This window comes from Pseudomonas sp. NBRC 111143 (assembly GCF_001320965.1).
GTDB classification, from domain to species: domain Bacteria; phylum Pseudomonadota; class Gammaproteobacteria; order Pseudomonadales; family Pseudomonadaceae; genus Aquipseudomonas; species Aquipseudomonas machongensis.
Genome location: NZ_BCBT01000008.1, coordinates 1 through 57,671, shown reverse-complemented (window position 1 = coordinate 57,671; position 57,671 = coordinate 1). Strand labels below are relative to the sequence as shown.

The 57,671-nt window shown below is 62.6% G+C and carries 48 protein-coding genes and 1 pseudogene (1 of these 49 running past the window's edge); 44 read left to right on the top strand and 5 right to left on the bottom strand.

What is annotated here, in order from left to right:
• A protein-coding gene (gene flgM / locus APH44_RS06620; protein WP_054891910.1) for a flagellar biosynthesis anti-sigma factor FlgM crosses the window boundary here: on the bottom strand, positions 1–311 show its 5' portion. 4 nt of this gene lie to the left of the window's left edge; the window shows 311 of its 315 coding nt (coding positions 1–311); the start codon lies at positions 309–311; its stop codon lies off the left edge, out of view.
• A gap of 199 nt (positions 312–510) precedes the next feature.
• Positions 511–1,263 (bottom strand): flagellar basal body P-ring formation chaperone FlgA, encoded by a 753-nt coding sequence (gene flgA, locus APH44_RS06615; RefSeq protein ID WP_054891909.1) that lies wholly within the window; start codon positions 1,261–1,263, stop codon positions 511–513.
• A 67-nt stretch (positions 1,264–1,330) separates the two neighbouring features.
• On the opposite strand from flgA, the gene APH44_RS06610 reads away from it, so the two are divergent.
• Positions 1,331–2,260 (top strand): chemotaxis protein CheV, encoded by a 930-nt coding sequence (locus APH44_RS06610; RefSeq protein ID WP_054891908.1) that lies wholly within the window; start codon positions 1,331–1,333, stop codon positions 2,258–2,260.
• A gap of 49 nt (positions 2,261–2,309) precedes the next feature.
• A complete protein-coding gene (gene cheR / locus APH44_RS06605) occupies positions 2,310–3,137 on the top strand; it encodes a protein-glutamate O-methyltransferase CheR (RefSeq protein WP_054891907.1) in 828 nt (275 codons plus the stop codon).
• Between the two features lie 115 nt (positions 3,138–3,252).
• Here cheR and APH44_RS06600 read toward each other — a convergent pair whose 3' ends face one another.
• Entirely contained in the window at positions 3,253–5,862 is a 2,610-nt protein-coding gene (locus APH44_RS06600) for an autotransporter outer membrane beta-barrel domain-containing protein (protein ID WP_082420826.1), read from the bottom strand.
• 342 nt (positions 5,863–6,204) lie between these two features.
• On the opposite strand from APH44_RS06600, the gene flgB reads away from it, so the two are divergent.
• From flgB to flhB, 42 genes and pseudogenes are all read left to right on the top strand, one after another.
• Positions 6,205–6,612: a flagellar basal body rod protein FlgB gene (flgB, locus tag APH44_RS06595; protein WP_054891906.1), complete on the top strand. Its 408-nt coding sequence runs from the start codon at positions 6,205–6,207 to the stop codon at positions 6,610–6,612.
• 2 nt (positions 6,613–6,614) lie between these two features.
• Positions 6,615–7,058 carry a flagellar basal body rod protein FlgC gene (flgC, locus tag APH44_RS06590; protein WP_054891905.1) on the top strand — a complete coding sequence of 148 codons (444 nt, stop codon included), beginning with the start codon at positions 6,615–6,617 and terminating at the stop codon, positions 7,056–7,058.
• A 16-nt stretch (positions 7,059–7,074) separates the two neighbouring features.
• Complete coding sequence (flgD, locus tag APH44_RS06585) at positions 7,075–7,761, top strand: flagellar hook assembly protein FlgD (RefSeq protein WP_054891904.1); 687 nt, start codon at positions 7,075–7,077, stop codon at positions 7,759–7,761.
• Between the two features lie 30 nt (positions 7,762–7,791).
• Positions 7,792–9,150 (top strand): flagellar hook protein FlgE, encoded by a 1,359-nt coding sequence (gene flgE, locus APH44_RS06580; RefSeq protein ID WP_054891903.1) that lies wholly within the window; start codon positions 7,792–7,794, stop codon positions 9,148–9,150.
• A 72-nt stretch (positions 9,151–9,222) separates the two neighbouring features.
• A complete protein-coding gene (locus tag APH44_RS06575; RefSeq protein WP_054891902.1) occupies positions 9,223–9,405 on the top strand; it encodes a hypothetical protein in 183 nt (60 codons plus the stop codon).
• 209 nt (positions 9,406–9,614) lie between these two features.
• Positions 9,615–10,355 carry a flagellar basal body rod protein FlgF gene (locus APH44_RS06570; RefSeq protein WP_054891901.1) on the top strand — a complete coding sequence of 247 codons (741 nt, stop codon included), beginning with the start codon at positions 9,615–9,617 and terminating at the stop codon, positions 10,353–10,355.
• Positions 10,356–10,403: 48 nt separating this feature from the next.
• Positions 10,404–11,189: a flagellar basal-body rod protein FlgG gene (flgG, locus tag APH44_RS06565; protein WP_054891900.1), complete on the top strand. Its 786-nt coding sequence runs from the start codon at positions 10,404–10,406 to the stop codon at positions 11,187–11,189.
• Between the two features lie 60 nt (positions 11,190–11,249).
• Positions 11,250–11,945 carry a flagellar basal body L-ring protein FlgH gene (flgH, locus tag APH44_RS06560; RefSeq protein ID WP_054891899.1) on the top strand — a complete coding sequence of 232 codons (696 nt, stop codon included), beginning with the start codon at positions 11,250–11,252 and terminating at the stop codon, positions 11,943–11,945.
• Positions 11,946–11,957: 12 nt separating this feature from the next.
• On the top strand, positions 11,958–13,067 hold the full coding sequence (locus APH44_RS06555; protein ID WP_054891996.1) for a flagellar basal body P-ring protein FlgI: 1,110 nt from the start codon (positions 11,958–11,960) through the stop codon (positions 13,065–13,067).
• 11 nt (positions 13,068–13,078) lie between these two features.
• Entirely contained in the window at positions 13,079–14,272 is a 1,194-nt protein-coding gene (gene flgJ / locus APH44_RS06550; RefSeq protein WP_054891898.1) for a flagellar assembly peptidoglycan hydrolase FlgJ, read from the top strand.
• Positions 14,273–14,284: 12 nt separating this feature from the next.
• Positions 14,285–16,330 carry a flagellar hook-associated protein FlgK gene (flgK, locus tag APH44_RS06545; protein WP_054891897.1) on the top strand — a complete coding sequence of 682 codons (2,046 nt, stop codon included), beginning with the start codon at positions 14,285–14,287 and terminating at the stop codon, positions 16,328–16,330.
• Between the two features lie 13 nt (positions 16,331–16,343).
• A complete protein-coding gene (locus tag APH44_RS06540; RefSeq protein ID WP_054891896.1) occupies positions 16,344–17,906 on the top strand; it encodes a flagellar hook-associated protein 3 in 1,563 nt (520 codons plus the stop codon).
• A gap of 116 nt (positions 17,907–18,022) precedes the next feature.
• Positions 18,023–21,598, top strand: coding sequence for a glycosyltransferase (locus APH44_RS06535; RefSeq protein ID WP_054891895.1), 3,576 nt, complete (start codon positions 18,023–18,025; stop codon positions 21,596–21,598).
• Positions 21,599–21,654: 56 nt separating this feature from the next.
• Positions 21,655–24,375 (top strand): hypothetical protein, encoded by a 2,721-nt coding sequence (locus APH44_RS06530; protein WP_054891894.1) that lies wholly within the window; start codon positions 21,655–21,657, stop codon positions 24,373–24,375.
• A gap of 122 nt (positions 24,376–24,497) precedes the next feature.
• Entirely contained in the window at positions 24,498–28,028 is a 3,531-nt protein-coding gene (locus APH44_RS06525) for a glycosyltransferase (protein WP_054891893.1), read from the top strand.
• Between the two features lie 219 nt (positions 28,029–28,247).
• Positions 28,248–29,183 carry a ketoacyl-ACP synthase III gene (locus APH44_RS06520; protein ID WP_054891892.1) on the top strand — a complete coding sequence of 312 codons (936 nt, stop codon included), beginning with the start codon at positions 28,248–28,250 and terminating at the stop codon, positions 29,181–29,183.
• A 280-nt stretch (positions 29,184–29,463) separates the two neighbouring features.
• Positions 29,464–30,324 (top strand): flagellin domain-containing protein, encoded by an 861-nt coding sequence (locus APH44_RS06515; protein WP_054891891.1) that lies wholly within the window; start codon positions 29,464–29,466, stop codon positions 30,322–30,324.
• 72 nt (positions 30,325–30,396) lie between these two features.
• Entirely contained in the window at positions 30,397–30,753 is a 357-nt protein-coding gene (locus APH44_RS06510; RefSeq protein ID WP_054891890.1) for a flagellar protein FlaG, read from the top strand.
• 79 nt (positions 30,754–30,832) lie between these two features.
• Positions 30,833–32,239: a flagellar filament capping protein FliD gene (fliD, locus tag APH44_RS06505; protein WP_054891889.1), complete on the top strand. Its 1,407-nt coding sequence runs from the start codon at positions 30,833–30,835 to the stop codon at positions 32,237–32,239.
• Positions 32,240–32,371: 132 nt separating this feature from the next.
• A complete protein-coding gene (gene fliS, locus APH44_RS06500) occupies positions 32,372–32,767 on the top strand; it encodes a flagellar export chaperone FliS (protein WP_054891888.1) in 396 nt (131 codons plus the stop codon).
• A gap of 15 nt (positions 32,768–32,782) precedes the next feature.
• Positions 32,783–33,079 (top strand): flagellar protein FliT, encoded by a 297-nt coding sequence (fliT, locus tag APH44_RS06495; protein WP_054891887.1) that lies wholly within the window; start codon positions 32,783–32,785, stop codon positions 33,077–33,079.
• A gap of 169 nt (positions 33,080–33,248) precedes the next feature.
• Entirely contained in the window at positions 33,249–34,724 is a 1,476-nt protein-coding gene (gene fleQ, locus APH44_RS06490; RefSeq protein WP_054891886.1) for a transcriptional regulator FleQ, read from the top strand.
• Between the two features lie 142 nt (positions 34,725–34,866).
• On the top strand, positions 34,867–36,084 hold the full coding sequence (locus APH44_RS06485; protein ID WP_054891885.1) for a PAS domain-containing sensor histidine kinase: 1,218 nt from the start codon (positions 34,867–34,869) through the stop codon (positions 36,082–36,084).
• Positions 36,081–37,452 (top strand): annotated as a pseudogene (locus APH44_RS06480) (sigma-54-dependent transcriptional regulator). Before APH44_RS06485 ends, APH44_RS06480 begins: the two are co-directional and overlap by 4 nt.
• A gap of 105 nt (positions 37,453–37,557) precedes the next feature.
• A complete protein-coding gene (fliE, locus tag APH44_RS06475; protein ID WP_054891884.1) occupies positions 37,558–37,890 on the top strand; it encodes a flagellar hook-basal body complex protein FliE in 333 nt (110 codons plus the stop codon).
• A gap of 14 nt (positions 37,891–37,904) precedes the next feature.
• A complete protein-coding gene (gene fliF, locus APH44_RS06470; protein WP_054891883.1) occupies positions 37,905–39,680 on the top strand; it encodes a flagellar basal-body MS-ring/collar protein FliF in 1,776 nt (591 codons plus the stop codon).
• Positions 39,673–40,692: a flagellar motor switch protein FliG gene (fliG, locus tag APH44_RS06465; RefSeq protein ID WP_054891882.1), complete on the top strand. Its 1,020-nt coding sequence runs from the start codon at positions 39,673–39,675 to the stop codon at positions 40,690–40,692. Before fliF ends, fliG begins: the two co-directional genes overlap by 8 nt.
• Positions 40,693–40,854: 162 nt before the next feature.
• The gene (fliH, locus tag APH44_RS06460) at positions 40,855–41,613 is read left to right on the top strand and encodes a flagellar assembly protein FliH (RefSeq protein ID WP_054891881.1); all 759 of its coding nucleotides are present in this window, start codon (positions 40,855–40,857) and stop codon (positions 41,611–41,613) included.
• Positions 41,603–42,961 (top strand): flagellar protein export ATPase FliI, encoded by a 1,359-nt coding sequence (fliI, locus tag APH44_RS06455; RefSeq protein WP_054891880.1) that lies wholly within the window; start codon positions 41,603–41,605, stop codon positions 42,959–42,961. The genes fliH and fliI overlap by 11 nt, the downstream gene beginning before the upstream one ends.
• 6 nt (positions 42,962–42,967) lie before the next feature.
• Complete coding sequence (gene fliJ, locus APH44_RS06450) at positions 42,968–43,426, top strand: flagellar export protein FliJ (RefSeq protein ID WP_054891879.1); 459 nt, start codon at positions 42,968–42,970, stop codon at positions 43,424–43,426.
• A gap of 87 nt (positions 43,427–43,513) precedes the next feature.
• Entirely contained in the window at positions 43,514–43,819 is a 306-nt protein-coding gene (locus APH44_RS06445) for an STAS domain-containing protein (RefSeq protein ID WP_054891878.1), read from the top strand.
• An 8-nt stretch (positions 43,820–43,827) separates the two neighbouring features.
• Positions 43,828–45,519: a fused response regulator/phosphatase gene (locus APH44_RS06440; RefSeq protein ID WP_054891877.1), complete on the top strand. Its 1,692-nt coding sequence runs from the start codon at positions 43,828–43,830 to the stop codon at positions 45,517–45,519.
• Between the two features lie 49 nt (positions 45,520–45,568).
• Positions 45,569–45,916: an Hpt domain-containing protein gene (locus APH44_RS06435; RefSeq protein ID WP_054891876.1), complete on the top strand. Its 348-nt coding sequence runs from the start codon at positions 45,569–45,571 to the stop codon at positions 45,914–45,916.
• A 72-nt stretch (positions 45,917–45,988) separates the two neighbouring features.
• Positions 45,989–47,383 carry a flagellar hook-length control protein FliK gene (locus APH44_RS06430; protein ID WP_054891875.1) on the top strand — a complete coding sequence of 465 codons (1,395 nt, stop codon included), beginning with the start codon at positions 45,989–45,991 and terminating at the stop codon, positions 47,381–47,383.
• A gap of 264 nt (positions 47,384–47,647) precedes the next feature.
• Positions 47,648–48,145 (top strand): flagellar basal body-associated protein FliL, encoded by a 498-nt coding sequence (gene fliL, locus APH44_RS06425; RefSeq protein ID WP_054891874.1) that lies wholly within the window; start codon positions 47,648–47,650, stop codon positions 48,143–48,145.
• Positions 48,146–48,156: 11 nt separating this feature from the next.
• Positions 48,157–49,125 (top strand): flagellar motor switch protein FliM, encoded by a 969-nt coding sequence (gene fliM / locus APH44_RS06420; RefSeq protein WP_054891873.1) that lies wholly within the window; start codon positions 48,157–48,159, stop codon positions 49,123–49,125.
• A gap of 45 nt (positions 49,126–49,170) precedes the next feature.
• Complete coding sequence (gene fliN, locus APH44_RS06415) at positions 49,171–49,638, top strand: flagellar motor switch protein FliN (protein WP_054891872.1); 468 nt, start codon at positions 49,171–49,173, stop codon at positions 49,636–49,638.
• Positions 49,639–50,091, top strand: a complete 453-nt coding sequence (gene fliO, locus APH44_RS06410; protein WP_054891871.1) for a flagellar biosynthetic protein FliO — start codon at positions 49,639–49,641, stop codon at positions 50,089–50,091.
• Positions 50,091–50,846 carry a flagellar type III secretion system pore protein FliP gene (gene fliP / locus APH44_RS06405; protein ID WP_054891870.1) on the top strand — a complete coding sequence of 252 codons (756 nt, stop codon included), beginning with the start codon at positions 50,091–50,093 and terminating at the stop codon, positions 50,844–50,846. The genes fliO and fliP overlap by 1 nt, the downstream gene beginning before the upstream one ends.
• Positions 50,847–50,868: 22 nt before the next feature.
• On the top strand, positions 50,869–51,138 hold the full coding sequence (gene fliQ / locus APH44_RS06400; protein WP_054891869.1) for a flagellar biosynthesis protein FliQ: 270 nt from the start codon (positions 50,869–50,871) through the stop codon (positions 51,136–51,138).
• A 7-nt stretch (positions 51,139–51,145) separates the two neighbouring features.
• Positions 51,146–51,922, top strand: a complete 777-nt coding sequence (gene fliR / locus APH44_RS06395; protein WP_054891868.1) for a flagellar biosynthetic protein FliR — start codon at positions 51,146–51,148, stop codon at positions 51,920–51,922.
• 2 nt (positions 51,923–51,924) lie between these two features.
• Entirely contained in the window at positions 51,925–53,064 is a 1,140-nt protein-coding gene (gene flhB, locus APH44_RS06390) for a flagellar biosynthesis protein FlhB (RefSeq protein WP_054891867.1), read from the top strand.
• A 309-nt stretch (positions 53,065–53,373) separates the two neighbouring features.
• Here the strand turns inward: flhB and APH44_RS06385 are convergent, their stop codons facing one another.
• Positions 53,374–55,623 carry a hypothetical protein gene (locus APH44_RS06385; RefSeq protein WP_156343731.1) on the bottom strand — a complete coding sequence of 750 codons (2,250 nt, stop codon included), beginning with the start codon at positions 55,621–55,623 and terminating at the stop codon, positions 53,374–53,376.
• 207 nt (positions 55,624–55,830) lie between these two features.
• On the bottom strand, positions 55,831–57,671 hold a 1,841-nt coding region (locus tag APH44_RS06380), incomplete at its 5' end, for a Hint domain-containing protein (RefSeq protein ID WP_054891865.1).

The window sequence follows — 57,671 nt, the reverse complement described above, 5'->3', positions numbered from 1 at the left end:
CGCTGCGCTTCGAAATCAAGCAGTTTGCTGGCGACCCGGCCGGCATCGACCTGGTAGCTGCCGTCTGCGATCGCCTGCTTCAACTGGGCCACACGGGCGCTGTCGACTGCTGGTTGATCGCGCAGCTTGTCGCTGATCTTCTGCAACTGCTGGGCCTCTTGACTGAGGTGTACCGCTTCTCCGCTGACGCTGGCAGGCTTGCCTGCATCGCTGGCAGCACCGGTTTTTTCGGTGTTGCCCGATGCGGCATTGCCGCGAACGCCGCCCGTTATGGACGGAGAGTTATTCAAACGACTGAAGTCGATGACCATGATCAGAAACCTCTGGGTAAATAGGACGCTTGCCTTTGTTTCGGCTAACTCGAAACAAACTTTAGGCACAAATGTTTTGCCGTCCGTCAGCAAACCCGCGTATCCCGATTTCTGACACAGTTTAGGAAAAGCGGTTCATCGCCGCCAGTCCCGGGGCCCTGCATTATTTCGTCGGCGAGGATCCGCCGGCGGCTTCTTTCTACATCGCCACTTCGACCTGGCCCGGCCCGACCACCGTGGCCTTGACCACGCGCTGGGAGTTGAGATTACGCACGCGGATCTGTTCGGTCAGGCCGCCTTTGCTCAGGGCTTCGCCTGGCATGCGTACGCTCAGGCCGCCACTGCGGGCGGTGATCACCACGTGGTCGCCCTTGCGAATCACATCCGCCTGTTCCAGTTGCTGCAGCGTCAGGACCTGGTCGAGGACGGTCGGGCGCAGCAGCTTCATGCCCACGGCCTGGTCGAGTTCGCTCAGAAAGCCCTGGCCCAGGGTGCTGACGTCACGCTCGCGCAGGGCCACGTCACCTTCACCGATCACGCTTTCGCGCTTGAGCGGGCGGGTCATGACCACCACGTCGCGAAACAGCTTGACCTGTGCTGGCACGAACACGGTCCAGGGCGAAGTACCGTCGCAACGCACCCGCACCGTCACTCGCCCAAGCGGCTGTGCCGGGCTTTCCAGCGAGGCGTCCAGTTGCTGGCTGCACACCGGCATGCGCAGGCGTGGGTCGAGATTGTTGACCTGGATGTCATAACGCCCCACGGTCTGGGTGCGCGTCATGTAGTCTTCGACGGTGAATTCAAGAAACCCTTGGGTGACACCGATAAGCTGTTCAGGCAAGGTAAACGAATCCGCCCGCGTGCGGGCGCCGGATGCGAGCAGGCATGCAATGGCCAGGGGGATGGCCAGCAGGCGCGTCAGTCGTCGGAAAAATGTCGTTTTCGTATACATACGCTCAAAAAAGCAAAGCCCGTGCCGACTTGTTGGCAAGCGAGCAGAAAAATAGAAGGAGTCTGGCATGGCTGGCGTTATGGATTCGGTCAACCAGCGCACGCAACTGGTTGGACAGAATCGCCTCGAGCTGCTGTTGTTCCGTCTCAATGGCGATCAACTCTACGGCATCAACGTGTTCAAGGTCCGGGAAGTGCTGCAGTGCCCGGAGCTGACACTGTTGCCCAAGTCCCATCCGGTGGTGCGCGGTGTGGCGAACATTCGTGGGGCGACCATCCCCATCCTCGACCTGTCGATGGCGACGGGGCTGCCGGGCCTGAAAGAAGAGACCCGCAACAGTTTCGTGATCATTACCGAGTACAACACCAAGACCCAGGGTTTCCTGGTGCACTCGGTCGAGCGCATCGTCAACATGAACTGGGAAGAGATCCACCCACCACCCAAGGGTACCGGGCGTGATCACTACCTGACGGCGGTCACCCGGGTAGACAACCGCATGGTCGAGATCGTCGATGTCGAGAAGGTGCTTGCGGAAGTGGCGCCGTCCTCGGAGTCGGTCTCCGCCGGCGTGGTCGATGCCGAGGTGCAGGACAAGGCCGTGTTGCTGCGGGTGCTGACCGTCGACGATTCGTCGGTGGCGCGCAAGCAGGTCAGCCGTTGCCTGCAGACCGTGGGCGTGGAGGTGGTGGCGCTCAACGACGGCCGCCAGGCGCTGGACTACCTGCGCAAGCTGGTGGATGAAGGCAAGCGGCCGGAAGACGAGTTCCTGATGATGATCTCCGACATTGAAATGCCGGAAATGGACGGCTATACCCTCACCGCCGAGATTCGTAACGATCCGCGCATGCAAAAATTGCACATCGTCCTGCATACTTCGCTATCGGGCGTGTTCAACCAGGCGATGGTCAAGAAGGTTGGCGCTGACGACTTCCTGGCAAAGTTCAAGCCGGACGACCTGGCCCAGCGCGTAGTCGATCGTATCAAGGCAACGCATTGAAACGGCCGGGGCGAGCCCCGGCGCAAGTGATTGAAAAGAGGCGGCAGCATTGTCTACGGGTAATTTGGATTTCGAACAGTTCCGGGTATTCCTGGAGAAAGCCTGTGGCATCCTGCTGGGCGAAAATAAGCAGTATCTGGTGTCCAGCCGTCTCAACAAGCTGATGGAGCAACAGGGCATCAAGAGCTTGGGTGAGCTGGTGCAGCGCATCCAGACCCAGCCCCGCAGCGGCCTGCGCGAGCAGGTGGTCGACGCCATGACCACCAACGAGACCCTGTGGTTTCGCGACACCTATCCGTTCGAAGTACTGAAGAACAAGGTGATTCCCGAGTTCATCCGCAGCAACCCCGGTCAGCGCCTGCGCATGTGGTCGGCGGCCTGCTCGTCGGGGCAGGAGCCGTATTCGATCTCGATGGCCATCGATGAGTTCGAGCGCAGCAACCTGGGCCAGTTGAAGATGGGGGCGCAGATCGTCGCCACTGATCTTTCCGGTGCCATGCTCAATAACTGCAAGACCGGTGAGTACGATAGCCTGGCGATTGCCCGTGGCTTGTCGCAGGAGCGCCTGCAGCGCTACTTCGACCCGAAAGGGCCGGGGCGCTGGGCGGTGAAACCGGCGATTCGCAGTCGGGTGGAGTTCCGCTCCTTCAACCTGCTCGACAGCTATGCGGCGCTGGGCAAGTTCGACATCGTGTTCTGCCGCAATGTGTTGATCTACTTCTCCGCGCAGGTGAAGAAAGACATCCTCATGCGTATCCATGCGACGCTCAAGCCAGGGGGGTATCTGTTCCTGGGGGCTTCGGAGGCGCTCAATGGCTTGCCGGATCATTACCAGATGGTTCAGTGCAGTCCGGGGATCATCTATCAGGCCAAGTGAATGAAAAGGCCGGTATCGAGAGATACCGGCCTTTTCGTTTTCGGGACTGCGAACACAAGACCTTGCCTCTGCTTTTGTCTTCAGGCGGCAAGGTCAGGATCGTTGGAGGTTGCGATCAGAAGTCGTACCGCACCTTCGCCGAGAACACGTCGGCATTGAAGCCCGACTTGCCCACGTAGTCGTAATTGACCCCAAGGGTCACCGCACCCAGCTTGTAGTCTGCTCCAATGCCCGCCTCGTAGCTGTTGCGCACGGCACTCGCGCCGCGGGTCACGAATGGCGTGTTGCCAAGCAGGAAGGTCGAGGTGCTGTTGGTCTGGTCGGCGGCGAAGTCGTGGTAGCCCATCAGCTTCAACTGCGGCTCCAGGGTCCCGACGCCAATGGCATAGCTGCCCGCTACCCGTACACCTGCGCCGAGTTCGAGCGCTTCGTAGCGTTCATCTTCGACCTTGAGCGCGGCGGACGAGCCTTTCTCGCGGTAGCCATCGATATCGACACGGCTGTAGCGCGCGGCCACGCGTGGCTCGACCAGCAGTTGCGGGTTGATGTGCCAGGTGTAACCACCGACCAAGTTCACGGCCAGCTGGTTGCTGTCGTAATCGGCCTTGGCTCGGGTATCAGCGATCTCGCGCTTGCCTTCGTTGTCGCCCAGGCCGTAGGTCAGGCTGGCGTCGACGAAGTAGTTGCCCAGGGTGTAGGCGCTGTACAGGGTGAAGGCATGGCTCTCTACCGAAGTCTTGTTGCCACTGCTGCCGTTGACGTCGGTGTCCAGGAAGCTGTAAGCCAGGCCCAGGGTGAGCTGGTCGTTGAACTTGCCATCGGCGCCGACGGCAATACCGCGACTGTAGGCGTTGTAACCGGCCACGCCGTCACGGTTGTTCTGGGTGGCGTCGCTGTACAGCGATTGAATCCACACGCCGGCCTGGCTGAAGCCTTCGCCCGAAGAGGCGCCACGCAGGCTGCTGGCACGGCTGCTGATGGCGTTGCCGATCATGCGCTGGCTTCCGGTGGCCGCCTGGCGGGCGCCGCCGTTGACTTCCTGGGTCAGCTGGCGGGCCAGTCTCGCGACCTGGGCCTGGTCGGCGGTGGCGGCGTAGGCCAGCAGCGGGTCGCCTTTGGGCAGTTGAGCCAGGAGGCCATTGTTGATGGCGTTACCGATAGCGCCCTGGGCATTGCCGTTGCCGCCGCCTTCCTTGACGATTTCGGTGATCTCGTCGACCGGCTTGGTCGTGACTTGCGCGTAGATCTTGTTGTCTTCCACCGCGCTGCTCTGCACGCGCAGCAGTGCCGAGGTGCTGGTGACCTGGATGCCGTTGGGGTCAAGGTCGTGGCCGGCGGTGTCCACCAGCTGTACCTGGCCGGCCTCGACCAGCAGGTAGCGCGATCCGGACGGCTGGAAGTCCTCTTCGTCGGCGTGCAGGGCGATGCGCGAGCCTTGTTCGAACTTGCTGGTGCCGCTGACCTTGAGTACCGCCACGCTCGGGTCGGTTTCGCTGGACAGTTCCAGGCCCAGCGCCGAGTTGCCGGCGACCGACAGGTTGCCGTCGATCACGGTGCGGGCCGCGGTCAGTGACAAGGTTGCACGGGTGTCGTCGCTCAGGTTGCCGACTTCGATCCAGCCATCGGGCTTGAGGCGGATGTCCGGGGTGCTGTGGGGCAGGTAGTGGGCCTGGAACTCGCTGTCACCTTCGACCTCGATGTTGCTCAGCCCGTCCAGCATGCCGGTGATCTGGCTGCCCTCGCGCAGGATGAGCTCGACTGGCCGATTGCTGTGGCTGGCGTCGATGGCCACCTGGGCCATGATGATGCCGCTGTTGAAGATGTTCAGGTCGCCGTGGTCGCGATACCAGGGTTGCTGGCCGGGGGCGTCGTATGCGACATCGCCGATGCGAATGCCGGTGCCGCTCAGGGCGTAGATCGAGCCACGGTTGTCGATGTGTCGCCCGAGGCTGGTGGTCAGGGTTGCACCGTCGAGCGCGATGGCCTGGCTGTTGGTATCGCTGGCGACGATATTGCCGTGGTTTTCGATGCTGTCCAGGCGGGTTGGCATGCCGGTGGCGCCGCCGCGCGAAGTGGCGTTGACGCTGATGGCATTGGGGCCGCTGCTTTCGATGGCGCCGCGGTTGATGATCTTGCCCTGCACGGTGGCACCGGCCAGGTTCAGGGAGATCGCGTTGTAGCCATAGGCGCGGACCTTGGCATTCTGGGCATTGACCACGTCGCCCTTGATCAGCGTCGATTGACCGGTGGCGCTGGCCAGGTTGATGCCGTAGGCCTCTCGTCGGTTGATGATGCCGATGCCGGTGCCGGCCTGGAGCGTGCCCTGGTTGATCAGGTTGCCATCGAGCGTGGTATTGCTGATTTTCAGCGCATTGCCATCGAGGCTGGTGCTCCTGACGAAGGCCTGGTTCACCAGGTCGCCGGTCACCTGGCTGTTGCGCAGGGTGAGGGCATCGCTGCGATTGACCATGTCCACGGTGGTGCGGTCGTTGTCGTTGACCGGGCTGTTGAAGGTCAAGCCGCCCTGTACGGTGGCGTCGTCGAGCACGATCGCACTGCGGGAAATATTGGTGAAGCTGCCGCCGAACTCGAGCCCGTTCGCGTAGCTCTGGTGGCTTGAGGTGAAGCCGGCATCGGTAAGCTGGACGGTCTGGCCGTGGGCAGGCAGGGCGCAGGCGGCAATTGCCAGGGCCAGCAGGGTCTTGCGATAGGTCAGCGGGGACACGGTTTCTTCCTTGGAAGGCAATGGGGACAGTGCGCATCCATGCTGTGCCTGAAACCGTAACTAGTGGCCTCATGCCACATTTCTGCGCGGTCGCGAATGCTACTCGCAGTGATGGCAAAATAACACTGGTCTGTTGACGTCAATTTTTTGGATTGCCGCTTTTGCCGCTCGGCAATTGCCGCTCACCCGCCACCAAGCGGAAGCACTTTGCCGCTTTTCTGGCATTGCCGCTGCTCACTGATACAGCCGATGCCCGGTATTACTGGGGGTTGCGCCTGTTGGCACAGGCCTTGCTATAGCTTGGCCAACGCAACGCTGGTCAACCTTCGAAGGTTCCCCGACATGAGCATCAGCTTCGACAAGGCCCTCGGCATCCATGAAAAGGCACTGGGCTTCCGCGCCCAGCGCGCCGAGGTGCTGGCCAACAACATCGCCAACGCCGACACGCCCAACTACAAGTCGCGTGACATGGACTTCTCCTCGGTGCTTGCCGCCGAGGCGGACAAACAAAGCAACGGGCGTATCTCGCTGACCCGCACCAACGGCCATCACATCGAGGCCGAAGGCCTGGCCATGGCCGACGACAGCCTCAAGTACCGCACGCCGATGCAGCCGTCGATCGATCAGAACACCGTCGATGCCCAGATCGAACAGTCGAACTATGCGCAGAACGCGATCGACTTCCAGGCCAGCTTCACCTTGCTCAACAGTAAATTCAAAGGGCTGGTATCGGCCCTGCGTGGAGAGTGACCATGTCCCTTGCCAGTGTCTTCAACATCGCCGGTAGCGGCATGAGCGCGCAGAACACGCGCCTTAACACCGTCGCCTCGAACATCGCCAACGCCGAGACCGTCTCCTCGAGCATCGATCAGACCTACCGCGCGCGCCACCCCGTGTTCGCCACCACCTTCGAGCAGGCCCAGAACGGTGCCGGCCAGTCGCTGTTCGACGACCAGGGCCAGGCCGGCCAGGGTGTGCAGGTCAAGGGGATCATCGAGGACCAGAGCAATCTGGAAGCCCGCTACGAGCCCAATCACCCGGCGGCGAACAAGGACGGCTACGTCTACTACCCGAACGTCAACGTGGTCGAGGAAATGGCTGACATGATCTCCGCCAGCCGTGCGTTCCAGACCAACGCCGAACTGATGAACACCGCCAAGACCATGATGCAGAAGGTGCTGACCCTGGGTCAGTGATTGAGGAGCGCAACGCATGGCAGTCAATATCAATGATGTGCTCGCCAATTCTGGTGTTAGCAACGGCACCAAGAAGCCAACCAGCGAGCCGACCGACAAGAACGCGCTCGGCAAGGATGCCTTTCTGCAGTTGCTGGTCACCCAGATGCAGCACCAGAACCCGCTCGACCCGCAGGACAACGGTGAGTTCGTTGCCCAGCTGGCGCAGTTCAGCAGCCTGGAGGGTATCCAGACCCTCAACCAGTCGGTCAATGCCATTACCGGTTCGCTGGGTTCGTCCCAGGCACTGCAGGCGTCGTCGCTGGTCGGTCGCTCGGTGATCGTGCAGAACGACAAGGCGTTGGTCGATCCGACCAAGAGCTTCAATGGTCAGGTCGTGGTGCCGCAGAACATCGAGAGCGGCAAGGTCACGATCAAGGACAAGGATGGCAACGTCGTCAAGACCATCCAGTTGGGCGAACAGAAGAAAGGCACTGCCGACTTCATCTGGGATGGCACCAACGACAAGGGCGAGAAGGTCGCGGCGGGCAACTACACCTTTACCGCGACGACCACCGTCGATGGCAAGGCTCAGGAGATGTACACGCTGCTGCCAGCCACCGTCACCAGTGTCACCGTGGGCGGCACTGGCGGCGAGATGATGCTCAACCTGGCAGGTATCGGCAAGGTCGGCATCTCCAAAGTACAAACCATCGGAATCTAAGGCCGGCCTGTTCGGCAGAAGGAGCAAAGCATGTCTTTCAATATCGGCCTTAGCGGTCTCTACGCAGCCAACAAGCAGCTCGACGTTACCGGCAACAACATCGCCAACGTCAACACCACAGGTTTCAAGTCGTCGCGTGCCGAGTTCGCCGACGTCTACGCCGGTGCCAACCGCCTGGGCGTGGGCCAGAACCAGGTCGGTAACGGTGTGCGCCTGGCGGCGGTGTCGCAGCAGTTCACCCAGGGTGACGTGAACAACACCGGCAACGTGCTGGACATGGGTATCCAGGGGCAGGGCTACTTCGTTCTCTCCGACAACGGCTCGCTGACCTACACCCGTGCCGGTGCCTTCCGCACCGACAAGGACAACAACGTGGTCACCTCCGATGGCCTGAACCTGCAAGGTTATGCTGCCGACAGCACCGGCAAGATCCAGAAGGGCATCCTGACCAACCTGAAGATCGATACTTCGGCGCTGGCCCCCAAGGCCACCACCCTGATCGACCAGGGCATCAACCTGAACTCCTCCGCCGCCACCATCCCGCTGGAAGTGTCCAACGGCGCGACCCCGCCGGTGATGGTGCCGAACAAGCCGTTCGACCCGGCCGACCAGTCGACCTACACCAAGTCCTTCCCGACCAAGGTGTACGACAGCCAGGGTAACGAGCACACCATGGAGCAGTTCTACCGCAAGACCGGCACCAACGAGTGGACCATGTACACCCTGGTCGATGGTCGCAACCCGCTCAACCCGGGCAGCACCACGCCGCTGACCGGCACCATGACCTTCAACTCCGACGGCAGCATCAAGGCCATGACCACCGACAACACCACGGTGCCGGCGGCCAACTGGAGCGTGACCAACAACACCTTCAGCCTCAAGGGCTGGATCCCGGCCGCGAAGGATGCCGCAGGCAACTGGGCGGCCAACGGTTCGGATGGCAATGCCGACGGCATGCGCCTGGCCATGAACAGCACCACCTCGTACAACACCGAGACCGCGCGCATGTCGCAGAACCAGGACGGCTATGCCACTGGCATCCTGTCGAGCCTGTCGATCGACTCCACCGGCGTGATGTTCGCAAGCTTCAGCAACCAGCAGTCCCGCGCCATCGGCCAGGTTGCGATTGCCAGCTTCGCCAACGACCAGGGCCTGCAGCAGATTGGCGGTACTCGTTGGAAGGAAACCTTCTCCTCGGGTATTCCGGGCATCGATGCGCCGAAGACCGGCACCCTCGGTTCGGTCGAGTCCAACTCCCTGGAGGCGTCCAACGTCAACCTGACCCAGGAGCTGGTCGAGCTGATCAAGGCGCAGAGCAACTACCAGGCCAACGCCAAGACCATCTCCACCGAAAGCACCATCATGCAGACCATCATCCAGATGACCTGATGGTCGCTGGCTGAGCGTGTCTGGACGAACCCCTTTCCCGTGAAGGGGTTCGTTGTTTTTGCAGGAGGGATCATGAAAAAGCTGGCTGTCGCGCTGCTTGCGGCGCTGTGTCTGCTCCAGGCTCAGGCCGGAACCGCGCCGTGGTGGCGTTGGGAAAGTCAGGTGGATGGGCGACTGGTGTGTTCGCAGTGGTCGCCGGGGGAGGGCTGGAAGCGGTTTGCCGGGCCATACAACAATGGCGGGTGTCGCGACTAGCAACACTGCTATTGCTGAACTTTGGCACCCCCTTGCCGCCAGCGGCAAAGCAGCGCCGGATAACCGACGTTGCACCCTCGACGAAAACCGCTAAAGGCCCGTAATCACGGGCTTTTTCTTGCCTTGGAGAAAGTTGGTTCGGAACTTGCTTTAAAGCCTGCACAGCAACGGTGAGCGGCAATCGATCGCCAGTGCAGCGGAGGATGACTGTGGACAAGATGCTTTACGTGGCCATGACCGGCGCCGCCCAGAATGCGGTGGCACAGAAGGCCCACGCCAACAACCTGGCGAACGTTTCCACTACCGGTTTTCAGCGTGACCTGGAGCAGGCGCGCTCGATGCCGGTGTTCGGCGACAGCTTTCCGGCGCGTGCCTTCGCCATGAGCGAGCGGCCTGCCACCGACTTTACCGCAGGCCCGATGATCGAGACTGGTCGCGAGCTGGACGTGGCGGTCAGTGGCAATGGCTTCATCGCCGTGCAGGCCCCGGATGGCAGCGAAGCCTACGTGCGCACCGGCAGCCTGAACATTGACGCCCTCGGCGTGTTGCGCGCCGGCAATGGCATGCCGGTGATCGGCAACGGTGGCCCGATCGCCATTCCGCCCGAGCAGAAGGTCGAGGTCGGTGACGATGGCACCATCAGCATCCGCGCCATGGGCGAAGACCCGCGTGTCATGGCCGAGGTCGATCGGATCAAGCTGGTCAACCCCGACATCAAGAGCATCAGCAAAGGCCTCGACGGCCTGATCCACACCAACAGCGGCCAGCCGGCCGATGCGGACGTCAATGTCCGCGTGGTGTCGGGCTTCCTCGAAGGCAGCAACGTCAATGCCGTCGAAGAGATGACTTCGGTGCTGGCCCTGTCTCGCCAGTTCGAACTGCACGTCAAGATGATGAAAACAGCCGAGCAGGGCGACGAAGCCATGGCTCGGGTTTTGCAAATCAGCTAACCACTTTTGAACGAGTGCCGTAAAACAGGCGCACGAGGAGAACACTAAATGCTTCCGGCTCTCTGGGTCGCTAAAACCGGCCTGTCCGCACAGGACACCAACCTGACGGTCATCTCCAACAACCTGGCCAACGTCTCGACCACTGGTTTCAAGCGTGACCGTGCCGAGTTCCAGGACCTGTTGTACCAGACCAAGCGCCAGCCTGGTGCCCAGTCGACCCAGGACAGCGAGCTGCCTTCGGGCCTGCAGGTCGGTACCGGTGTGCGCATCGTCGGCACCCAGAAGAACTTCCAGACCGGCAGCCTGCAGACCACCGAAAACCCGCTGGATCTCGCGGTCAATGGTCGTGGTTTCTTCCAGGTCCTGCAGCCCGACGGCACTGTCTCATACACCCGTGACGGCACCTTCCACCTGAACTCCGATGGCCAGGTCGTGACTGCCAACGGTTTCGCCCTGGAGCCTGCCATCGTCGTGCCGCCGGAGGCGCAGACCTTCACCGTCGGCCAGGACGGCACCGTCTCGATCACCACCACCGGCAACCCGGCCGCGCAGATCATCGGCAACATCCAGACCGCGGACTTCATCAACCCGGCCGGCCTGCAGGCGATTGGCAACAACCTGTTCTTCGAGACCGCTGCCAGCGGTGCGCCGCAGGTCGGTACCCCGGGCCTGAACGGTTTCGGCACCACCCTGCAGAAGACCCTGGAAAACTCCAACGTCAGCACCGTCGAAGAGCTGGTGAACATGATCACCACCCAGCGTGCCTACGAGATGAACTCCAAGGTCATCTCCACCGCCGACCAGATGTTGTCGTTCGTCACCCAGCAACTGTAAGTCCTGGCTCTAGCTACCCGGTCGCTGTTGTAGCGCCTGTTACACCGTGAGGTAAGCGTCATGAATCGTCTGTTGTCCGTCGTCGCCCTGGGAGGGGCTGTGTTGCTGGCCGGTTGCGTTGCGCCGACGGCAAAGCCCAACGACCCGTACTACGCGCCTGTACTGCCGCGTACACCTTTGCCGTCGGCGGCCAACAACGGTTCGATCTACCAGGCCGGGTTCGAGCAGAACATGTATGGCGATCGCAAGGCGTTTCGTGTCGGTGACATCATCACCATCACCCTCAACGAGCGTACCTCGGCGAGCAAGAACGCCGGCTCCCAGATCCAGAAAGACAGCAACGCCAATATCGGCCTGACCTCGCTGTTTGGCACCACCCCCAACACCAACAACCCGTTCGGCGGCGGCGACCTGTCGCTCAACGCGGGGTACAAGGGCGAGCGTGCCACCAAGGGTGCCAGTCAGGCCAGCCAGGGCAACACCCTGACCGGCTCGATCACCGTGACGGTGGCCGATGTTCTACCCAACGGCATCATCGCCGTGCGCGGCGAGAAGTGGATGACCCTCAACACCGGCGAAGAGCTTGTGCGTATCGCCGGTCTGATCCGCGCCGATGATATCGCCACCGACAACACCGTGCCGTCCACGCGTGTGGCCGACGCGCGCATCACCTATTCGGGCACCGGCTCCTTCGCCGATGCCAGCCAGCCCGGGTGGCTGGACCGCTTCTTCATGAGCCCGCTTTGGCCCTTCTGAGTACGGATGACCATGTTCAACGCCAGGCAGTTGATTGCCGCGACCTTGCTCCTGTCCTTCGCGTTCGGCGCCCACGCCGAGCGCCTGAAGGATATCGCCAGCATTTCCGGCGTGCGCGCCAACCAGTTGATCGGCTACGGCCTGGTGGTGGGGCTCAACGGCACCGGTGACCAGACCACCCAGACCCCGTTCACCCTGCAGACCTTCAACAACATGCTGTCGCAGTTCGGCATCAAGGTGCCGCCAGGTTCGGGCAACGTGCAGTTGAAGAACGTCGCTGCAGTGTCGGTGCACGCCGACCTGCCTGCCTTCGCCAAGCCTGGCCAGGTGATCGACATCACCGTGTCCTCGATCGGCAACTCCAAGAGCCTGCGTGGCGGCAGCCTGCTGATGACCCCGCTCAAGGGGATCGATGGCAACGTCTACGCCATTGCCCAGGGCAACCTGGTGGTCGGTGGTTTCGATGCCGAAGGTCGCGATGGCTCGAAGATCACCGTCAACGTGCCGTCTGCCGGTCGCATCCCTGGCGGCGCTTCGGTCGAGCGAGCGGTGCCGAGCGGCTTCAACCAGGGCAACAGCCTGACCCTGAACCTCAACCGTCCTGATTTCACCACCGCCAAGCGCATCGTCGACAAGGTCAACGAACTGCTCGGCCCGGGCGTTGCCCAGGCGCTGGACGGCGGTTCGGTGCGCGTCACCGCGCCCATGGACCCGAGCCAGCGGGTCGACTATCTGTCGATCCTCGAGAACCTGGAGATCGATCCGGGCCAGGCCGTGGCCAAGGTCATCATCAACTCGCGTACTGGCACCATCGTCATCGGCCAGAACGTCAAGGTATCGCCGGCCGCCGTCACCCACGGCAGCCTGACCGTGACCATCACCGAAGACCCGATCGTCAGCCAGCCGGGGCCGTTCTCCAACGGTCAGACCGCCGTGGTGCCACGGTCGCGGATCAATGCGCAACAGGAAGCCAAGCCGATGTTCAAGTTCGGCCCGGGGACCACGCTGGATGAAATCGTCCGTGCGGTGAACCAGGTCGGCGCGGCACCGGGCGACCTGATGGCGATCCTCGAAGCCCTGAAACAGGCCGGCGCCTTGCAGGCCGACCTGATCGTGATCTGAGGACGTTGGCGATGAATCCGAAGAGCCTGGTTTCAAGTTCCGCCGACAGCGGCGCCTACACCGACCTCAACCGTCTGAGCTCGCTCAAGCACGGCGACCGCGACAGCGATGCCAACATCCGCAAGGTGGCCCAGGAGTTCGAGTCGCTGTTCATCGGCGAAATGCTCAAGGCCTCGCGCAAGGCCGGCGATGTGCTGGCTGCCGACGATCCGATGAATACCGAGACGGTCAAGCAGTACCGCGACATGTACGACCAGCAGTTGGCCGTGAGCATGTCCCGTGAAGGCGGCGGCATCGGCCTGCAGGACGTGCTGGTGCGTCAGTTGTCGAAGAACAAGGGCGTGCGCCCGAACACCAGCCCGTTCCCGCGTATCGACGGCAACGCGCCGGCGTTGTGGGGCACGAAAGTGGTCGCACCTGCCCACGCCGCCGAATCGACGTCCACTCGCAACGACGTTGCGGCGCTCAATGCGCGGCGTCTGGCGCTGCCGGGCAAGCTCACCGACCGTCTGCTCGCCGGCATCGTGCCGTCGGCGGGCAATCCTGCGACGACCAACACCTCGGCGTTGCCGGGCCGTGGCGACATCCCGCCCGGTGGCGTGGCCACCGGTGACTGGGAGCCAGCCCAGGCCTTCGCCGCGCCAGGGCGTGGCATGCAGATTCTCGGGCGTGCAGTGGCACAGCCGCCGCTGGCGCCGAAGAAAGCCTTCGCCGACAGCGACGAATTCGTCGCCACCATGCTGCCGATGGCCGAGCAGGCCGCCAAGCGCATCGGTATCGACCCGCGTTACCTGGTGGCCCAGGCCGCCCTGGAAACCGGCTGGGGCAAATCGGTCATGCGCAACACCGATGGCAGCAGCAGCCACAACCTGTTCGGCATCAAGGCCACCGGCAATTGGCAGGGCGGCGAGGCGAGGGCGATCACCAGCGAGTTCCGCAACGGTCAGTTCGTCAAGGAAACGGCCGCGTTCCGTTCCTACGACTCTTATCAGGACAGTTTCCACGACCTGGTCAGCCTGCTGCAGAACAACGCGCGCTATCAAGATGCGGTGAAGGCGGCCGATAACCCAGAACAGTTTGTGCGAGAGCTGCAGAAGGCCGGGTATGCCACCGACCCGAACTACGCCAGCAAGATCTCGCAGATCGCAAGACAGATGAAGTCGGACACGAGCTACGCAATGCTCGGGACCACCACGCAACTTTAAGGGCAGCGAATCATGGCGAGCTTGATCAATATTGGCATGTCCGGGCTGGGTGCCGCGCAGTCGGGGATGTACACCCTGGGTAACAACATCTCCAACGCCGATGTGGAGAGTTACTCGCGCCAGCAGAACGTGCAGAAGACCAAGGGCTCGCAGCAGAACGGCAACGTCTTCATCGGCAGCGGCACCACGCTGGCCGACGTGCGCCGGGTGTACAACTCGTTCCTCGAGAACCAGCTGCGCACCACCACCTCGCTGTCCAGCGATGCCAACTCGTACCTGAACCAGATCAATCCGCTCGACACTGCCCTGTCGAGCGCTGACACCGGTATCACGGCTGCCCTGAAGGGCTTCTTCACCGCCATGCAGGACGCTGCGGCCAAGCCCAACGAAGATGCCTCTCGCCAGTTGCTGCTGACCAGCGCGCAATCGCTGGCCAAGCGTTTCAACACCCTGTCCACGCAACTCAATCAGCAGAACAGCAACATCAACGCCAACATGGCGTCGATCGCCGATCAGGTGAACAAGCTCACCTCGACCATCGCCCAGTACAACGACCAGATCTCCCGCGTGTCGGCGATCCAGGGCCAGCCGAACGATCTGCTCGACCAGCGTGACGGCGCCGTGCGCGAACTGAACAAGCTGATCGGCAGCCAGGTGGTGGAGCGCGAAGGCAACTACGACATTTACCTGCCCAACGGCCAGGCATTGGTGCTGGGCAAGACCACCCAGACCCTCGAGGTCGCGCCAAACCGCAACGATCCGACGCGCATGAGCCTGATGATCAACCGCGGCAGCACCAAGATGGACATCACCGATTCCACCACCGGTGGCGAGCTCGGTGGCCTGCTGCGCTACCGCAAGGACACCCTGGACCCTGCGCTCAACGAGCTGGGCCGGGTGGCGTTGGTGGTGTCCGATGCGATCAACAGCCAGCTCGGCCAGGGCGTCGACAAAAACGGTGAATTCGGCGCGCTGTTGTTCGGTGACATCAACAGCGCCAAGGCCATCAGCGAGCGCAGCATCGCCCGCCAGGGCAACAGTGCAGGCTCCGGCAACCTCGATGTGACCATCAAGGACACCGGTAAGCTCGGCACCAGCGACTACCAGGTGACCTTCACCAGTGCCACCGGCTACAACGTGCGCAAGCTGCCCGAAGGCACCGACATGGGCAACTTCGACCTTAACGACAACCCACCTAAAGTGATCGATGGCTTCAGCCTCTCGCTCAATGGTGGCGCCGTTGCCGCTGGCGACAGCTTCAAGATCACCCCGACCCGCAACGCCGCAGCCGGTATCGAGTCGGTGCTCACCGATCCCAAGCGCCTGGCGCTGTCCGCGCCGTTGGGTGCAGTGAGTGGCTCGGGCAACAAGGGCACCGGGCAGATCACCCAGCCGAACCTGACCTCCAAGCTGGACATCTACAACGCCACCGATCGCGCTCAGTTGCAGACCGGCCTGAAATATTCGACCCCGGTCAAGCTGGTGTTCGGTAACGACAGCGCGTCCCCGCAGGGCTACACCCTGTACGATGCCAAGGGCAACTCCATCGGCACCGGCACCATCGTGCCCGGCCAGAGCAACAAGCTGCAGCTCTCGGTGCCGATGGTCGATGGCGCCGGTAACCCGATCATGGACGGCGCCACCCAGCGCTCGTTCACCTTCGAGATGGAAGTCGCGGGCGCGCCGAAGAACGGTGACAGTTTCACCGTCTCGCTGACCGGCGCAGGCTCGTCCGATAACCGCAACGCCAAGTCGGTGATCGACCTGCAGACCAAGTCCACCGTGGAAGTCGGCGCCGACGGCAAGGGCATCAGCATGACCGATGCCTACGCCAAGCTCGTGTCCAACGTCGGCGGCAAGGCCGGCCAGGCAAGCATGGACTCCGACGCCACCAATGCCCTGCAGAAGTCGGCGCTCGATGGGCGCAACGCCGTCTCTGGGGTGTCGATCGACGAAGAGACCGGCAACCTCATCAAGTTCCAGCAGTACTACACCGCGTCGTCGCAAATCATCAAGGCGGCCCAGGAAACCTTCGCCACCTTGATCAACAGCCTTTAAGGAGCCGTAGACCGTGCGCATTTCCACTTCGCAGTTCTACAACACCAGCAGCGCCAACTATCAGCGCGGCTTTTCCAACGTGGTGAAAACCCAGCAGGAATCCAGCGACGGCATCCGCGTGCGTACTGCAGCCGACGATCCGGTGGGCGCCTCGCGCCTGCTGCAGCTCGAGCAGCAACAGAACATGCTCGACCAGTACAAGAGCAACATCACCAATGTGCGCAACTCGCTGAGCACCTCCGAAAGCACCCTCGATGCCATCGGCAAGGTGCTGCAGCGGGTCAATGAGCTGGCGATCAGCTCGGGCAACGCCGGTTTCACCGACGCCGACCGCAAGGCCAACGCCGACGAGCTGGGTTCGCTGGAAGAGCAGTTGTTCTCGCTGATGAACAGCAAGGACGAGAACGGCAAGTACCTGTTCTCCGGTTCCAAGGGCGACACCCCGCCCTACGTGCGCAACGCCGACGGCACCTACAGCTACCAGGGCGACCAGGGCCAGTTGAAACTGCAGGTGGGCGACATGCTCAGCCTGGCGGCCAACGAGACCGGTTTCGATGCCTTCGAGCAGGCACTCAACACCAGCCGCAGCAAGACTACCCTTACCGCACCGGCGGTCGATGATGGCCGGGTCAGCCTGTCCAACGGCCAGGTGTCCGGCAGTGCGACGTTCAACGATCGCTTCCGCAGTGGCGAGCCGTACCGCATCGAGTTCCTCAGCAGCACTCAGTACCGAATCCTCGATTCGGGCAACAACGACGTGACCCTGGAAGCCTCGCAGGGCGGGACCTATAACCCGAATGCCGAGAATGGTTCGATCTCCTTCCGCGGTGTCGACCTGCGCCTGAAGATCACCCTGCAGCCGGGCGACAACCCGGATGCCGCGATCGCCGGCCACACCTTCAACCTGAGCTCCAAGCCCGACGCCATCGCTGGCTCGCGCAGCCCGGGCAACACGTCCGGCACTCAGGTCAACAACGCCACCATCAGCAACCAGGCGCAGTACAACGCCTCGTTCCCAGGTGGCGGCGCGGTGCTCAAGTTCACCAGCGCTACCGACTTCGAGCTGTATGCAGCGCCGCTCACCGACAACAGCCGGCCGATCTCCACCGGCACCTTGGCGGGCAACACCGCCACGGCCTCCGGCGTGAGCTTCCAGTTGTCCGGTGCACCCAATGCGGGTGACTCGTTCGCGATCAAGGTCGACACCCACCAGAATCAGAACATGCTCAACACCATTGGCCAACTGCGCACAGCGTTGAGCGTGCCGATGGACAGCGACCCCAAGGCGCGCCAGAACTTCCTCGCCTCGCTGGACTCGGCAATCGGCAACATCGCCAGTGCCACCAACCAGGTAAGCTCCTCGATCAGCGCCATCGGTGGTCGCGGCGCGGCACTGGATGTCCAGGCCGAAACCAACGAAGCACTGGGCAACGAGAACGCCAAGACCCAGAGCTCGATCCGCGAAAGCGACCCGGCCACGGTGATGCTGCGCCTGCAGATGCAGACCAACATGCTCCAGGCCTCGCTGCAGTCCTACGCCAAGATCGCCGGCCTGTCGCTGGTCAACTACATCTGAGCCCAGGTGCGGGTGATCGCGGGGTGATCGTCCCACGAGCCTGCCTCGCCACCCGCCGGTCAGCGCCGGACCGGGTGGCAGCCGGTCCCGCGGTTCAATCGCTTGAGTGAGTCCTAGTGAACGCACATCCCCTCGTCAGCATCGCCATCCCCGCGTTCAATCCCGAGTTCTTTCGCGCCACGCTGGCCAGCGCCATCGGCCAGGATTACCCGAACCTGGAGATCGTGGTCTGCGACGACAGTCGCGGTGACCAGATCGCGGCGATCTGCGAAGAGCTGCGTGCCGGTTGCACGGTGCCCTTGCGTCATGTGCGCAACCCCGAGCGCCTGGGTTTTGCCCGCAACCTGCAGCGCTGCCTGGAGCAATCGTCGGGCGAGCTGATCAAGTTTCTCTGTGACGACGACGTGCTGTTCGGCACCTGCATCAGCCAACAGGCCAGGGTGCTGAGCGATCACGCCAAGGTCAGCATGGTCATCTGCCAGCGCCTGCTGTGCGCAGCCGACGATGTGCTGCTGCCAGCGCGTTGGCTGAACTTCGTCATTTCCCTGAACAGTGCCGTGATCAATGGTACCGACCTGCTCGAAAGCGTCGCCGATGGCGTGCCCAATCTGTTTGGCGGGATCAGCCATGCGCTGCTGCGCCGTGACGAGGTGCAGGCCTATCTGCCAGCGCTGGTCGGGGAGGGGCAGGGCTTCGCCGCACGCCTGGACCTCGCGCTGTACGCCTGCCTGCTGCGTCGTGGTCACCTGTGCAGCCTGGACCAGGTGCTGAGCCTTGAGCGCGTGCACGCGGGGCGCCTGAGCCACCAGGGCAGCATGGTCGAGGCTGCCAGGACCGAATCCGAATGGCTGCTGCAGATGCTCGCCGAGTCCACTGGCGAGCCAGCGCCGGCCGATGGCTGGGTGCGCACCCTGCCGCTGGCCGAATACACCGGGGCGGCCGATCAGGTCTGGGAGGAAATGGACCTGCGCCGCTTCTTCTCCGGTCAGATGGCCAACCTTGGCCAGCAGATCGGTACAGACAGCATCAGCTTCGACGAGCTGTATGCCGAATGGCTGGAGTCGCGCCAGTTGTCTGCGGGCCAGGTCAGCCTGCTGCCCAAACGCATCGAGCAGTGGCCCCGCCAGCCGCGCATCGCGGTGGCGGTGCTGGCCGAGGCGGGTGACGAGAAAGCCTTGCGCATCACCTTGCAGAGCTTGCAGGGTCAGTCCTATCCCGCCCGCAGTACCTTGGTGCTGGGCCCGGCGGCGCTGGCTGCCCAGGTACAGGGCGATGCCCGGCACCTGCACAGCCAGGGTGATCACTTTGCCGAACTTGGCCAGTGGCTGGCCACCGCCCAGGACATCGACTGGCTGTTGTTGCTGCGCGCCGGTGACCGCGCGCACCCTCATGCACTGGTGATCATGGCCGAGCGCATGGCCTTGCGTGGCGATAGCCTGTGCCTGTACATCGACGAAGGCGCCAACGACAACCTGGCGCCGTCGTGTCCGATCTTCAAACCCGACTTCAACCTCGACCTGATGCGCAGCCTGCCCTATGTCGGTCGGCTGCTCGCCTTCGATGCCAAGGCGCTGCGCGAACTTGGCGGCTTCGATTCCAGCTTCGCCACGCTCGCGCCCCACGACCTGCTCTGGCGCATGGTCGAGGCCCACGGCCTGCAGGTGGTCGAGCACATCGCCGAAGTGCTGGTGCAGTGTCACCACAGCTACGCCGACTGGCTCAACGATGCGCAGGCGCATGTGCAGGCCCCGCGTGTGCTGCAAGCACACTTCGAGCGCCTGGGCGTGCAGGCGCGGGTTTCGGGTATCGAAGGCAGCATGATGACGCTGGTGACCTACCTGCACCCCCAAGCCGCCAGTGTCTCGATCCTCATCCACGCCGCGGGCGAGCTAGCAGTGCTGATGCGCTGCGTGGAATCGCTGTTCGTCCATACCGCCTACGCCGATTTCGAAGTGTTGCTGGTGGCCAGCAGCGAGACATCCTTCGAGGTGCGCGAGTGGCTGGGCGGCCTGCAGGGGTTGGGCAGTGACCAATTGCGCGTTTGCCAGGCGGATGCCACCGGGCGGGCGCAGAGCCTCAACGAGGCCAGCCGTCAGGCTCGCGGTGAATACCTGCTGCTGCTCGATGCCACTTGCGTGCTGTTCGACGGCCAATGGCTGCAGGAATTGATGCATCTGGGGCAGCGCCCGGAAGTCGGCCTGGTTGGCCCCAAGCTGTTCGACAACAATGGTTCGGTGCTCTCGGCCGGCCTGGTGATGGGCATGAATGGCACTGCCGGCACGCCGTTCCTGAGCTGTGCGGTGAATGCCGATGGCTACATGAACCGCCTGAGCCTGGTGCAGAACTGGAGCGCCCTGGGCCTTGACTGCCTGCTGGTGCGCGCAGCGTTGTTCGCCGAGCTGGGTGGGTTGGATACCGCGGCGTTCGAGGTATCGCTGTTCGACGCCGATTTCTGCCTGCGGGCGCGCGAAGCGGGCTACCTGTCGGTGTGGACGCCGTTCTCGCGGGTCGCCCAGGTGCCGGTGCCCGCTCAGGAACAGCCCGCACCGCAAAGCCTGCTGGCCGATCAGGAGCGGCTGTATGAACGCTGGTTGGCATGGGTTGCTTTCGATCCTGCCTACAACCGCAACCTCAGCCTGAAGCTGCCGAACTTCAACTTCGAACCGGGCCTGCGCGGTGGCTGGGATCCGTTCATTGCGCGCGCCATGCCGTCGGTGATGGGGCTGCCCAGCAGCACCTCGGCCATCGGTCACTACCGTGTATCGCAGCCGTTCGCCGAGCTGGAAAAGGCTGGCTGGATCCAGGGCCGCATCGACTACAGCGCACCGAGCCTGATCGAGCTGGAGCGGGAAAAACCTGATGTGGTGATCCTGCAGTGCCGCTACACCCCGGCCAGCCTGCGCGATATCGCTCGCTTCAAGCGCTTCTCCAACACCCGGCGCATCTACGAGCTGGACGACTACATCATCGATCCGCCGAAGAAGAACGATCACGCCCGTAACCTGCCGCGCAACATGCGCGAGCTGGTCAGCCAAGCCATCGGCCTGTGCGATCGCGTGGTGGTCTCCACCGAGCCGCTGGCCGATGCGCTGTCGAGCATGCACAGCGACATCCGCGTGGTCCCCAACATGCTCGCCGCCTCCTTGTGGACGGGCCTGCGCAGTGAGCGTCAGACCAGCGCGCGGCCACGTGTAGGCTGGGCGGGCGGCACCAGCCACCGCGGTGACCTGGAACTGCTGCTGGAGGTGGTGCGCACGCTGGCCGACGAAGTCGATTGGGTGTTCTTCGGCATGTGCCCCGAGATGCTGCAGCCTTACGTAAAAGAGTTTCACCCGGCCATTTCGTTCGGTGACTACCCGCGCAAGCTGGCCAGCCTCAACCTTGACCTTGCCCTGGCACCGTTGGAGCAGAACCTGTTCAACGACTGCAAGAGCAACCTGCGGCTGCTCGAATATGGCGCCTGCGGCTTCCCGGTCATCTGCACCGACACCAAGGCTTATGCCGGCTACCTGCCGTGCACCCGGGTGGCAGACAACACCACGGCGCAGTGGCTGGAAGCGATCCGCATGCACCTCGACGACCCGGCCGCCAGCTATCGCCAGGGCGATGCTTTGCGCGAGGCGGTACTGAGCGACTACGTCCTCACCGAACATCATCTGCAGCACTGGGCCAACGCCTGGCTGGCTGACTGAAATCCAGGCGCCGGGCCCAGGCCTTGCGCAGAACCGAACACTTGAACAGGTGCCTTATGATCGATACCGCAACCGGCTCGCACACCGACGTGACCGTTGTCCTGCTTGGACATGACCAGGCGGATCACCGCGCCCGCGCACTCCACTACTACGCCGGTCAGGGCGTTCCGTGTCTGGCGCTGGAGCCGGCAGGCCAACTCGGCGAACTGCTCGAGCGGGTGAAAACACCTTTCGTCTGCCTGGCGCTGGATGCCGACTTCGTTCTCGCCGATGCGCTGGGCAAGGCTGCTGCCTATCTGGCGGCACAGCCCCAGGTGAAGGGGGTACAGGGGCATGCCCTGGCCTATGCCGCGGGCAACTGCAAGCTCAGCTACCACAAGCTGGGTGCATTCGCCGCGCCCGAGGCCGCAGAAGACGCTCTGGCGCGCGTGCGCCGTTATGGTCACAGCGGGCAACAGGCTTGGCGCGCGGTGCTGCGTGTCGCGACCCTGCAGACCGCGCTGGCAGGCCTGCCGCAAGCGCTGGACGCCGCAGGCTGGCGTGTGGCGCTGGGCTACGCGATTTTGCTGCAAGGCGAGATCGGCAGCCTCGAGCAGACCGATGTGGTCTGCGAACTGCTGAGCAACGACCTGGGCGCAGCCGCCCGCGAAGAGCGCCTGACCCAGACCGTGCGCAGCCTGCGCCAGTGGGATGAAGCGGCGGGTGTGTGTGCCGGTGAAGAAGGTTTCGTGGTGCTCAACCGCTTCGTGCGCAGCAGCTACGATCAGGGCGAGACGCCGCTGCTGTTCAGCTCCGACTGGGCCAGCGTGATCGACGACCCTGAACAGACCTTCGAGCCGCGCCAGTATGTCGAGCTGCCGTACTACAACGGCAAGCTGTTCCAGCGTCTGAGCGAAATCGAGTTTCTCTGCCATGCCTGGCCGACTGGTGAGCGTCATCTGCATGCGCTCGAAGGCGCCTGGGTGCGCCAGCACGACCTGCTGCAAGTGCATCCGAACGACACCAACGACAGTCTGCAGCAGCGCTACCTGCAAGCGCTGGGCCTGGGCCTGTTCAACCAGGACGTATGTCAGCGCCTGGTGCCGCTGCTGACCGGCGCCAAAGATACCCACCATGTTCGCGAAATGCAGGACTGGCTGGCGCGCCTGGGCAGTGTTCCGGCACCTGATGCCCGCGCATTGCTCGAGACGACGCCGTCCGGCAAGGTGTTGGCCGCCATTGCTGCCGCGACCCCGGCTGAAGCCGACCGTGCTCGCGCGCAGAGCTTCCTGGCGCGCCACCCGGCTGCGCAGATCGCCTTCGTGGTGCTGGACCTGGAAAACGACGACCAGGCGCTGCAGGCCACCTTCGACAGCCTGCTGGCCAGCGGCCTGCGCAACTTCAAGCTGGTGGTGCTCAAGGGCGGCAAGCCCCCGGCCATCACCACCGCGCGCGATACCCTGCATTTCATCCAAGTCAACGAAGGCAACTGGGCGACCCACCTGAACCAGGTGGTGAAGCAGCTTTCCAGCGAGTGGCTGCTGCTGCTCGATGCTGGCGACGTGCTGCTGGCTGGTGGCCTGTTGCGCCTGGCTGTCGAGCTGGCCCAGGCGCCGGGCTGCCAGGCGATCGCTGCCGATGAGGTGCAGCGCGACAGCGAAGGCCGTCTGCTTGACGTGACCCGTCCGGGCAGTGACCTGGACCTGCTGCGCAGCCAACCAGGCCTGATGTCGCGGCACTGGCTGGTGCGTCGCCAGGCCGTGGTCGATCTGGGGGGCTACAGCGAGTCCTATCGTCATGCGCTGGAGTACGACCTGTTGCTGCGTCTGGTCCAGCATCAGGGTGTCGGCTGTCTCGCGCACATGGACGACTACCTGGTCATCGGTCAGCAGCCCGAGCAGGCATTGACCGACGAAGCGGCCAAGGTTCTCAACCGCCACCTGACCGAGCTGGGCTACCGCGCCCAGATCAGCGACCAGGGCAGTGCAGGCCTGACCATCGATTTCCGTCATACCGCCACGCCGCTGGTCAGCATCCTGCTGGCGGGCGAGGGCGATACCGCGCAACTGCAGGTGTCGCTGACCGGGATCTTCCAGCGCACCCGTTACCCGCGCTTCGAAGTGGTGGTGGCCTTGCCGGGGCACGACAGCGCAGGGCAGGCGGCAATTGCCCAGACCTTTGGCACACGCGTGCGGCTGATTGCCGGTGAGGCGCATGCCTCGCGCGAGCAACTGCTGGCGCTGGCCGCCGGCCAGGCGCGTGGCGATTACCTGGTGCTGCTGTCCGAGCGCTGCCACGTGATCACTCCAGCCTGGATCGAGTCGCTGCTCAACGAGGCCCAGCGCCCGGAGGTGGGGATCGTCGGGGCCAGCTTGTGGGGGCGTGGCGAAGTCCTGCTGCATGCTGGCTACGAGCTGCTCGACGGCGGGCAGGTCAATGCACCGTGGGCCGGTGCCTCGGCGGCACGCAGCGCCGCGGCGCGCTGGCCGCTGTCGGTCCGTGATTGCCCGGCGGTGTCCGGCGATTGCCTGATGATCAGCCGCGAGACGTTCGAGCTGTGCGGTGGCCTGCCGACAACGGGTGCGGCGGACCTGGCCCTGTGCCTGGCGGTACGCAGCAACGGTCTGATGGTGGTGTGGACGCCGCGTGCCAGGCTCATGGGCAACGAGCTGGTGGTGCCTGCCGGGCAAGCTGTGCAGGCGCTGGCCGAGCAATGGCCCGGCGCGTTCCAGGGGGGGGCGCGGCTCGACGGCAAGAGCGCCGCGGGTGCGCCGCAGTGGCTGGCACAGCTGGGGTGACTGGCGCGCTAATTGCAAAAAAGCCGGGTTAAGCCCGGCTTTTTCATGCCCGCTGGCAAATTATTGACAGGCCGCCACCGTGATGGTCAGCGACCTGTCCTGATCCTGGAGTTCGCCCCCCAATGTCGACCGCTGCGCAGCTGGATGCTCTTTCGCTCGAACAGGCGCTGACGCGCCTGCGCCTGATGTTCACCAAGCCGGGGCATCCCTACTACCTGCTGGCGCCTGCCTACCGCGATACCTCCTCCGGTATCGTTTCGATGCACTACCTCTGCCACATGCTCAACCTCAATGGCCGCGAGGCATACATCTACGGCACCGATGTGGTCAATCCAGACCTGAAGACGCCGCTGTTCGACCCGGCCGTCGCCCGCCGCCACCTGGCCGAGGGCAAGGTGCCGATCGCGGTCTATCCCGAAGTGGTCAGCGGCAACCCGCTGGAGTGCCCAGTGGTGGCGCGCTACATGCTCAACTTCGAGAGCTTCATCAGCGGCAAGAGCATGAATGCGGCGGCGACCGACTTGATCTTCTACTACGCCGAACGCCTTGCCGAGGCCCGTGGCGATGTCAACGTCGACCTGCTGTGCCTGCCCACCATTGACATCGAATTGTTCGCCGCCGGCGCTGCCGATTGTGCTCGCGAGGGCGCCTACCTCTACCAGAACCGCCACCCGCTGGAGATGATCGACTACGACCAGTTGCCTGCCGGCATTCGACTGCTCAGCGTGGCCAATGCCCTGAGCCTGGTGGAGCTGGCCGAGGTGCTGCGCCACGCCGAGGTGCTGTACACCTACGAATGGTCGATGACCTGCGTGATCGCGGTGCTGTGTGGTTGCCCTGTGCTGTTCATGCCGGGGCATGGCGTGGATCAGCAGGTGCTCGACAACAGCTTCTTCGGTTGCGTCGGCTTTGCCATGGCCGACCAGCCGCACGCCCTCGAACAGGCCCGGGCAACCGTTGGCGATGGCCTGCAGCGTTATGTGCAACGCACCGCATCGTTCTGGCAGCAGCTGGACACCTTCATCGCCAAGACTCAGGACGCAGCCGTGCGTGAAGCCGCGGGCAACCGGCACGGCATGCTCGACTGGCTGCGTCAGCGCTATCCGCTACCCGCCCAGGTACAGCGCCTGCAGCAGGCGTTGTCCGGGCCACAGGCGCCCAAGCTTGCCGTGCTGGTGCGTGATCATGCTGACCGCCAGGCACTGCTGCAGACTCTGGAGAGTCTTGACCGTGGCCTGTATCGACAGTTGCAGGTGCATGTGCTGGGTGAGTGCGACCCGCAGCGTGTCGGTGTGCAATGGCATGCCTGCGATCCACGTGATCCGGTGGCGACGATCAACACGCTGCTGAGCGATAGCGCAAGTGACTGGTACCTGCTGGTCGAGGCTGGCGAGACCTTCGTCGCCAGCGGGCTGCTGGCGCTGGCGGTGCGGTTGCTCGATGCGGCCGATGACTGTCAGGCGGTGTACGCCGACGAAGGGCTGCGCCGCGAGGGAGGGGAAATCGAGCTGGCGCTGCGCCCGGACCTTAACCTGGACCTGCTGCTGGCCATGCCGGGCAGCCTGTCGCGGCACTGGATCTATCGGCGCGAGGCGCTGGCGGCAGGGTTCGCCAGCGACTGCGGGCGAGCCTTCGAACTTGGCCTTCAGTTGAGTTTGTTGCTTGAGCGCGGGTTGGGCAGTGTCATGCATGTCGCCGAGCCTCTGTTGATCGGCAATGGCGGGCCGCTGGCGGCCTGTGCCGACGAGCAGGCGGTCATCGAGCATCACCTGCGCCTGCGCGGCTATGAACGGGCGCGGGTCTTCGCCCTTGACGACGTGCCGGGTGGTTATCGCATCGACTACGGCCATGCACATGTCGCGTCCGTGAGCATCATGGTGCCGTTGCGCGGACAACTGGTCGACTTCCAGCGTTGCCTGGAAACCCTGCTGACGCACACCGCCCATGAGCAGTTCGAGGTGTTGCTGATCGAGGCGGGCAGCGAAGACCCGGCGCTGCTCGAATGGCTGGACATGGTCGGGCAGATCGGCGAAGGGCGCTTTCAGGTGCTGCGCTACATGCCTGGTCAGCCTTGGGCTGCGTTGTGCAACGCGTCTGCCCAGGAGGCGCGGGGTGATTATCTGGTCTGGCTCGACGGCCGCGCCGCGGTGCTCGATGGCAACTGGTTACCGGCGCTGCTCAATCATGCCCAGCGCCCCGAAGTCGGTGCGGTCGGCGGCAAGTTGCTGGCCGGTGACGGCACGGTACGCCAGGCCGGCCTGCTGCTGGGGATCGACGGCTCGGTGGGGGCGGCGTTCGCCGGTCTGCCTGCGCAGTCTGCAGGCTACATGGCGCGCCTGGCGCTGGAGCAGAACTTCGCTGCTGTCGGTGGCGAGTGCCTGATGTTGCGGCGCGAACTGTTTCACGAGGCAGGTGGCTTCGATGCCAGCGAGTTGCTGGCGCCCTGGGCCGATGTCGACCTGTGCCTGAAGCTGCATCAGGCCGGCTATCTGAATGTCTGGACGCCGCATGCGCGCTTGCTGCTGGATGCGCCACGCGATGCGCTGGCCAACGAAGAGCAGCACGACGCGTTATATGCACGCTGGTTGCCGCGTCTGGCACATGACCCGGCCTACAACGGCAATTTCTCGCTGCGTGCCGGGCAAGGTTTCGTGCTGCAAAGCAATGACCTGAGCTGGCGACCGCTGCTCGGCAAGGTGCCGCGGGTGTTGGCTTGCATTGCCGAGCAGGATGAGCAGGCTCTGTCGCGTCTGATCCATCCGCTGGGTGCGATGTGCGAAAACGCGTTGCTCGACGGCGCCGCGACCGTCGGGCTGTTGTCTGCGGTGGAGCTGGAGCGTTTTGCCCCGACCAGCGTGATCCTGCAGCGACCGCTGGATGATGCAGGGCTGCTGACCCTGCGTCGGCTGAGTGCATTCTCCCGGGCGCTGAAAGTGGTGGTGCTCGACCGTTATCCCGAGCTTGCACAGTTTCAGTCCAGCGAGGATCTGCTGCAGCGCCTGCAGGCGGCGTTGATGCACGCTGACCGGGTGCTGGTGTCGACCCCCGCGCTGGCCGAGCGGCTGCAGGGGCTGCACCACGATATCCGGGTGTTGGAGAGCGCCTTGCCGGTCGGCTGGGGCCGCCTGAAGGGCGAGCGGCGCGCAGGAAACTTGCCGCGTCTTGGCTGGATCGCCGGCAGGGGCGACGAGATGCTCGAACAGGTAGTGCCGGCCTTGTCGGGTGAAGTCGAGTGGGTGGTGCTGGGGGAGTGTCCCGGGAGCTTGAAGCCATTCGTCAGCGAGTCGCACCCAGCGGTCGAGCCAGGGCGTCTCGGCGAGGCCCTGGCGGCGTTGAATCTCGATCTGGCCCTGGTGCCCATGGCCGACTCGATGGAAAACGCCTGCTCTGGCGACATGCGCGTGTTGCAGCACGCGGCCTGTGGTCATCCGGTGATCTGCAGTCGAGTGCCGGGCTTTGCCGCAGGCGATGTCTTGCCGCTGTCGCGTGCGGGCAACCAGCCCGACGAGTGGCTGCAGGCGATCCGTCTGCACATGTCCGACCGCGACGCGTCGGCGGCATTGGGTGATGCGTTGCAGGCGGCGGTGCGTGGGCAGTGGCTGCTCGAAGGGGCGCGACTGGAGAGCTGGCGCCGCGCCTGGTTACCCGATTGAGGGGTGGCCCGCAGTGAGGATGTGACGCTGCGGTGTCCATTCGACAAAAAACGCGTGACTTGAGAGTCACTTCGCGCATCTTCACTGTATATTGTCCAAACTAGGAGCCGCCGTCGCGCAGTCATAAACGTGGTCAGGAACAGGGGCGTCCCGTGTTTCCTGGCGTTTCGTCGTTGCGTACGCCGTGGGCTACTTCGCTGTTATTGAACGGGAAGCCACATGATTGGCATTAAAAGCATCGCCAGTTACCTGCCGACTCAAGGGGTAGACAACTACGCCCAGGGCGCAAAATTCGGCAAGGACCAGGATTTCATCTTCGGCAAGATCGGCTCCACGTTCTTGCCGCGCAAGGACAGCGAGCAGGAAACTTCCGACCTGTGTGTCGAGGCCGCGCGCAATCTGTTCGCCGCCAATCCTTCGCTCGACCCTGCCAGCATCGATGCGGTGATCGTCGTCACCCAGAATGGCGACGCCGAGGGCCTGCCGCACACCGCAGCCATCGTCCAGCACAAGCTGGGGCTTGCGACCCATGTTGCGGCGTTCGACGTTTCGCTCGGGTGCTCGGGCTATGTCTACGGCCTGTACGCGATGAAGGGCTTCATGGAAGCTGCGGGCCTGAAGAACGGCCTGCTGATCACCGCCGATCCGTACTCGAAGATCGTCGACCCTGAAGACCGCAATACCACCATGCTGTTCGGTGATGCCGCCACCGCCACCTGGATGGGCGAGGGCGCGGCCTGGCAACTGGGCAAGTCGCTGTTCGGTAGCGACGGTGCCGGTGCCGAGCACCTGCGCACCACCGATGGCAAGTTCTTCATGAACGGTCGTCAGGTCTACAACTTCGCCCTGGTCAAGGTGCCGGCGCACCTGAACCAGTTGCTCGAGGCCAGCCAGCTCAAGGCTGACGACATCGACCTGTATTGCCTGCATCAGGGCAGCGCGGCCATCGTCGATGCGGTGTCGGCGCGCTTCGATGAGGGCGCGCACAAGGGCAAGTTCGTCAAGGACATGGTCGAGACCGGCAACACCGTTTCCTCCAGCATTCCGTTGCTGCTGGAGAAGCATGTGCTGGGTTCGACCCACAAGCGTGTTGCCCTCAGTGGCTTTGGCGTCGGCTTGTCGTGGGGTTCGGCGATCATCGAACGCACTGATTGAGCATTGTCGCTGCATCTGCAAAAGCGCCGCACGGGTAACCGTTCGGCGCTTTTGCATTTCTGCGGTCTATTGGCAGTTCTGCGGGTCCGGGCGAACGCTGTATTTCTGGCGTCAAACCCTTGATTTCATTGGGGTGGCAGCGTGCCACTAAAAATATTCGCAAAACCCCCTAAAGCAAACCGCCACGACGACGATAACCATTACGAAGGTTCTCTAGGCCACACACCCGGCAAACGCCAGGGCCGGAAGCCGCAGTACCCAATCCAACGAGGAATTCGTCATGGCTTTGACCGTTAACACCAACACCACCTCTCTGGGCGTTCAGAAAAACCTGAGCCGCGCTTCCGACGCTCTGAGCACCTCGATGACCCGTCTGTCGTCCGGCCTGAAAATCAACAGCGCCAAAGACGACGCCGCCGGCCTGCAGATCGCTACCCGCATGACCTCGCAGATCCGCGGTCAGACCATGGCTATCAAGAACGCCAACGACGGTATCTCCATCGCCCAGACCGCTGAAGGCGCGATGCAAGAGCAGACCAACATCCTGCAGCGTATGCGTGAACTGGCCGTCCAGTCCCGAAACGACTCCAACAGCCAGCAAGACCGTGACGCTCTGGACAAAGAGTTCCAGTCGATGCTGTCGGAAATCGACCGTATCGCCGACTCCACCCAGCTGAACGGCAAGAACCTGCTGGACGGTACCGCTGGCGTCATGACCTTCCAGGTCGGCTCCAACTCCGGCTCTGCCAACCAGATCACCGTGACTCTCAGCGCCGCGATGAAAACCACCGGTACTGGCGCTGCGCTGACCGCCCTGGCTGGCAAGAGCATCACCGGTGCCAACAGCACCGCCGCCGAGCAGACCTTCACCGCCGCCATCAGCGCAATCGACGCTGCCCTGCAGGCAATCAACACCAACCGTGCTGACCTGGGTGCCGCTCAGAACCGTCTGACCAGCACCATCAACAACCTGCAGAACATCAACGAGAACGCCGAAGCTGCTCGTGGCCGTGTACAGGACACCGACTTCGCTGCCGAAACTGCCCAGCTGACCAAGCAGCAGACCCTGCAGCAAGCTTCGACCTCGGTTCTGGCCCAGGCCAACCAGCTGCCGTCGGCAGTTCTGAAGCTGCTGGGCTAATCTGCCTGATAGCTGCTGGCGGGGGAGTGCACTTGCGGCGCTCCCCCGCCTTTTCATTACGAGGTGGTGGACATGGACATGAGCGTCAAGCTGAACCTGTCTTATCCGGCCGCACGTTCGGCCGAGCAGGTTGCCGACAAGCCGGTCTCGCGGCCGTTGGAAGCATCCGCCGAGGGTGGCAAGAAGGACGCGGTCAAGGTGCACGACACTGACAACGTCAAGAACGCCGTCTCGCAGATCGAGCAATTCCTGAAAGAAACCCGACGTAATCTTGAGTTTTCCACGGATGAAGAATCCGGCAAGATTGTCGTCAAGGTCATCGCCAGCGAAACCGGCGAGCTGATCCGTCAGATTCCCTCCGAGGAGGCCCTGCGGATCGCCGAAAGCCTGCGCGATGTCAAAAGTGTACTGTTCAACGCCAAGGTCTGACCGGCGGCGAGCATTGCGCGTTACGAATCATGCCGGCCTTGCAGGAGCGAGGCGGGCGCGTTGAAGAGAGGGGCAGGACATGGCAGCAATTACTCCTAGCACAGGCGTGGGCTACGGCCTCGAGATCAGCAAGATCGTCGATGCCTTGGTGAAGTCCGATACTTCGGCCAAGTCCAACCAGATTGCTCGGCAGTCGAGCAATAACTCGGCGATCCTCTCGGGCATCGGCTCCCTGCGTAGCGCTCTCACGGCGTTCCAGGATGCCATGAAGAAGCTCAACGACAAGGATGCGCCTTCCTTCAACGCCTTTGCCGGTACTTCCGCCAACGAAAGCGTGGTCAAGATCAAGACCACCAACAGTGCGGTTGCCGGTACCTACGATATCCGCGTCAGTCAGCTGGCGACCAGTTCCAAGGTTGCCAGCCAGCAGTTCGCAGGTGGCGCCAGTTCGCCGATCAGCCAGGGCGAGCTGACTATCAGCCAGAACGGCAAGGACTACAAGATCAACGTCGCTGCAGGTTCGACCCTGCAGACCGTACGCGACCAGATCAACAAGGAGCTCGGCGCGAAGGGGCTGTCTGCCAACATCATCAACGAGGCCGGTGGTTCGCGCCTGGTGTTCGGCTCCACGACGACCGGCGCGGGCAGCGACATTTCCGTCAGCGGCATCCCTGAGCTGGCGGTCGATGGCACCAAGCAGATGACCCCGACCAGCGGCGGCTACATCACTGCTCTGGCACAGGATGCGAAGTTCTCCATCGACGGCCTGGACCTGACCAGCTCGAAGAACACCGTGGACAACGCCATCAGTGGCTTGAGCCTGGAGCTCACCGGCACTACGCTGCCGACCGCTGCGACCGGGGTCAAGGTGAGTGTGACGCTCGATAACGATGGCCTGAAGAAATCGGTTCAGTCGTTTGTCGATGCTTACAACACCCTGCGCAAGGCTGTTACCGCCCTGACGACACCGACCAAGGACTCTTCCGGTAACGTGACCAGCCTGGGCCCGTTGACCAACGATCCGACCACGCGCTCTTTGCTGAGCGACATCGGCAAGGTGATCGCCGAAGCCGGTTCGGGCACCCAGCTCAATACCCTCAGCCAGCTGGGTATCAACACCCAGAAAGACGGCACGCTCGAGTTCAACAGCACCAAGTTCACCGCGGCACTGAACGACAAGAAGCTTGGCTCGGAGATTCAGGGACTGTTCAGTGCCGACGGTGGCGTTTTCGACCGGATGACCAAGGCCCTCGATCCCTACGTCAAGACCGGCGGTTCGCTGGATTCGCGCAAGTCGGCGCTCGACAAGGTGACCAAGAACCTGCAGGACCAGCAGGCTGCGCTGGACCGTCGTACCGAGCTGCTGACCACCTCGCTGACCAAGAAGTACGCAGCGCTCGACACCGCCCTGGGCCTGATGAAGAAGCAGGGCGAGCAGATCGTCTCGATCTTCGATGCGATGAATGCCCAGGCCAAGAAAGGCTGATCGCTAAGCGGCGGCAAAAGCCCGGTGACACCTTGCAGGTGTCCCGGGCTTTGTGTTTCATGGCTAAAGTTTTTTGACGAGCTGGCGATACAGCAGGTATACGCAACCTTTTCGCTGCAATGAGGTAGTTCCATGAACCCGATGTTGGCCCTTCGGCAGTACCAGAAAGTCAACGGTGCTGCGCAGACTTCCGAAGCCAGTCCGCACCGTCTGGTGCAGATGCTGATGCAGGGCGGTCTTGACCGAATGGCCCAAGCCAAGGGCGCCATCGCGCGCAAGGACGTCGCCCAGAAGGGCATTCTGATCGGCAAGGCCATCGACATCATTGGCGGCCTGCGCGAAGGGCTGGATCTGGAGAATCACGCCGACAGCCTGACCGACCTCGACAACCTGTACCAGTACATGAGCCGTCGCCTGATCGAAGCCAACGTCCACAGTGACCCGGCGATCATCGACGAAGTGGCGCGCCTGCTGATCACGGTCAAGGAAGGCTGGGACGCCATCGGCGAACAGGTGCCGGCAGAGTAATTCCAGGAGGCGCACATGAGCGAAGTGATTGCACGTATCGAAGAGACCCGCGATGCCTTGCTGGCAGCGTTCGCTGAGCGCGACTGGGATGCGGTGGGCAAGCTCGACCTGGCATGTCGCGTGTGCGTCGAGGATATCCTGGCCGAAGCGCAGGAAAACGATGCGCAGGTCAGGAGCAGTCTGGATGAATTGCTGGCGGTGTATCGGCAATTGATTGAATTTGCAAGTGGTGAACGTCAATCGATAGTCGACGAGATGACGCAGATCCGTCAGGCAAAAAACGCGACAAAGGTATACCATCTGTTCAGCTGATCGCTGGGCAATGCAAGAAGCTGCGCGCCATTAATTTGACTGTGTGCTGTTTTTTGACTTAACTAGTGGCTGTTTTCGAAATTTCAGACGTCCGAACACTGACCATTTCAGTCGGAATGATGTCGAGCACGCCTGCGGGCGCCGATATGACTAGGGAAGTTAGTATTGAATGTGGCGTGAAACCAAGATCCTCCTGATCGATGACGACAGCGAACGCCGCCGCGATCTGGCGGTGGTCCTGAATTTTCTCGGCGAAGAGAACCTCTCCTGCTCCAGTGCGGACTGGCAGCAGTCGGTAGAGGCGTTGTCTTCGAGCAGGGAAGTCCTGTGTGTGCTGATCGGGGCTGTGAATGCACCGGCAAGTGTCCTGGGCCTGCTTAAGACAGTGGCTGCGTGGGATGAGTTCCTTCCAGTTCTGCTTCTAGGTGAAATTTCTTCTGCCGAGTTCCCTGAAGACCTGCGCCGGCGCGTGCTGTCCAACCTGGAGATGCCGCCCAGCTATAGCCAGTTGCTCGATTCGCTGCACCGCGCCCAGGTCTACCGTGAGATGTACGACCAGGCGCGTGAGCGCGGTCGTCAGCGCGAACCCAACCTGTTCCGCAGCCTGGTTGGCACCAGTCGTGCGATCCAGCATGTGCGGCAGATGATGCAGCAGGTGGCCGACACCGATGCCAGCGTGCTGATCCTCGGTGAGTCCGGCACGGGCAAGGAAGTGGTGGCGCGCAACCTGCACTATCACTCCAAGCGCCGTGAAGCGCCTTTCGTGCCGGTCAATTGCGGGGCGATCCCTGCCGAGCTGCTCGAAAGCGAGCTGTTCGGACACGAGAAGGGCGCCTTCACTGGCGCGATCACCAGCCGTGCGGGGCGTTTCGAGCTGGCCAACGGCGGTACCCTGTTCCTCGACGAGATCGGCGACATGCCGTTGCCGATGCAGGTCAAGCTGCTGCGCGTGCTGCAGGAGCGTACCTTCGAGCGGGTTGGCAGCAACAAGACCCAGAGCATCGACGTGCGCATCATCGCGGCGACCCACAAAAACCTCGAGACCATGATCGAGGAGGGGACCTTCCGCGAAGACCTGTACTATCGCCTGAATGTCTTCCCCATCGAAATGGCGCCGCTGCGCGAGCGTGTCGAGGACATTCCGCTGCTGATGAACGAGCTGATCTCGCGCATGGAGCACGAGAAGCGCGGCTCCATCCGTTTCAACTCGGCCTCGATCATGTCGCTGTGCCGGCATGGCTGGCCGGGCAACGTCCGTGAGCTGGCCAACCTGGTCGAGCGTATGGCGATCATGCATCCGTACGGGGTGATCGGCGTTGCAGAGCTGCCGAAAAAATTCCGCTACGTCGATGACGAAGACGAGCAGTTGGTCGACAGCTTGCGCAGCGATCTCGAAGAGCGCGTGGCGATCAACGGCCATGCGCCGAACTTCTCCAGCCATGCCATGCTGCCGCCGGAAGGCCTGGACCTGAAGGACTATCTCGGCAGCCTTGAGCAGGGGCTGATCCAGCAAGCACTGGACGACGCCAATGGCATCGTTGCCCGCGCCGCCGAACGCCTGCGCATCCGTCGAACCACGCTTGTCGAGAAGATGCGCAAGTACGGCATGAGTCGCCAGGGCGGCGAAGACCAGGCCGAAGACTGAAGCTCAGCCCCTTGCAGGCGCAACCTCGCGTTGCGCCTGCAAGGGGCTGGCGTGTTTTCAGAAACCTCATCCCCGGCACGGCTATTGCTACACCGCAGGCAAAGTACCGTTTTTATGACGGTCAGCCATGCGAGAGAGCACGATGCCCCAGGCCGCCCACATCTCCCGAGCCCCTGAGCAGCAGGGACGCACCCCGGTCGAACAGGAAAGTCGACAGGGGCTCGAGCAGGCGTTCGCCCTGTTCAACCAGGTTTCCTCCCAGCTCAGTGAGTCGTACAACATGCTCGAGGCCCGCGTCAGCGAGCTCAAGGGCGAGCTGGAGGTGGTCAGCGCACAGCGCATGGCCGAGCTGGGTGAAAAGGAGCGTCTGGCCAACCGCCTGCAGCATTTGCTGGATCTGCTGCCTGGCGGCGTGATCGTCATCGACGGCCAGGGCTATGTGCGCGAAGCCAACCCTGCCGCCTGTGAGTTGCTCGGTGCGCCGTTGGTCGGTGAACTCTGGCGCCAGGTCATCGCTCGCAGCTTCGCGCCGCGAGAGGATGACGGCCACGAGGTGTCGCTGCGTGACGGTCGACGCTTGTCCATTGCCACCCGTTCGCTGGATGCCGAGCCCGGTCAGTTGGTGCTGCTCAACGACCTGACCGAAACCCGTCGCCTGCAGGGGCAACTGGCGCGTCACGAGCGTCTGTCGTCGTTGGGGCGCATGGTCGCCTCGCTGGCGCATCAGATTCGCACGCCCCTGTCGGCGGCCATGCTTTATGCCAGCCATCTGGCCGACGACCAGGGCGGCCTGGCTCTGGAAACCCGTCAGCGCTTCGCCGGCAGTCTGAAGGAGCGTCTGCACGAGCTGGAGCATCAGGTGCGCGACATGCTGGTGTTCGCCCGTGGTGAGTTGCCGCTCAATGACCGGCTGACCCCAAAGGCATTGTTCCAGGCGCTGCAACAGGCTGCGCAGTCCCATGTGCAGGGGCATGCGGTGCGCTGGCAGTGCGATACGCACTTGGGCGAGTTGCTGTGCAATCGCGACACCCTGGTCGGCGCCTTGCTCAATCTGATCGAGAACGCGCTGCAGGCAAGCTCGGAGCCCGCGCGCCTGAAAGTACACCTGTTGCGCCGCGGGCAGAGCCTGCACCTGTGCGTCAGTGACGCTGGCAGCGGGATCGACGCGCAGTTGCTGGCGCGCCTGGGCGAGCCGTTTCTGACGACCAAGGCCACCGGTACCGGCCTCGGCCTGGCGGTGGTCAAGGCGGTGGTCAAGGCGCATCAGGGCAGCCTTGAGCTGCGCTCGAAGGTCGGGCGCGGCACTTGCGTGCGGGTGGTGCTGCCGCTGATCAACGGACAATCGACGGAGGCGCAGTGATGGTCAAGGTTTTGTTGGTCGAGGACGATCGTGCCTTGCGCCAGGCGTTGGGCGATACCGGAGATCGGCGGATTCGACTACCGCGCCGTGGGCAGTGCAGAAGAGGCGCTGGACGCCGTGGCCGAAGAGGCCTTCGGGCTGGTGGTCAGTGATGTGAACATGCCGGGGATGGATGGCCATCAACTGCTTGCGCAACTGCGTCGTCACCACCCGCAACTGCCCGTGCTGCTGATGACTGCGCACGCTGCAGTGGAGCGTGCGGTGGAGGCGATGCGCCAGGGCGCTGCCGACTACCTGGTCAAGCCGTTCGAACCCAAGGCGTTGCTGAGTCTGGTCGATCGTCATGCCGCGGGGCACCTGGGTGCCGAAGACGAGGGGCCGGTGGCCAGTGAGCCGGCCAGTCGGCAGCTGCTCGAGCTGGCTGCCCGCGTGGCACGCAGCGACTCCACCGTGTTGATCTCGGGCGAGTCGGGGACCGGCAAGGAAGTGCTGGCGCGTTACATTCATCAGCGCTCGGCGCGCGCCGCGCAGCCATTCGTGGCGATCAACTGTGCGGCGATTCCAGACAACATGCTCGAAGCTACGCTGTTCGGTCACGAAAAAGGCGCGTTCACTGGTGCCATCGCGGCCCAGGCGGGCAAGTTCGAGCAAGCCGATGGCGGCACCCTGTTGCTCGACGAGATTTCCGAAATGCCACTGGGCCTGCAGGCCAAGCTGCTGCGCGTGCTGCAGGAGCGGGAGGTCGAGCGGGTCGGCGGGCGCAAGCCGATCAGCCTGGACATTCGCGTGCTGGCCACCACCAACCGTGACCTGGCTGGCGAAGTCGCTGCCGGGCGCTTCCGTGAAGACCTGTACTACCGCCTTTCGGTCTTCCCGCTGGCCTGGCGCCCACTGCGCGAGCGCAGCGCCGATATCCTGCCGCTGGCCGAGCGCCTGCTGGCCAAGCATGTCGGCAAGATGAAGCACGCGCCGGTTCGCCTGTCGGCCGAGGCGCGGACATGCCTGCAGGCGCACGCATGGCCTGGCAACGTGCGCGAGCTGGACAACGCGCTGCAGCGAGCGCTGATCCTGCAGCAGGGTGGGGTGATCGAGGCGGCGGATTTCTGTCTGGCTGGCGCCATTCCCTTGTCACCAGCAAGCAGTGATATCACAGAGCCATCATCGCTCGAATCGGCTTCTGAGTCCAGTGGCCTGGGCGACGATATGCGTCGTCATGAGTTCCAGATGATCATCGATACCTTGCGCGCCGAACGTGGGCGTCGCAAGGAGGCTGCCGAACGGTTGGGCATCAGCCCGCGTACGCTGCGCTACAAGCTGGCGCAGATGCGCGATGCGGGGATGGATGTCGAGGCCAGCCTGTACGGGTAAGTGCCTTTGCGGAGCGACTTTACGAAGGCTGGCACCTTTGTTGCTTTAACCGTTTTACCCGCTGCATCAGTGTCAAAAAAATGCGGCCGCCGGAGAGAGAAGTTCATGAGCCAAGGTGTTGAATTCAATCGTCTGATGTTGGACATGCGCGCGATGCAGGCCGATGCCATGTCGCTGCCCAAGGTCGCCGCTGCGCCTGAGCTCGCCCCGGGCCAGAGCAGCTTTGCCGACATGCTCGGCCAGGCCATCAACAAGGTCAGCGATACCCAGCAGGCATCGAGCCAGTTGGCCAACGCCTTCGAGATCGGCAAGAGCGGTGTCGACCTCACCGACGTGATGATCGCCTCGCAGAAGGCCAGCGTGTCGTTCCAGGCCCTGACCCAAGTGCGCAACAAGCTGGTCCAGGCGTACCAGGACATCATGCAGATGCCGGTTTGAGGACGAATTGAGTCATGGCCGAAGCAGTCGTCGATAACGCCCCCGCCAAGAGTGGCCCGCCCGTGGCCAAGCCGCCGCTGTTCGGCATGGCGTTCCTGGAAAACATCTCGCAGATGCCCATGCTGCGTCAGGTCGGCCTGCTGGTCGGGCTGGCTGCCAGCGTGGCCATCGGCTTTGCCGTGGTGCTCTGGTCGCAGCAGCCGGACTACCGTCCGCTGTATGGCAGCCTGGCCGGCATGGACACCAAGCAGGTCATGGAAACCCTGGCCGCCGCTGATATTCCCTACACCGTCGAACCCAATTCCGGCGCGCTGCTGGTCAAGGCCGATGACCTCTCCCGTGCCCGCATGAAACTGGCCGCCGCCGGCGTGGCGCCAAGCGATGGCAACATCGGTTTCGAGATCCTCGACAAGGACCAGGGCCTGGGCACCAGCCAGTTCATGGAGGCGACCCGTTACCGTCGCGGCCTGGAAGGCGAATTGGCGCGTACCATCTCTAGCCTGAACAACATCAAGGCTGCTCGCGTGCACCTGGCCATTCCGAAAAGCTCGGTGTTCGTGCGTGACGAGCGCCGCCCGAGCGCTTCGGTACTGGTCGAAATGTTCCCAGGCCGCAACCTGGAAGCCGGTCAGGTGATGGCCATCGTCAACCTGGTCGCCACCAGCGTGCCGGAACTGGACAAGTCGCAGGTCACCGTGGTCGACCAGAAGGGCAATCTGCTCTCCGATCAGTTGCAGGACACCTCGCTGACCATGGCCGGCAAGCAGTTCGACTACACCCGCCGCATGGAAGGCCTGCTCACCCAGCGTGTGCACAACATCCTGCAGCCGGTGCTGGGCAACGACCGCTACAAGGCCGAGGTCTCCGCCGACGTCGACTTCAACGCCGTCGAGTCCACCTCCGAGCAGTTCAACCCTGACCAGCCGGCGCTGCGCAGCGAGCAGTCGGTCAACGAGCAACGTGCCAGCAGCCAGGGCCCGCAGGGTGTTCCCGGCGCGCTGAGCAACCAGCCGCCAGCCGGTGCTGCTGCACCTGAGAACGCTGCCGGAACCGGTACCCCGGCCGGTGCCATCGCCCCCGGCCAGCCGCTGGTCGATGCCAACGGCCAGCAGATCATGGACCCGGCCACCGGCCAGCCGATGCTTGCGCCGTATCCGTCCGACAAGCGTCAGCAGAGCACCAAGAACTTCGAACTGGACCGCTCCATCAGCCATACCCGCCAGCAGCAAGGTCGCCTGACCCGCCTGTCGGTGGCCGTGGTCGTGGACGATCAGGTCAAGGTCGATGCCAACGGCGAGACCACCCGCGCGCCCTGGGGCGCCGAGGACCTGTCGCGCTTTACCCGCCTGGTGCAGGATGCGGTCGGCTTCGATGCCAGCCGCGGCGACAGCGTGACCGTGATGAACGTGCCGTTCTCCGCCGACCGTGGCGAAGTGCTCGCCGACATCCCGTTCTACTCGCAGCCCTGGTTCTGGGACATCATCAAGCAAGTGCTGGGCGTGGTGTTCATCCTGGTGCTGGTGTTCGGCGTGCTGCGCCCTGTGCTCAACAACATCACCGGTGGCGGCAAGAGCGCGGCCACCGACAGTGACATGGAACTGGGCGGCATGATCGGCCTGGACGGCGAACTGGGCAACGACCGCGTCAGCCTTGGCGGGCCGAGCAGTATCCTGTTGCCAAGCCCGAGCGAAGGCTATGAGGCGCAACTGAACGCAATCAAGGGCCTGGTGGCCGAAGACCCGGGCCGTGTCGCCCAGGTCGTGAAAGAGTGGATCAACGCCGATGAGTGACAACCGAGCCGTTACCGCCAAGCTGAGCCGCGTCGACAAGGCGGCGATTCTCCTGCTGTCCCTGGGCGAGACCGATGCAGCCCAGGTCCTGCGGCACATGGGGCCCAAGGAAGTGCAGCGGGTTGGCGTCGCCATGGCGCAGATGGGCAACGTGCACCGCGAGCAGGTCGAGCAGGTCATGAGCGAGTTCGTCGAGATCGTCGGCGACCAGACCAGCCTGGGCGTCGGCTCCGACGGCTATATCCGCAAGATGCTCAACCAGGCGCTCGGCGAGGACAAGGCCAACGGCCTGATCGACCGCATCCTGCTCGGTGGCAACACCAGTGGCCTGGACAGCCTGAAGTGGATGGAGCCGCGTGCCGTGGCCGATGTCATCCGCTATGAGCACCCGCAGATCCAGGCCATCGTGGTCGCCTACCTCGACCCCGACCAGGCCGGTGAAGTGCTGAGCAATTTCGACCACAAGGTGCGCCTGGACATCGTCCTGCGCGTCTCCTCGTTGAACACCGTGCAGCCGGCGGCACTCAAGGAGCTCAACCAGATCCTCGAGAAGCAGTTCTCGGGCAACTCCAATGCTGCGCGCACCACCCTGGGTGGCATCAAGCGCGCTGCCGACATCATGAACTTCCTCGACAGCTCTGTGGAAGGCCAGCTCATGGATGCGATCCGCGATATCGACAGCGACCTGTCCGAGCAGATCGAAGACTTGATGTTCGTCTTCAACAACCTGGCCGACGTCGACGACCGTGGTATCCAGGCGCTGCTGCGCGAGGTGTCCTCGGACGTGCTGGTGGTCTCGCTCAAGGGCGCGGACGAGAAGGTCAAGGACAAGATCTTCAAGAACATGTCCAAGCGTGCTTCGGAACTGCTGCGCGACGACCTGGAGGCCAAGGGGCCGGTGCGGGTCAGCGATGTGGAAACGGCGCAGAAGGAAATCCTCACCATCGCTCGACGCATGGCCGAGGCCGGCGAGATCGTGCTCGGTGGCAAGGGTGCCGAGGAAATGATCTAAGCGATTTCGCGCACCGTTCTGACTGGCGCTGACCCTGTGGGAGCGGGTTTGCCCGCGAAGGCGCCAGGTCAGGCCACGCGTTGCTCCTGCTGACGCATTCGCGGGCAAGCCCGCTCCCACGGGGATCGCGTTGGCTGAACATGGTTTCGAGAACATGACAGCATGTCCACCAAAGAACATCCCAGCGACCTGATCCGCGCCCGCGACCTCGAGGGCGTCGATATATGGGCATTGCCCAGCTTCGATCCGGAGCCCGAGCCTGCACCTGAACCTGAGCCCGAGGTGGTCGAGGAAGTCGAGGAAGTGCCGCTGGAGGAAGTCCAGCCGCTGACCCTCGAAGAGCTCGAAGCGATTCGCCAGGAGGCCTACAACGAAGGCTTCGCCACCGGCGAGCGCGAGGGTTTCCACAGCACGCAGCTCAAGGTGCGCCAGGAGGCCGAAGAGGCCCTGACGGCCAAGCTGGCGAGCCTGGAGCAATTGATGGCCAACCTGCTCGAGCCCATCGCCGAGCAGGATACCCAGATCGAGAAGTCCCTCGTGCACCTGGTCGCCCATGTCGCCCGTCAGGTGATCGGTCGCGAGTTGGCCAGCGATTCCAGCCAGATCACTCATGTGTTGCGCGAGGCGCTGAAACTGCTGCCGATGGGCGCAGACAATATCCGCATCCACCTCAATCCGCAGGATTTCGAGCTGGCCAAGGCCCTGCGCGAACGCCACGAGGAAAGCTGGAAGCTGCTTGAAGACGAGTCGCTGCTGCCAGGCGGTTGTCGCATCGAGACGGCTCACAGCCGCATCGATGCCACCATGGAAACCCGCATGGAGAAGGCCGTGGCGCAGTTGTTCGAGCAGACCCACGACCAATCACTGCATCCTGCTGCGCCGGATCTGTCGGTCGACCTGGACAGCCCCGATGCGCCTTGAACGCACCAGTTTCGCCAAGCGCCTGGCCGGCTATGCCGAGGCGGTGAATCTGCCGGAGCAGCCGGTGGTCGAGGGCCGTCTGCTGCGCATGGTCGGTCTCACCCTCGAAGCCGAGGGCTTGCGCGGCGCAGTGGGCAGCCGCTGCATGGTGATCAACGACGACAGCTACCACCCGGTACAGGTCGAGGCCGAAGTGATGGGCTTTGCCGGCAGCAAGGTCTTTCTCATGCCGGTCGGCAGTATCGCCGGTATCGCCCCCGGTGCGCGGGTTGTGCCGCTGGACGACAGCGGCCGCCTGCCCATGGGCATGAGCATGCTTGGACGGGTGCTCGATGGCGCCGGCCGTGCCCTCGATGGCAAGGGCGGGATGAAGGCCGAGGACTGGGTGCCGCTGGATGGCCCGGTGATCAACCCGCTCAACCGTGATCCGATCAGTCAGCCGCTGGATGTGGGTATCCGCAGTATCAACGGCCTGCTGACTGTCGGTCGCGGCCAGCGGCTGGGTCTGTTCGCCGGTACCGGTGTCGGTAAGTCGGTGCTGCTGGGCATGATGACCCGCTTCACCAAGGCCGACATCATCGTGGTCGGCCTGATCGGTGAGCGGGGCCGCGAGGTGAAGGAGTTCATCGAGCACATCCTTGGCGAGGAAGGGCTCAAGCGCTCGGTGGTAGTCGCTTCGCCGGCCGACGATGCACCGCTGATGCGACTGCGCGCAGCCATGTATTGCACGCGCATCGCCGAGTATTTCCGTGACAAGGGCAAGAATGTCCTGTTGTTGATGGATTCGTTGACCCGTTTTGCCCAGGCGCAGCGGGAAATCGCCCTGGCCATCGGCGAGCCGCCCGCCACCCGTGGCTATCCGCCGTCGGTGTTCGCCAAGTTGCCCAAGTTGGTCGAGCGCGCGGGTAATGGTGAGGCGGGGGGTGGTTCGATCACTGCGTTCTATACCGTGCTTTCCGAGGGGGACGACCAGCAGGACCCGATCGCCGATTCGGCACGTGGGGTGCTGGACGGACACTTCGTGCTGTCCCGGCGCCTGGCCGAGGAAGGGCATTATCCGGCGATCGACATCGAGGCTTCGATCAGCCGGGTGATGCCGCAGGTGGTGGATGCCGACCATCTGCGCCAGGCGCAGAAGTTCAAGCAACTATGGTCGCGCCTGTCGCAGAGTCGCGACCTGATCAGCGTGGGTGCCTACGTGGCCGGTGGCGATCCGGAAACCGACCTGGCCATTGCCTTGCAGTCCAAGCTGGTGGCGTTCTTGCGCCAGGGGCTGGACGAAAGTGTCGGCATGGCCGAGAGCGGCGAGCAGCTGGGCGCGGTGTTCGCCCCGCCGGCGGGCGGCTGATAGGCCATGGCCCTGCCCAGTCGTGCCGCGCGCCTGTCGCCGGTGGTGGAGATGGCCGAGGAAGCCGAGCGCAAGGCTGTCCAGCGCATGGGCCACTTCCAGCAACTGGTGGCCCAGGCACAGGCCAAGCTCGCCGAGCTTGAGCGTTTTCGCGAGGACTACCAGTTGCAGTGGATCAACCGCGGCAGCCAGGGCGTTGGCGGCAGTTGGTTGGTCAACTATCAGCGCTTTCTGGGGCAGTTGGAAACGGCCATGACCCAGCAACGCCAGAGCCTGACCTGGCACCAGAACAACCTCAAGAATGCCCGCGACGCCTGGCAACAGGCCTACGCCCGGGTCGAGGGTCTGCGCAAGCTGGTGCAGCGTTACCTGGACGAAGCCCGCCGGGCCGAAGACAAGCGTGAGCAGAAGCTGCTCGACGAGCTGTCACAGCGCTTGCCCAGGCAGAATCATTTTCCAGGCTGACACCGCTCAAAGCCGCTGCGCTTGCGGCCCAGCCGGGCTGCTGCTAAACCTTCCTGAGTCGTAGCCATCATCGAAGGAATCGCACGCATGGCAGTCGAAACTGATTTTTCACCGGACGAAAAGCAGCTGACGATCAAGGTCAAGGGCCGTTTCGATTTCGGCAAGCATCAGGAATTTCGTGACGCCTACGAGCGCCAGCACCCGGCCCCGGACTCGGTCGTGGTGGATCTCAAGGATGCGACGTACCTGGACAGCTCCGCACTGGGCATGCTGCTGCTGTTGCGCGATCACGCCGGTGGTGACCACTCGGATATCAAAGTGATCAATACCAGTTCTGATGTGCGCAAGATCCTCGCCATTTCCAACTTCGAAAAATTGTTCGACGTCAGCTGAGGCCGTTCATGCCCGCCGAACAGGGATTGAGGGTGCTGATCGCCGAGGACGGTGCCGCGGACCGCTTGCTGCTCGCGCAGATCGTGCGGCGCCAGGGGCACGAGGTGGTCACTGCCGAAAACGGCGAGCAGGCCGTTGCGCTGTTCGCCGAAGAGAGGCCGGACCTGGTGCTGCTCGACGCCTTGATGCCGGTGATGGATGGATTCGAGGCGGCGCGACGGATCAAGGCCATGGCCGGTGAAGCGCTGATACCGATCATCTTCCTCACCTCGATGAACGAGGAGCAAGGGCTGGTGCGTTGCCTGGAAGCCGGCGGCGACGATTTCATGGCCAAGCCCTATAGCGCAGTGATTCTGGCTGCCAAGATCGGCGCCATGGATCGTCTGCGTCGGCTGCAGGCAACGGTGCTGGAGCAGCGCGACGAACTGGCCCGGCATCACCATCACCTGCTCAACGAGCAGCGCGTAGCCAAAGCGGTGTTCGACAAGGTCGCCCATTCCGGTTGCTTGAGAAGCAGCAACATCCGCTACCTGCAGTCGCCCTACGCATTGTTCAACGGCGATCTGCTGCTGGCTGCGTTCGCGCCTTCGGGCGACATGCATGTGCTGCTGGGTGATTTCACCGGTCACGGCCTGCCGGCGGCCGTGGGGGCGATGCCCCTGGCCGAGGTGTTCTATGGCATGACCGCCAAGGGCTATGGTTTGGTCGAGACGCTGCGCGAGATGAACGCCAAGCTCAAGCGCATCCTGCCGGTGGACATGTTCTGTTGTGCGCTGCTGCTGAACCTGAGTTTCGAGCGTGGCACGGTCGAGGTGTGGAACGGTGGCATGCCCGATGGCTATCGTTTGTCGGCCGCCGGCGAGGTGCTGTCGGTGCTGCAATCCCGGCACTTGCCGCTGGGCATCCTGGCGCCCGAGCATTTTGACGACCGCACCGACATACTGCCGCTGGCAGCGGGGGAGCGATTGTTCCTGCTGTCCGATGGCGTGGTCGATACCAGCGATGCGACGGATCGATTGTTTGGTGTGGAGCGCTTGCGTGAGGTGTTGGCGGCCAACCGCGACCCTGAGCGACTGTTCGATGAAGTGATGCAGGCGCTGGAGCGCTTTGGTGGTGTGCCGCGAGACGACATCAGCCTGTGCGATATCCGTATGGCCGAACCTGGTGGCCTGGCACCTGTGGCGCCGGTGTATTCCGACAGCGGTCGCTCCAGTCCGCTGGATTGGTCGTTGTCGCTGGTGCTGCATGCCGACAGCCTGAAGCGCTTCAACCCGGTGCCTTATCTGTTGCAGTTCCTCCAGGAAATCCATGGTCTGCGTCCCAGCAGCGGAGTGTTGCACAGTGTGCTCGGTGAGCTGTATTCCAATGCGCTGGAGCACGGGGTGTTGGGCCTGGACTCACGGCTCAAGCAGGATGCCGAGGGGTTTGCCGAGTACTACCGCGAACGCGGTCGGCGCCTGGCGGCATTGTCCGAGGGCTTCGTGCAAATCGCGCTGAGGGTGGAACCCATGGCAACAGGTGGTCGTCTGACAGTTGAAATCAGCGACAGTGGCACGGGTTTTGATATCGAGAAAGTCTTGGCGCGTCCCGCGTCGGAAAAAGGTTTCAGTGGGCGTGGGCTACAGTTGGTACAGCGCTTGGGCGTCAAGGCTCAATGGCTCGACCAGGGGCGGCGGGCGCGGGTGGAGTTCGGTTGGTGAGCGGCCTCGGCGATTGAGGCATAATCAAGCTTGATCAAGGAGTGAGCAAGTGACACACGAGCATATCGATCAAAAGGTCCTGAGCGACCTGCAGGAGGTTATGGAAGATGGCTACCTGCAGTTGCTGGAAACCTTCCTGGAAGACTCCGAGCGCCGTCTCAGTCAGTTGCACGAAGCCAAGGACGCCAGCGAGTTGGGGATGGCCGCCCACAGCTTCAAGGGCAGCAGCAGCAACATGGGCGCAGTGGGCCTGGCCAGTCTGTGCCAGCAGCTCGAGGAGCGTGTGCGGCAACAGCCGTTGTATGGTATCGAGGACCTGATCAATCGGATCGACCAGGAGTTCGTCGAGGTCCAGCGCTTCTACCGTAGCGAACGCGAGCGGGTTTCTGCAGGCTGACGGCAAAACTGGCGCGAGTTTTGCCTGTCTTCACCCAGATTCTATTTCGGTTCACTGGCGTGGAGAGTTTCAATGCCTGTCGCATCCAATCCCTTGTTGCAAGCCGGCCTCGCCAACGCGACCTCGCGGGCGACCAGTCCTGCGGCGGACAAAACCCCGCAAGCACCGGGCAATCAGGGCAGCGGCTTCGACCAGCTGATGGCCCGACAGCAGAGCGACAAGATGCCGGTGCGCAACGACAAGGCCTCTGTGCCGGCGCCCAAGGACAAGCCTGACTTCAATGCCGGCGGCAAGGGCGGCAACGACCGATCTTCGCCGGTTGCCGGTAATGGCAAGAACTTGCCAGCCAACAGCAACAAGGCCGCATCGGCCGCTGACAAGAACAACCAGGGTAGCGACAGCACTCAACAGGCGGGTGACAGTACCCAGCAGGCCTCCAGCGACGGCAATCAGGCAAGCGACTCGAGCTCCCTGGACGCCAGCCTGGTGGCAGGGCAGGTGACCGACGCCCAGGCGGGTGCGCAATTGCTCCAGGCCCAGGCCGAAGCCGTCGCCCCGGTGCTGCAGGCCGCGATCCAGCAGCCTGCTGCGCAACCGGTCCCTGAAGAGCTGGCGCCGCCGGTCGCCGAGCAGGCCGACAGCGACTTCGATCCCGAGGCCGACGCCCTGGCGAACATGCCGACCTTGCGCCTGGCGCTCGAGCAGAGCGCCCAGGCCAAAGGCACTACCTCGACGCACGCCTCTGGCCAGGGTGACAAGACCCAGGCCCAGGACGACAGTGCCCAGGCCAACGTCAATACCTTGGCGAACCTGGCGGTCAAGCCTGAGGGCGAATCCGAGCGCGGACAATCACAGCCTGGCGAAAAAGGCTTCTCCGAGCTGTTGTCCAATGGTCTGAAAGACGTCAAGCATGCCGACAGCGACACCCGCGTGGACGACTTCGCCAATCGCCTGGCCAACCTGACCCAGGCCGTCACCGCCAAGACTGCCCATGCCGTACCGCCGACCAATCCGCTGCACCAGCCCCTCGCGATGAATCAGGGAGCCTGGACCGAAGGGTTGGTCAACCGCGTCATGTACCTGTCGAGCCAGAACCTCAAGTCGGCCGACATCCAGCTCGAGCCTGCAGAGCTCGGCCGTTTGGACATTCGCGTCAATGTCGCGTCGGACCAGGCCACCCAGGTGACCTTCATCAGTGGTCACGCCGGCGTGCGCGATGCGCTGGACAGCCAGCTGTACCGACTGCGCGAGCTATTCGCCCAGCAGGGGCTGGCCCAGCCTGACGTCAACGTCGCCGACCAGTCGCGTCAGCAACAGCAGCAGGCCCAGCAGGGTGGATCGAATCTGTCTGGTGTCGCTGCGCGTCGGGCCGGGGAGGCGGGCGAGGACGGTGAGCTGGCCGATGCTTCGCGGCCGGTGGAGCAGCAGGTGGTGATTGGCGACAGTGCGGTCGATTACTACGCTTGATCATTCGGGGGGGGGCTGCGTCTGACACCGGTGCGGGCTTTTGTGAGCAACTGTCTTGCTCAAAGTCTAGAAGCCAGCCCAAATCCCTGTGGGAGCGGGCTTGCCCGCGAAAAATACACCGCGCTGCCTGGCACGGGCTACGCCCGTGTTCGCGGGCAAGCCCGCTCCTACCACCTCCTCAAGCCCGCTCGGCCAAATCTGGCATAACACTTGCTCAGCCACGTCATCCTTTCTTGAAACCCCGATGGACGACGGATTATTGGCATGGCGAAGAGCGACGCAGTCAAAGACCCCGCCACTAAAGGCAAACTGAAGCTGATCCTGCTGCTGGTGCTGGCCTTGCTGCTGGCCGTGGGCCTGTCGGTGGGCGCCACCTGGTTCATCATGCACAAGAGCGAGCCTGCACCTGCGGCCGACCCTGCCGTGGCCAGCGTCAAGCAAGCGGCGATCTACGAGCCCCTGGCGCCGGCCTTCGTGGTCAATTTCAACCAGAACGGCCGCCAGCGCTACATGCAGGTGAGCATTACCCTGCAGGGCCGCAACCAGGCTGACCTCGATGCGCTGAAAGTGCACATGCCGGTGATTCGCAACAATCTGGTGATGATGTTCTCAGGGCAAGGCTTCGACAGCCTGGCCAGCAGTGCCGTGGGCCAGGAAATGCTGCGCCAGAAGGCCACTGCGGTGGTCCAGGAAGTGGCGCAGAAGGAAGTCGGCAAGCCGGTCATCGACCAGTTGCTGTTCACCAATTTCGTATTGCAGTAGGAGCACACTCGATGGCCGTGCAGGACCTGCTGTCCCAGGATGAGATCGATGCCCTGCTGCATGGGGTCGACGATGGGCTGGTACAGACCGAGAGCGCTGCCGAACCCGGTGGCGTCAAGAGCTACGACCTGACCAGCCAGGACCGGATCGTCCGCGGTCGCATGCCGACCCTGGAGATGATCAACGAGCGCTTCGCCCGTTACACCCGCATCAGCATGTTCAACTTGCTGCGTCGCTCCGCCGACGTGGCGGTGGGTGGCGTGCAGGTGATGAAGTTCGGCGAGTACGTGCATTCGCTGTACGTGCCGACCAGCCTCAACCTGGTCAAGATCAAGCCGCTGCGCGGCACCTCGCTGTTCATCCTCGACGCCAAGCTGGTGTTCAAGCTGGTGGACAACTTCTTCGGTGGCGACGGGCGCCACGCCAAGATCGAAGGCCGTGAGTTCACCCCGACCGAGCTGCGTGTGGTGCGCATGGTCCTGGACCAGTGCTTCGTCGACCTCAAGGAAGCCTGGCAGGCGATCATGCCGGTGAACTTCGAATACATGAACTCCGAGGTCAACCCGGCCATGGCCAACATCGTCGGGCCCAGCGAGGCGGTGGTGGTCTCGACCTTCCACATCGAGCTCGATGGCGGCGGCGGCGACCTGCACGTGACCATGCCGTATTCGATGATCGAACCGGTGCGCGAAATGCTCGATGCCGGTTTCCAGTCCGACCTGGACGATCAGGACGAGCGTTGGGTCAAGGCTCTGCGCGAGGACGTGCTGGACGTCAATGTGCCGCTCTCGGCCACCGTTGCCCGTCGTCAGCTCAAGCTGCGCGACATCCTGCACATGCAGCCGGGCGATGTGATTCCGGTAGAGCTGCCCGAACACCTGGTACTGCGCGCCAACGGCGTGCCGTCGTTCAAGGCGCGTCTGGGCTCGCACAAGGGCACCCTGTCGCTGCAGATCATCGACCCGATCGAGCGCCGCTGACGGCGAGCCGGTCGCACTACGAATTGAAAGCCTGTCGAGGACTTTATGGCTAACGAAAACGAGATCACCTCCCCAGAGGAACAGGCCCTGGCCGATGAGTGGGCGGCGGCCCTGGAAGAAACCGGTGATGCCGGCCAGGCGGACATCGATGCGCTGCTGGCAGCTGACAATGGTCGCTCCTCCGGCGCAGGTCGCCTGCCGATGGAAGAGTTCGCCAGCTCCCCGCGGCCGAGCGAAAACGTCGGCCTGGAAGGGCCGAACCTGGACGTGATCCTGGACATTCCAGTGAGCATCTCCATGGAGGTGGGCGCCACGGAAATCAGCATTCGCAACCTGCTGCAACTGAACCAGGGGTCGGTCATCGAGCTTGATCGCCTGGCAGGCGAACCGCTGGATGTACTGGTCAATGGCACGCTGATCGCCCATGGCGAAGTGGTGGTGGTCAACGAGAAGTTCGGCATTCGCCTGACCGACGTGATCAGCCCCAGCGAACGCATCAAGAAGCTGCGCTGAGTGAAGGGCCTGATACGCGGCGTCGCCGCCCTGGGCACATTGCTCGCCAGCGAGGTGGTGATCGGCGCGGCTGATCCCGCGTCGGTGTCGGCCAGCACGTCCGCGCCCGGCGGCATGGGTGGGCAACTGGCGCAGATGGTCTTCGGTCTGCTCGTGGTGGTGGGCGCCATCTTCCTGCTCGCCTGGCTGTTGCGCCGCCTGCAGGTGGCACAGCCGCGCGGCGGGCAGGTGATCGAGATCGTTGGCAGCCGAGCCCTCGGCCCGCGCGACCGCCTGCTGCTGGTGCAGGTGGGCAAGGAACAGATCCTGATCGGCCACAGCCCTGGCAGCATCGAAGCGTTGCACGTCATGGCCGAGCCCGTGGAGGTGCCTGTCGGCGCGCGCCAGGCGGCACCGGAATTCGCCCAGCGGCTGCTCGAGCTGATGGGCAAGGACCAGAAGGACAAGAAGTGATGAGCGGCGCGCTGCGCTTACTGTTGACCCTGGCGCTGCTGCTGGCCGCGCCTGTGGCCCTGGCTGCCGATCCGTTGTCGATCCCGGCCATCACCCTGTCCAATGGGCCGGACGGCCAGCAGGAATATTCGGTCAGCCTGCAGATCCTGCTGATCATGACGGCGCTGAGCTTCATTCCGGCGTTCGTCATCCTGATGACCAGCTTCACCCGCATCATCATCGTCTTCTCCATCCTGCGCCAGGCCCTGGGCCTGCAGCAGACACCGTCGAACCAGTTGCTCACCGGCATGGCCCTGTTCCTGACCATGTTCATCATGGCGCCGGTGTTCGATCGGGTGAATCGTGACGCGTTGCAGCCCTACCTGAACGAACAGATGACTGCGCAACAGGCCATCGACAAAGCCCAGGGGCCGCTGAAGGATTTCATGCTGGCGCAGACCCGGCAAAGCGATCTGGACTTGTTCATGCGCCTGTCCAAACGCACCGACATCGCCGGCCCCGACCAGGTGCCGCTGACCATCCTGGTGCCGGCATTCGTCACCTCCGAGCTCAAGACCGCGTTCCAGATCGGCTTCATGATCTTCATTCCGTTCCTGATCATCGACATGGTGGTCGCCAGCGTGCTGATGGCGATGGGTATGATGATGCTGTCGCCGCTGATCATCTCGCTGCCGTTCAAGATCATGCTGTTCGTCCTGGTCGATGGCTGGGCGCTGATCATGGGTACGCTGGCCGGCAGTTTCGGCGGCGTCTGAGGCCGCTCAAGGAGAGTTTTCGATGACCCCTGAAGTTGCCGTCGACCTGTTCCGCGATGCGCTCTGGCTGACGGCCCTGATGGTAGCGGTACTGGTGGTGCCGAGCCTGCTGGTCGGCCTGCTGGTGGCGATCTTCCAGGCGGCCACGCAGATCAACGAACAGACCCTGAGTTTCCTGCCGCGCCTGCTGGTGATGCTGATCACCCTGATCGTGGTCGGTCCGTGGCTGGTGCAGAAGTTCATGGAATACATGACCGGCCTGTACAGCGGCATTCCGCAGTTGATCGGATGATGAGCCCATGCTCGAGCTGAGCGCCGCGCAGATCGGCACCTGGGTCGCCACCTTCATCCTGCCGCTGTTTCGCGTGGCAGCGGTGCTGATGACCATGCCGGTGTTCGGTACGCGCATGCTGCCGGCGCGCATACGCCTGTATGTGGCGGTCGCGATCACCGTGGTGATCGTGCCCGGCCTGCCACCGCTGCCCGAGTTCGAGCCCTTGAGCGTGCGTGGCGTGCTGCTGTGCGCCGAACAGATCATCGTCGGCGCGCTGTTCGGGTTTTCCTTGCAGATGCTGTTCCAGGCGTTCGTCGTCGCCGGGCAGATCGTGGCGATTCAGCTGGGCATGGCGATGGCCTCGATGATCGACCCGGCCAACGGCGTCAACGTGGCGGTGGTCGGGCAGTTCCTGACCATGCTGGTGAGTGTGCTGTTCCTGTTGATGAACGGCCACCTGGTGGTGATCGAGGTATTGACCGAAAGCTTCACCACGCTGCCGGTGGGCAATGCCCTGGTGGTCGCGCATTTCTGGGAGATCGCCGGACGCCTGGGCTGGGTGCTGGGAGCGGGGCTGGTTCTGATCCTGCCAGTCATCGCAGCCCTGTTGGTGATCAACATCGCCTTTGGTGTGATGACCCGAGCCGCGCCACAGCTGAACATCTTCTCCATTGGTTTCCCGCTGACCCTGGTGCTGGGGCTGGCCATCTTCTGGGTCGGGCTTGCCGACATCCTCTCGCACTACCAGCAACTGGCCAGCGAGGCCTTGCAGTGGCTGCGTGAGCTGGCACGGGCGCCCTGAGCATGGCAGAGAGCGAGAGCGGTCAGGACAAGACAGAGGAACCCACCGAGAAGCGCAAGCGCGACGCACGGGAAAAGGGTGACATCGCCCGTTCCAAAGAGCTCAACACCTTCGCGGTGACCCTGGGTGGCGCCGGCGCCTTGCTGGCCTTCGGCGGCCACCTTGCCGAAACCCTGATGACGCTGATGCGCGTGAACTTCAGCCTGTCGCGCGAAGTGATAGTCGACGAGCGGGCCATGGGCGCCTTCCTGATGGCCTCGGGCAAGATGGCCATCTGGGCCACCCAGCCGGTGCTGGTGCTGCTGTTCGTCGTATCGTTCGTGGCCCCTATCGCCCTGGGCGGCTTTCTGTTTTCCGGCTCCTTGCTGCAGCCCAAGTTCAGCCGGATGAACCCGCTGTCCGGGATCAAGCGCATGTTCTCGCTGAACTCGCTGACCGAACTGCTCAAGGCGGTGGCCAAGTTCTTCCTGGTGCTGGTGGTGGCGCTGGTGGTGCTGGCCAACGACCGCGAGGCGCTGATGGCGATTGCCAAGGAGCCGCTCGAGCAGGCGATCATCCACAGCGTGCAGGTGGTGGGCTGGAGCGCCTTGTGGATGGCGGCGGGTCTGCTGCTGATCGCCATCGTCGATGTGCCGTTCCAGCTCTGGCAGACGCACAAGAAGCTGAAGATGACCAAGCAGGAAGTGCGCGACGAATACAAGGATACCGAGGGCAAGCCGGAGGTGAAGCAGCGCATTCGCCAACTGCAGCGCGAGGCGTCGCAGCGCAGGATGATGGCGGCGGTGCCCGAGGCCGATGTGATCATCACCAACCCGACGCACTATGCCGTGGCGCTCAAGTACGACCCGGAGAAGGGCGGTGCGGCGCCGCTGCTGCTGGCCAAGGGCACCGACTTCCTGGCCTTGAAGATCCGCGAGATCGGCCAGGAGCACAAGGTACAGATCCTCGAATCGCCGGCGCTGGCACGGGCGATCTACTACTCCACGGAGCTTGAGCACGAGATTCCGGCCGGGCTGTACCTGGCAGTGGCGCAGGTGCTGGCGTACGTGTTCCAGATTCGCCAGTACCGCTCGGGCAAGGGCAAGCCGCCCGAGCCGCTGAAGAAGGATCTGCCGATTCCGAATGATCTGCGCCGGGATTGATGTACACATGGGCGGTACAAAGTCACTGAGGCATGGCGTTCGATTTCATACAAGCGGCAGATGTGGAGCGCGTCTTTTAGCCTCTTTGACTTTTGTGATTGACATGCATATCGATAAATTTCGACGGGAGCGCATCGATCTGCGGCTGGAGTCTCCCCAGGTTTGTCTCATTCCACTGAGCCAAGGTCGAGCAAGCGATTACCAGCCCGGCATGACCAAAACGTGCCGCACATCATGGCACTGAACTTGGCGTTGCCGGGTTGGTGCGTGGGTCGCTATGCCGATCGAAACGATTGCAGAGCAAGTGCGTCAATCCCAGATAAATGACGGAATGTGAACATGTTGCTCCTGAACGCTATAGGCGCTCAGCACTTCAAGCTGTATGTACTGAACAGCTTTCCACTGAGGATGCATATAGGAAAACAGTGTCGGGTTGGGCAGCTGAGAAGGCGCCAGCAGAGCTTCATCAAGAAATTCCCCGATCGGGCTATAGAACTTGAGTGAGACCGCTCCGTCCCGAGAGGGGTAATAGAAAAAGCGAAATGCGGTGGGCAATGGGTCGGGTAAAGTAATGAACACCATGCTGCCGTGCAGGACTGACAGCCTGGTGCTGATCCCATCGCGGGTGAAGCCGGTTCGCAGGTCGCCGGAGGGGGCGAATTTTCGCAACTCAACAATGAGCCTCGAATCAGTTTCTATGGGTTGTCCGATTTCGAGTGGCTTGATATCGACGTTTGACCAGTTTTCTTCACGCCAGCCTGGCTCAGCACCTACCCAGATGCCAATGTCGCTCGACTTGCGCCAAACCCCGCCAATTTCTACTTCGTAAAACCAAGGCTGTATTCCTGTGTTCGACAATCGTTCCAGCTCCGCAGCGGTCACTGGGATGCCCAATGGCTTGCCAGGCAAAGTGACCGACAGGGTTGCTGTGGTAACGATTCCAGCTCGCCCCCTGACTCTCTCGCCGTAAAGCAGGGCAGCCGAAGCTGGAACAACGATAGTTGCGCCCTGTCGTGTGTTGACAATACGACCGTTTGGCGCTTCAGGTACTGAAGGCCATGGCAATGGTCGAGCGACCCGGAAAGTCAGCGGCTTTGATTGGCGCGCTCTATCGACAAGTTGCTCAGGGCGTGAGGTTTCGGCGGGGGTGTAGTGGATTGCCCGCTTGTTATGGGCCTGGGCATTGAAGGGGGTCAACTCGACAATGGGCAAGATCGAAGAGTTTTCAGGGCAAGGAAGCGGTAGCTGCGCGCTATTCCCGGTCACGCTGGTACTGCTGATCACACGTCCACCCATAGACACCTCTACTTTAGTGCCCGTTGGGGGCGTGACAGACTCCGGCGGCTGCCAAAACAGAGTGATGCTTGATTGTTCGATGCGTTGATCGATGAGCTCGACGTTACCTGTGACAAGCGGAACCAGGTCACTCTCCGTTCCCATCCCGCTACCGGAATTGGCAATGACCTGGCATAGCCACTGCTGCTTTTCATCCAGGGCAATTTCCAAGGGGATATTGCCCCGAGTCAACCACGGTTCTTGAACAGTGCGTGTATAGGTTTTGCCGCTACTGCGGGAAAACACCTGCAATGTGTAGTCACTGATCGCTAGACCGCTCAGCATGCGCCAGCTCAATTCAAGGCCTTGAGAATGCAATACCGCAGACTCTATCACCGGGCGTGCGCTCAGGATTGCCTGTGGTGTGCTGACCAGGCCAGCACCGCTGGCAGTGACTGCCGTCACTGTGAATTCGAAGCTGTCTTTCTCGGCAAGGGGAGCTGGCAACGGCAAGTCCCCATACCAAAAATTGGGATCCAGTCCCTGCACGCTGTAGCTGACCCCGCTGATCCGACTGGTTGCTGTCAATCGGCATTCAGCGATGTCACTGACGTCCGCAAGGGTCCACATGGCAGATATATAACTGCCTTCCCGATACAGGTTATTGCTATCGAGCAGTGGTACAGCCATCGATCCCCGGGGAAAGTGCATCGGCTCAGAGCGCACAGTAGCATTGTCTTCAGCCACTGCGGCGACCCTTACAGACCATTGCTGATTGCTGCGAAGGCTTATGTCGAGGTGCCACTCATGAATGCTGCTTGCTGGACACCAAGAATCAGAGGCGCGAAAAATCTGTTCACGTTCATTGGTTGCGCTCGATACGATTACGTCGTAGCCGACCGCAGCATGGGGTGACGGCTGCCAGGATACCGTCAGGATCTGGCCATCGTAGTTAGCTGATTGCAAAGTCGGGCGCTGCGTTGGTAGTACGACTGGCTTGCTGGTCTCACAGCTCCCGTCGGCGGCCAAAGCCTGTACTGAGATCTGATAAGTCACCCAGGTATTCAAGGGTTCGATCAGCGTCAGTCGACCCTCTCGTGCCTGGGATGGCAGGACAACTCGGCGTACGCTTGACCATTGATTGGCGTCCAGATAGGAAAGTTGAACCATCCACTTAACGGCGGCGGAGTGTTCTCGCGCATCCCATGTGACAATGACGTGATCGCCTTCGTAGACTGCCGCCAATATTGTCGGTGCTTCAATATTCTGTTGTGCAGTTTGCATGACATGCCACCTGAACTGTGGTCGTTTGGTATCTATCGAGCAGAAGCGTAAATTGTGGGGCCTCTGCGCTGAGCTCTTTCAGAAATGTATCTGCACTCGCCCGTACTGCGTTGAAACGGGGCTCGGAATCGCTGAGCGCGACGTCGGGCTTTCCTCCCCCCCGCTTCGACTTGCCTGGCCTTCGCGCAGAGACATTTCAGGCAGCCCCTAGCGCTGTTGCTGCGACTCGTAGTCTTTCTCCCAACCTGCAGGCACAAGGTTGCGTTGAGCAGACTGGCTAAGCGTCGGTGTGCGAAGATCACGAATGGCAACTTGCTGCTGCTTGTTCATGTCGCCAGTAAGCAGGCCGTTTGCGTAATAGGTCGCAAACATGTCTCCCTTGGCTTTATCAACTTCCACGATCAAGTTGAATACCGGAGTCGGGGCGTTGTCGGCCTTTTCGAGAGGTCGGGCAGAGCGCACCTGGAGTTTGCCTTGGCTACCTTCCAGATAGTCATTGACTTGCAGCCTGTTCGCTTGCAGCCATTCGCCGTTTTCAAGTTGCATCGGGTGGTTGCTGGTCACCACTAGAGTAGGACCTGGACTATTTTTGACCGCGTCATGCGTCTTGATTTCGAACAAGGCACCCGTCTCACTGCCCGTTGTGCGTTCCAGCACGGTGCGAACACCGTTGGACGTGAGAATCTTTTCGCCGCTTTTGATGTCCTCGATGGCGGCAGTTTTACCATCGGCCAAGGTGATTTGAGTGCCTGCTGGAACGCATCCTTCCATGATGTAAAGCTGCGGGATTCTTTCCACGCCAGGTCGCCCAGTCTGCTGCGGGTCGCTGGTAAACGTCAGGGCAGCCAAGGCGGGTACAGGGTTGTTGGGCTCGCCCTGGAGTAAAACTTGAGAAAGCGCCCACAGGTTGACCAGAGCGTTCTTGTTATTGGTCAGGCATCCCGATTGATTGGAAAACTGCGCGCTGTCGTAGTCGAACTTGACACTTTGCTTGTCCGTCACCGTCCAGCCTTCCAGCGACGCGCCCTGCGCGAAGTGCACATAACATCCCCCGCCCAGCGTACTTTGCAGATAGATGGTCGTGGTGCCCGACGGTCTGTTGTTTGACTGCGCGACCGCGCCTTGATAACTGACAGTGCCTGCCAGCGGAAAGACGTAATTTTGTGGGTGGGCCGTATTTGTATAATAGTCGCACTCTTGAGCGCTTTTTCTGAACCAGCACAGTTTTACCGGTATGGACATATCGGACAACTTGTTGGTGCAGGCATTTTCATGGCCCTCGCCCGAACACTGGCCAATTGCATTACGCTTGCAATAGTTGGGCGCAGAGATGCAGCTGTCCGTCACCAGGCCCTGACTGTAGGTGGTTTGTACTACGACGACAGGATCGGGATCCGTAGCGTTTTTAGGAAAATAGGTGAAGATGGCCTCGGATTGAACATTGGCGCCAGGCTGAACCTCTTTGGCTTCGAGAGAAACGGCGAAGTTGGTGCCTTGTCCGCTTTGTGACTCTTGGGTATGTTCAATGATGTCTCCCGTGGTCACATCAAACAGTGTGAGGATCACGTTGGTGTTCAAAGTCCCGCCCACAACAGAAGACAGGGCTTTGGTCTCTATCAGGGGCGCTGTGCCGTTCGCCAACACCGCCGAACGTGACAGTTCGGAAATGAAGTTGAGGTCTTGAAGTTTGTCATCTTCAGCAGGCTTTATGAGCTGCGCAACCGGTAGCGAGGCGCCAGAAGTTCGCAGCGTTTTGGTTCTGTTCTCATGGCTTGCTTTCAGTAGCTCGAACAGTTTCGGCGAGCGCTCGGCCGAGTTTCCCGTCCGCGCCTGGGCGTCCATGATATAGCGATAATGGAGAGGGTTTCCGAGATCCAGGCGATAGGGCACGCCTGGTTCAAGTTCCTTGTGCAGCGCGGACCGAACCTGCGTTTCATTCATGCTTTTCAGCGCTGTTTCGCCTTCGCTCAGCGTTGTGCTGTTTACATCGAACGCGAGTAACGATCCTAGAATAACGGGAAGGAGGTGGGCGTTTCTGAATAGTTCGG

What these genes read in the sequence shown, in the direction of transcription:
- fliD (WP_054891889.1), top strand. Translation starts at nt 30,833, where the DNA reads ATGGCAGCAATTACTCCTAGCACAGGCGTGGGCTACGGCCTCGAGATC.
- fliT (WP_054891887.1), top strand. Translation starts at nt 32,783, where the DNA reads ATGAGCGAAGTGATTGCACGTATCGAAGAGACCCGCGATGCCTTGCTG.
- flgE (WP_054891903.1), top strand. Translation starts at nt 7,792, where the DNA reads ATGTCTTTCAATATCGGCCTTAGCGGTCTCTACGCAGCCAACAAGCAG.
- APH44_RS06530 (WP_054891894.1), top strand. Translation starts at nt 21,655, where the DNA reads ATGATCGATACCGCAACCGGCTCGCACACCGACGTGACCGTTGTCCTG.
- fliM (WP_054891873.1), top strand. Translation starts at nt 48,157, where the DNA reads ATGGCCGTGCAGGACCTGCTGTCCCAGGATGAGATCGATGCCCTGCTG.
- APH44_RS06440 (WP_054891877.1), top strand. Translation starts at nt 43,828, where the DNA reads ATGCCCGCCGAACAGGGATTGAGGGTGCTGATCGCCGAGGACGGTGCC.
- fliS (WP_054891888.1), top strand. Translation starts at nt 32,372, where the DNA reads ATGAACCCGATGTTGGCCCTTCGGCAGTACCAGAAAGTCAACGGTGCT.
- flhB (WP_054891867.1), top strand. Translation starts at nt 51,925, where the DNA reads ATGGCAGAGAGCGAGAGCGGTCAGGACAAGACAGAGGAACCCACCGAG.
- flgG (WP_054891900.1), top strand. Translation starts at nt 10,404, where the DNA reads ATGCTTCCGGCTCTCTGGGTCGCTAAAACCGGCCTGTCCGCACAGGAC.
- APH44_RS06525 (WP_054891893.1), top strand. Translation starts at nt 24,498, where the DNA reads ATGTCGACCGCTGCGCAGCTGGATGCTCTTTCGCTCGAACAGGCGCTG.
- flgK (WP_054891897.1), top strand. Translation starts at nt 14,285, where the DNA reads ATGGCGAGCTTGATCAATATTGGCATGTCCGGGCTGGGTGCCGCGCAG.
- fliN (WP_054891872.1), top strand. Translation starts at nt 49,171, where the DNA reads ATGGCTAACGAAAACGAGATCACCTCCCCAGAGGAACAGGCCCTGGCC.
- APH44_RS06610 (WP_054891908.1), top strand. Translation starts at nt 1,331, where the DNA reads ATGGCTGGCGTTATGGATTCGGTCAACCAGCGCACGCAACTGGTTGGA.
- fliE (WP_054891884.1), top strand. Translation starts at nt 37,558, where the DNA reads ATGAGCCAAGGTGTTGAATTCAATCGTCTGATGTTGGACATGCGCGCG.
- fliL (WP_054891874.1), top strand. Translation starts at nt 47,648, where the DNA reads ATGGCGAAGAGCGACGCAGTCAAAGACCCCGCCACTAAAGGCAAACTG.
- APH44_RS06445 (WP_054891878.1), top strand. Translation starts at nt 43,514, where the DNA reads ATGGCAGTCGAAACTGATTTTTCACCGGACGAAAAGCAGCTGACGATC.
- APH44_RS06555 (WP_054891996.1), top strand. Translation starts at nt 11,958, where the DNA reads ATGTTCAACGCCAGGCAGTTGATTGCCGCGACCTTGCTCCTGTCCTTC.
- APH44_RS06510 (WP_054891890.1), top strand. Translation starts at nt 30,397, where the DNA reads ATGGACATGAGCGTCAAGCTGAACCTGTCTTATCCGGCCGCACGTTCG.
- flgD (WP_054891904.1), top strand. Translation starts at nt 7,075, where the DNA reads ATGGCAGTCAATATCAATGATGTGCTCGCCAATTCTGGTGTTAGCAAC.
- flgJ (WP_054891898.1), top strand. Translation starts at nt 13,079, where the DNA reads ATGAATCCGAAGAGCCTGGTTTCAAGTTCCGCCGACAGCGGCGCCTAC.
- flgA (WP_054891909.1), bottom strand. Translation starts at nt 1,263, where the DNA reads ATGTATACGAAAACGACATTTTTCCGACGACTGACGCGCCTGCTGGCC.
- fliR (WP_054891868.1), top strand. Translation starts at nt 51,146, where the DNA reads ATGCTCGAGCTGAGCGCCGCGCAGATCGGCACCTGGGTCGCCACCTTC.
- fliQ (WP_054891869.1), top strand. Translation starts at nt 50,869, where the DNA reads ATGACCCCTGAAGTTGCCGTCGACCTGTTCCGCGATGCGCTCTGGCTG.
- APH44_RS06385 (WP_156343731.1), bottom strand. Translation starts at nt 55,623, where the DNA reads ATGCAAACTGCACAACAGAATATTGAAGCACCGACAATATTGGCGGCA.
- APH44_RS06520 (WP_054891892.1), top strand. Translation starts at nt 28,248, where the DNA reads ATGATTGGCATTAAAAGCATCGCCAGTTACCTGCCGACTCAAGGGGTA.
- fliH (WP_054891881.1), top strand. Translation starts at nt 40,855, where the DNA reads ATGTCCACCAAAGAACATCCCAGCGACCTGATCCGCGCCCGCGACCTC.
- fliF (WP_054891883.1), top strand. Translation starts at nt 37,905, where the DNA reads ATGGCCGAAGCAGTCGTCGATAACGCCCCCGCCAAGAGTGGCCCGCCC.
- flgC (WP_054891905.1), top strand. Translation starts at nt 6,615, where the DNA reads ATGTCCCTTGCCAGTGTCTTCAACATCGCCGGTAGCGGCATGAGCGCG.
- APH44_RS06485 (WP_054891885.1), top strand. Translation starts at nt 34,867, where the DNA reads ATGCCCCAGGCCGCCCACATCTCCCGAGCCCCTGAGCAGCAGGGACGC.
- fliI (WP_054891880.1), top strand. Translation starts at nt 41,603, where the DNA reads ATGCGCCTTGAACGCACCAGTTTCGCCAAGCGCCTGGCCGGCTATGCC.
- APH44_RS06515 (WP_054891891.1), top strand. Translation starts at nt 29,464, where the DNA reads ATGGCTTTGACCGTTAACACCAACACCACCTCTCTGGGCGTTCAGAAA.
- fliJ (WP_054891879.1), top strand. Translation starts at nt 42,968, where the DNA reads ATGGCCCTGCCCAGTCGTGCCGCGCGCCTGTCGCCGGTGGTGGAGATG.
- flgB (WP_054891906.1), top strand. Translation starts at nt 6,205, where the DNA reads ATGAGCATCAGCTTCGACAAGGCCCTCGGCATCCATGAAAAGGCACTG.
- fleQ (WP_054891886.1), top strand. Translation starts at nt 33,249, where the DNA reads ATGTGGCGTGAAACCAAGATCCTCCTGATCGATGACGACAGCGAACGC.
- APH44_RS06430 (WP_054891875.1), top strand. Translation starts at nt 45,989, where the DNA reads ATGCCTGTCGCATCCAATCCCTTGTTGCAAGCCGGCCTCGCCAACGCG.
- flgH (WP_054891899.1), top strand. Translation starts at nt 11,250, where the DNA reads ATGAATCGTCTGTTGTCCGTCGTCGCCCTGGGAGGGGCTGTGTTGCTG.
- fliG (WP_054891882.1), top strand. Translation starts at nt 39,673, where the DNA reads ATGAGTGACAACCGAGCCGTTACCGCCAAGCTGAGCCGCGTCGACAAG.
- APH44_RS06575 (WP_054891902.1), top strand. Translation starts at nt 9,223, where the DNA reads ATGAAAAAGCTGGCTGTCGCGCTGCTTGCGGCGCTGTGTCTGCTCCAG.
- fliP (WP_054891870.1), top strand. Translation starts at nt 50,091, where the DNA reads ATGAGCGGCGCGCTGCGCTTACTGTTGACCCTGGCGCTGCTGCTGGCC.